The organism is Rufibacter latericius (genome assembly GCF_003721515.1).
Lineage (GTDB): Bacteria > Bacteroidota > Bacteroidia > Cytophagales > Hymenobacteraceae > Nibribacter > Nibribacter latericius.
The window spans coordinates 173,015-230,685 of sequence record NZ_RJJD01000008.1 but is presented as its reverse complement, the minus strand read 5'-3'; the positions used below and the strand labels follow the sequence as shown (position 1 = coordinate 230,685).

Below are 57,671 nucleotides of genomic sequence, written 5' to 3'. Positions count from 1 at the left end.
GAGAAAGTGGGGGATCGGGTAGAAAGCCTGCCAAGGCCTAGTAAGTGCCCTGAGATTAAGCATCACATGACTTGATTCTGCAGGGCGTAATATGCTAAATACTGCGTAAGTACAGCCAAAAATCCAAATGAGAATCCCAGTCCATCGCTTTGCTTGAGAAAGGACTTGGTGTTGCGGGGAATCTTTCCAAATGCCAAATGCTTTAGAAAACAGTAGAATACCAATAGCACCGGAGAAAAACAAGCCAAAAAGATGGGTTTGGGCATTAACTACCAATATCAGAAGAAATAGGTACCAAGTCCTAAAACGGGTGGGGTACAGGGCACAGATCAGAAAAGTGGTCAGTAACTCCAACGCATACAGGCGGCTGATGAGGCCGTATTCAAACAGGCCATAATAGCCAAAGCAAAATAATATCCGGAGGAGCCAATGAAAGGGTGCGTACCTCAGGAAAACAAAGACAAACCCTACCGCAACGCCAAACTGACACACTTGTAAAGCACGTAAGTCTTGGGTAAACCTAGTGACTACGAACAACAAACTGTACCAGAGATTTGGATGTCCCTCATACACCTTGTTTTGAAGAAGTTTTGCATAGGAATTGCTGTAGAGAGCCAACAACCAAGGCTCGGTTTCATCAAACCAAAGTTCGTGAAAAGGCATGAGTCGGGCCAGCAACAAAGCGTATAGCATTGTAAATACCAGGGCAAACAAGCTGTTTTGGGAAGGTAGGCGCATGTAGCTGGTTTACTGGTTTTCTTCAATGGAGCAAGGCGCCAATTAGTCCTTTAATATGGCAGGATATTCAGCCATCATGTTTCTATTTGAAAGGGGAAGTGGGTCTATCCGATAAAGGAAAAAGGCAAACTTCGTAATAGAATCCTTCCTGAAAATGGCAATGGGTTGAACCGGAGCACTAGCCCATTGGATAGGAAGTTCTGACCGGCAAATTAATATAACAGGTGTTTGTTTTTGTTTTGCCAAAGCCATAGCCCAGTCTAGTAAAACATAGGGTCGCAAGTCATTTACTTCGTAGGGGTCAAGCGTATAGTAACTTTTAAGATTGCCTGTTGGAAGGTTAAAAATTGGTCTACCTATGTAGGCGGTAATATTAGAATTCGCCACTCCTTCATCGGTGGCAAGGATATAGTGAGTAGGCACCGTGTTTAGGAACTGTGCTACCTGTTTCCCTACATAAAAAGGGTGTTCTACTTCTGTTTTAAGGGCGTACACCCCGGCAAAAAGTTGTAGAAACCCAAAGACCGGCAAACTGAAGGATACAAATTTGTCTTGGCGCAACGGGGTTTGCTTGTTCGGGGCCGGTTCTACGTTGCTTTGATTATAGTGGACTTTCAGCCAAAGAAATGCGTTGGTGTAAAAAAAGAAATGAGCATGATGTCTCATACTGCCCTCCATTTTTAAGGCAAAAAGACAGAATAAAGCAAAAAATAGGACAAAGAGACAAATCAACAAGCGCTTGGTACGGTAGAAAACTCCAAAGAGTACCACCAATAGTAAGGCAGTCAAGGGTATTTCAAGTCTTACGGGCAGGAAAGACGTGTTCCAGAAAGAAGTGCTGAACTCAGGTACAGGTGCAAAGGCTTGCCAAACCCGAGCGGCCGCTTGATAAACATAGTAGGGGTGAAAGAACGTGTAGGGCAATCCATTGCCTTCGTTTGGGCGCACCATGCTCCATAAGGAGAAAGAGCAGCCTAGCGTCCAAAGGAGGATTCCTGTTGTTTTCTGCCAGACAGAAGGAGATTTCCAATTTGGAGTTTCTTTCCATATCCCTAAAGCCTCAGAAAACAGCAGGAGACCCAGTACTCCAGCCGTAAAAAAGCCGAACAAGTTAGTTTGGGCGAGTAGGACCAGTAGGAGAATGTAGCTGTACCAGTGGAAGAAGCGCTTAGGATAGAAGGTGCAAACCAAAAACAAGAAAAGCATTTCAATAGCGTACAGCCTACTGATGATTCCATATTCATAAAGCCCATAGTACCCAAAACAGATCAGAAGTTTGATCAGACGGGAAAACGGGGCAAAACGCAGGAACACATACACGAATCCAACCGCAAAGATGCCTTGGGTAATCTGGAGAGCCTTTAAGGTAGTAGTGAATTGGGTGATAACGAATAATAGGCTGTACCATAGGTTTGGATGCCCTTCAAACCGTTTGTTGTAAAGCAGTTCAGCATAAGATTCGCTATAACGTGCCAAAAGCCATGGTTCCGTTTCGTCAAACCACATTTCATGGTAACTCATGAACCAAGCTAACAACAGGCCATAAACCAGGGTAAAAAGTAAGGCAAAAGTTGAGTTACCTAAGCGAATGCTACTTTTCATCAGCGGCATGTTCATGGTACTCCTGCTCGGTGTTCACCTCCCAAAGATTCGCTTTATCTGTTCTGCCGGCTGCAATGTTTTCCACTGCCAGCATGGCTGTGAGCATAGAGTGATCCTGGTTGTTGTATTTGTGCATACCGTTTCGGCCCACCAGGAACAGGTTTTCGATGTTATCCAGATACGCCTGCACTTTGGGGAACTCATTATAGGAGCCGAAGTAAGCAGGGTAGGCCTTCGGCATTTTGACCACAGTGCCATCAATAACCTGATCCGCGGAGATGATGCCTAGTTTATCCAGTTCTTCAAGGGCTAATTGCTGCAAGTCTGCTTCTGACATTTGCCAGAGAGCATCTTCTTCCTGGCAGAAGTATTCCACGCCCAGCCACACCTTGTCTGGGTCTGTGACCAGGAACGGGCTCCAGTTGTTGAATAATTGCAGACGGCCAGCCTGTACATCGGGCTCCTGGATGTAAATCCAGTTGTCCTGAATCAAGTGGTTGTCCTCGGTCTGGATAGCTAATTTATGCAAGAGTAATCCAACGGAGATGAAATTGCGGTAGGGAAGGTTTTCCGCAATTTCCCGAACATCGGAGGGTACCACATCCCCTAAAGCCCGAATCAGGCTACGGATGGGCATGGTAGAAATCACGTACTCCGGTTCCACCTGATAGGTAGTCCCCGTGGTACTATCCAGGATAGTAGCCGATACGATCTTGTTTTCTTTTATCTCTAGCCCTACTACCTTCTGCTGCATGTGCACCTCACCGCCTTGCTCCTTTATTTGCTTGGTAACAACTTCCCAAAGGTGCCCTGGGCCTAATTTTGGGTACAGGAACTGCTCAATAAGGGAAGTCTCGGTTTCCTTCTGGGTAAAGTCTGCCGATGGCGAAAAGAACTGTTGCCGCAAAAAATGTTTCGCCGCCTGGGTGATGGACAAGGCCTTGATGCGTTGTGCTCCCCACTCGGCACTTATCTGCTGGCAAGGCACGCCCCAAACTTTCTCAGTGTACGCTTTGAAAAACGTCAGGTACAGGTGTTTGCCGAACCGGTTGATGAAGAATTCCTCCAGGTTCTTTTCCTGCGGGATGGGTCTTACTACCTGTTTCAGGTAGCTCAGAACGGCTTTGGTGGACCATCCTATCCCCAATTGGGTAAGGGTTCCCACGGAGAAAGAAAGAGGGTAGTCAAAGAACTTGCGTCGAAAGAAAATCCGCGATTTGCGTTGGCGCAACAACATGACATTGTCTCCGGCGGATGGGTCCGTGGCAGAAACCGTGGGGATGATTCTGCTTTTCCCGCGGTAATTTAGGGCACCAAGGGTTTGGCCCGCTTCTAATTGCAAAGGCAGAATAGAAAGCCACCAATCCATTACCCGGTCAGATTTGGAGAAGAAGCGGTGTCCGCCAATGTCCATTCGGTTTCCCTTGTAATTGATGGTTGCCGAAATTCCGCCGATGCGATCTGTTGCTTCTACCACATAAGGGTGCACGTGAGTATGTTGCAGAAATTCATGGGCAGCCGTTAAACCGGCCGGACCAGCTCCAATAATGAGAGCTGTAACGGGAGAAGACATAAATGCAGGATAAGCCACCTCAAAGATAAGAGGCAAAAGGGGTTCTGCCAAAGTTACCGAAAATGGCTCACTCTCTTATATCAAAGGAAAAGAGACAGGAAGGAAAGGTAGGGCTGAGGTGACTCAGAAAGATTTAGGCCCGTTTTCATAAAATAGGCCCTAAAACGTGAAAAGTTTCTTCTTCGGTCAAGTAGCGCAATGCTGCAGCGCCTTACAATCGGGCCTGATCTCGGCACTGATAAGACGGCCTTGCCGATCCAGTTCCAAGTGGCAGCACTCCAGGAAAACTGCCTTCAGTTTCTCTCTTGCCCGTTGCACTCGGGACTTTGCTCCGGAAAGAGTAAGCCCCAACCTGTCGGCAATTTCCTGCTGCGGAACGCCTTCCAGATCACTCAGGCGCAGCGGTTCGGCATATTCAGTAGGAAGCAGGTGGAGCAGGGGTACCACGCAATCGGCTAGTTCTTGCGCTGGATTGGTCTGGAGCGAAGGAGAGGGCAAATCATAATCTTCAGAGAGGTAGGCTTCGCGCTGGCGAGCCCGGTAGAAATCATGTACCACGTGACGGGTAATCTCATATAGCCACGCCCGCACATTGCGTACCTTCGGTAAAGTTTCGCAGTGGTGATGCACCTTCAACAAGACTTGCTGTGAAAGATCCTCAGCATCGGCTTGGTTCAGGACCCGTTTACGGATGAAGCCTTGTAGCGCCTCCTGGTAGGTGAGAAACATAGGAACAACTGCAGCACATGGATCTTCCATAGCATTGGTACCGCAGGTAGTGGTGGGTGAGGCGCAAGATTTAGTTTCAGGACACATAGATTGCTTTTATGTGATGAATAAACCTCGTTTCAGGCCTGTTTTCGGCAAAACAGGCCTGAAATGAGAATCCTAGTTAGAAGTTAAACCCCTACAGTGGTGCTTCTTCGCTCCAGTAGGTAAGTGTCTCGCCAATGTCCATTCAATTGACCGAGGCGCTCGCGCAGCCCTACTACCCTGAACCCGCATTTCAGGTGCAAGGCCACACTAGCCTCGTTTTCCTTTAGTATGCCGGCCTGAAGCGTCCAGATACCGTTGGCTTCAGAAGAGGTCACCAGTTCCTGTAACAGGGTCTGCCCAATGCCTTTTCCACGGTACTCCTCATCTAGGTATACACTTACCTCGGCTACTCCGCCATACACGCACCTTCCGGAAACCGGGCTTAAAGCGGCCCACCCAGCTACATTGCCGCCTGAGTCTAGGGCAACCAGTCGGCTGTGGGAGAGATGCCCCGCGTTCCACTTGTCCCAATCAGGTGCCGTAGTCTCCAAAGTGGCATTCTGGGTGCTGATGCCTTGCTCATAGATAGCTTTTACCAGGGGATAATGCTTTTCCTGCAAAGGTTGTAGTGAAACTGAAGTAAGGGTTTCCATGGTTTGAGAGGGTTTGCTTTAACAAACTAAGCGCTGGCCGGGGGGCAACAGGTAGCGGCGCAGCAAGCCGTTTCCTGAATCTCACCGCTGTATTTGGTGGCTTCTCCAAATGTATAAAATGTTTCCCATTCCACGCCTTGCGGATCTTTGATCCAAGACTTCTCAGACTGAGCGTAGCAGCAAGTGGTAGTTCCCTCCTCCTGAATAATGCCTTTCGCCTTCTCCAAGCGACTATAAATCTCAAGCATTTCTTCGGGTGTTTCGGCTTGGATGCCCAAGTGCTCGATGCCTATCTGCGTTCCATGTTCCGAGAGTGCGAAGTTCACCCGTGGATCTTCCAGCATCCATTTGGCATAGTCTTGTTTCAGGACAGTTGGCTCGGCAGCAAAAAGGGCGGAATAGAAGTCCACAGATTCCTGCAGATTGCTTACGCTGATGTTTACATGCATTCTTTTCATGGCGATAGTTTTGAAAGTTATTAGATGTTTGCCCCGAAGACGGAGTGCCTTCTGAAAAGACGCAGGTTTTTCAGGAATTTTTTTCTGGTTTTAGTTTTAGACCTGTTTTCCGGAAAGTTACCTTAAACCTGCAGTTTTTGCCGGATTTACCGAAAGTCGGTTGGATGGGGCACTGTTTAATAAAACCTGTTGCTGAACGCACAAAGGCTGTTGTAGGTCATAGAGAAGTGTTTCAAGTGATAGGTTGATCTGCCTGCAACAGTTCCACCATGCCCTTGTGAAGTGGTACAACTTTCAGTAAGGTAGAAAGGGAACACTCGTTTTCTGCCATAACGACTTGGGTGAATTTCGGATACAAACTCAAAACCTTTGGCCATCTGCGAAATTTTAACAATGGGCAGACGTTTGTTTTGATTGTACTGCAGCATTGGTTCTAGGCACTATTCCCTGGCAAAGGCAGCATCCTAAGAAATGTGCCCCTTGAACCCCTTCGGCTGAAAGTATTCAAGGGGCACATAAAAAGTGATTAACCGAAGGGAATAGCTTACCTCCTTAAAACGATGGCCTTTTTGAGAGTAGAGTCTCTTATAAGGGTGGTGCTATGTTTTTAGGAAAGAACTAAACGTATTCAATCCCTTTACTTGCCTTTACATGGGAGACAAAATCCTTCACTTGTTGCTCGTTTTTCCGCTGGCAGATCATCAGGACATTGTTGTGCTCTGCAACAATATAGTCTTGTAACCCCTGAATGACGACAAGTTTATCTTGCGGGGTTTTAATAATGCAGTTTTGGGTGTCATATAACATGGTGTCCCCATCCACTACATTCCCCTCGGGGGTTTTGGAGGCAATGCTGTAAAGAGAATTCCAGGTGCCAACGTCTGACCATCCCAGATCCCCCAAAATTACCTGCACATTAGCGGCTTTTTCCATAATGCCATAGTCAATAGATACATTGCGGCAGCGGGAGTAAATGGAGTCTATGAACGCTTCTTCCTGAGAAGTGTAGAAGGATGTTGGGTCTTCCTCGAAAAGATCTGCCACATCTTTCAGGTGGGTTCTAAAGGCATCCAGAATAGAATTTACGTTCCAGATAAAAATTCCAGCGTTCCAGACAAAATCACCGCCCTCTAAGAAGGAAAGGGCAGTTTCTAAAGAAGGCTTCTCTGTAAAATTTGTTACCTTCTTTGATAATTCGGAAGCATTGGGCTGGTATTGGATGTAGCCATACCCTGTATCGGGGCGGGTGGGTTTAATGCCAATAGTTACTAAGATCTTTTCTCTGGTTGCTACTTCCAAGCCTTGGTCAATGCATTCCAGAAAGGCTTGCTCCCGTAAAATGACATGGTCTGCAGGGGCTACTATTATGTTGGCTAGCGGATTCTTCTGAGCTATCTTGTAACAGGCATAGGCAATACATGGAGCAGTGTTCCTGCCAACTGGTTCCTGTAAAATCTGGTCGTCACTTAAGTCAGGGAAATGGCTCTTTACTAAATCCTTATACTCTCTGTTTGTTACTATGTAGATGTTTTCTTTAGGGCAAACTGAGAAAAAACGTTTTACGGTAGTTTGAATCATGCTTTCCCCAATGCCTAGAACATCGTGGAACTGTTTTGGGTAGTTGTTTCTGCTGAAAGGCCAAAACCTGCTGCCAACTCCGCCAGCCATTACAACTACAAATGTGTTCTCAGATAAATAATTCATAATCTAAAACTTGAGTAAAATAATGAGATACTGACGCTTTATGAAGTGAAACAAAGTTACAGTTGTGATGGTAATATGCAATAAAAAATTTAATTTATTAAATTATATAATGCAAACGTTGGAAAGAGATAGATAATTACTAATTTGAAAGCTTTGGATTGATTTTATTATGCAATTTTCAAGAAATGTACCAAAAATATACTAGTCAATTTGTGTGAAATATAGAAGCGTTGTAACTTTTTTTGCTTTTGATTAGAATACGGGTATGTTTGTATAAAGAAATCGTAAGGGTAACCCGTTTTTAGTTTAAATAAAGTATAATTCTAATATATCTATTATGAGAATCGCAGTAGTAGGCACTGGTTACGTGGGCCTGGTGACGGGCACGTGCTTCGCCGAGGTTGGCATCGACGTGACCTGCATCGACGTCAATGTAAAAAAGATCGAGGATCTGAAGCAGGGCGTGCTGCCCATCTACGAGCCGGGGCTGGAGGAGATGGTGCTGCGCAACGTGGAGAAGGGGCGCCTGCAGTTCTCCACGGACCTGGGCTCGGCCATCCAGGGCTGCGACGCGGCCTTCATCGCGGTGGGCACGCCCCCGGGGGAGGACGGCTCGGCGGACCTGAAGTACGTGCTGGGCGTGGCCCGGGAGATCGGCCAGCGCATGGACGACTACCTGGTGGTGGTGACCAAGAGCACCGTGCCGGTGGGCACGGCCCAAAAGGTGAAGCAGGCGGTTACAGAGGAATTAGAGAAGAGAGGCTCTGGCCTGGCCTTCGACGTGGCCTCCAACCCCGAGTTCCTCAAGGAGGGCGCCGCGATCGACGACTTCCTCAAGCCCGACCGGATTGTCATCGGCGTGGAGAGCGAGCAGGCCGAGGAGGTGATGCGCAAGCTCTACAAGCCGTTCCTATTGAACGGGCACCCGATCATCTTCATGGACGTGCCCTCGGCGGAGATGACCAAGTACGCGGCCAACTCGATGCTGGCCACCAAGATCAGCTTCATGAACGACATCGCCAACCTGTGCGAGCTGATGGGGGCGGACGTGAACATGGTGCGCCGCGGCATCGGCTCGGATAGCCGCATCGGCAACAAGTTCATCTACCCGGGCATCGGCTACGGGGGCTCCTGCTTCCCCAAGGACGTGAAGGCGCTCATCAAGACGGCCGAGGAGAACGGCTACACCATGCAGATCCTCAAATCGGTCGAGTCGGTGAACGAGAACCAGAAGGAGGTGCTCTTCAACAAGGTGATGCGCCACTTCTCGGGGGACATCAGCGGCAAGACCTTCGCTCTGTGGGGACTCTCCTTCAAGCCCAAGACCGACGACATGCGCGAGGCGCCCTCGCTGGTGATCATTGACAGGCTCCTGGCCGAGGGTGCCAGCGTGGTGGCCTACGACCCGGTGGCCATCAAGGAGGCCCGGCACATGATCGGGGAGAACGACAGGGTCACCTACGCCAAGGACGAGTACGAGGCGCTCATCGACGCGGACGCGCTGCTGGTCGTGACCGAGTGGCCCGAGTTCCGCTCGCCCAACTTCCAGGTCATCGGCAAGCTGCTGAAAAGCAAGGTCATCATCGACGGCCGCAACATCTACGAGGCCAAGGAGCTGCAGGAGCTGGGCTTCTGCTACTACGGCATCGGGGTGAAGGAGGTGCTGCCCATCGTGGAGACCACCAACTAAACAAAGGATCGCTTCCCAACGGGAAGGCTTACCAATAACAGACGCTACTTTTGGCTTACAATGGCAAAAACGGATAGAAAACGCGTACTCATCACCGGCGCCGCGGGGTTTTTGGGCTCGCACTTGTGCGACCGCTTCATAGACGAGGGCTACCACGTCATCGGGATGGACAACCTCATCACGGGCGACCTCAAAAACGTCGAGCACCTATTTAAGTTAGAGCAGTTCGAGTTCTACAACCACGACGTGTCCAAGTACGTGCACGTGCCGGGGGGGCTGGACTACATCCTGCACTTCGCCTCGCCGGCCTCGCCGATCGACTACCTCAAGATCCCGATCCAGACGCTGAAGGTCGGCTCCCTGGGCACGCACAACCTCCTGGGCCTTGCGCGGGCGAAGGGCGCGCGGATGCTGATCGCCTCCACCTCGGAGGTGTACGGCGACCCGGAGGTGCACCCGCAGGTGGAGGAGTACTGGGGGAACGTGAACCCCGTCGGGCCCAGGGGCTGCTACGACGAGGCCAAGCGCTTCCAGGAGGCCATCACCATGGCCTACCACATGCACCACGGGCTGGAGACCCGCATCGTGCGGATCTTCAACACCTACGGCCCCCGCATGCGCCTCAACGACGGCCGCGTGCTGCCCGCCTTCATGGGCCAGGCGCTCAGGGGCGAGGAGCTCTCTATCTTCGGGGACGGCTCCCAGACGCGCTCCTTCTGCTACGTGGACGACCTGGTGGAGGGCATCTACCGGCTGCTCTTGAGCGACTACGCCCTGCCGGTGAACATCGGCAACCCGAGCGAGGTGACCATAAAGGAGTTCGCCGAGGAGATCTGCCGCCTGACCGGGGTGGAGTTCAAACTGGGCTACCAGCCCCTGCCGGAGAACGACCCGCAGAAAAGGAGACCCGACATCACCAAGGCCAAGGCCATCCTGGGCTGGGAACCCAAGGTGTCCCGGGCCGAGGGCCTCAGACGCACCCTGGAGTACTTCCGCGAGAACGTCCACGTGGCCGAAGTGGAGCACAGGGCGTTCTAAACCTGTTTTTCAAAAACAGACAAGAAAGGGTTTGCCACAAACAGGTGGTAAACCCTTTCTTTATTAATGCCCATAGTTTCGTGTTGAAGGAAGAGGGAGCCTGCCGCGGTTTCATAAAGTGCAGGATGTATGTCTCAATAAGGACTTGCTTAATGTGAGCTACTGTTCGTTTATGACCTGTTTATAGGACATTCTAATTATCCTACTGCAACAAAGTTTGATGCAGTGGAAAATTCTGGGTGGAATTAACTGAAGACGTTTTGCTTGGATTAATTATAAAATTATCAAAAAACACAAATGGTGATATAAAAAGTTAAAATCAAGGATAAATTCTTAATAATTTGTTTTTTGTTAATTAAATCACTGATAATTAGATATTTGAAACAGTTTTTAGGCTTTAGAGAGGAATGCATTTGTAAGGCGAAGTATAATCTATCCGATATAGTAAAACCATCTCAAGGATATGTCGTACCTTTGCGGCAATATGTGCGGTATATCAGGAATCTACGCTTTTACTCAGGAGGGCCGTTTGGCCATCGAACGTTTACCAGACTCAACTGACGCGCTTCAACTGCGCGGCCCAGACTCCGGCGGGCATTTTACCCACGGAAACGTAGGGTTAGGCCATCGGCGCCTATCCATCATCGATGTGAGTGATGTGGCTTGCCAGCCCATGCATACAGAAAACGAACGCTATACCATTGTCTTCAATGGCGAAATCTTTAACTTTCAGGAGCTTAAAAAGCAACTGTTAGAGAAAGGATACACCTTCTTCTCGCATTCTGATACGGAGGTGTTGCTGAAGTACTATATAGAAGAAGGTCCTTCTTTCCTGAAGAAACTGAACGGCTTTTTCGCTTTCGCCATCTACGATAAAGAGGAAGAAACCCTGTTCGTAGCCCGGGATCGCTATGGCGTAAAGCCGCTATTGATGTTCCAGGATGAGGAAAAACTGGTTTTTGCCTCCGAGATGAAGTCACTGTTGGCGTTTGGGATTCCGCGTAAACTAGATTATGCCTCTTTGTATGAGTACCTGCAGCTAAATTACATTCCTGCTCCTGCTTCCATCTTCAAAGGCGTCAAAAAGCTGATGCCGGGCCATTACTTTATGGTAGGTAAGAAAGGTAAAGTGGAAGTAAAGCGGTGGTACAAGATTCCATACGACGAGAAAAAGGTAAAGCACAACGCCCTTTCTTATGAGGCGCAGCAAAAAAAACTGGTTGACTTGATGGATGGTGCGGTGCAGCGCCGCATGATCTCCGATGTTCCTTTAGGCGCTTTCCTGAGCGGCGGGATTGATTCATCGGCGATTGTGGCCTTGGCTTCTCGCCATACGCAACACCTGAATACCTTTTCCATCGGGTATAAAGACGAGCCTTTCTTTGACGAGACCAAGTACTCCAAATTGGTCGCTGACAAATATAAGACCAACCATACAGTCTTCTCGCTTACCAACAATGATTTGTACGAGCATCTCTTCCGGGCACTCGATTACATAGATGAGCCTTTCGCTGATTCTTCAGCCCTTGCCGTGAATATCCTGAGTCACTACACCCGCCAGAAAGTGACCGTAGCCTTATCAGGCGATGGTGCAGATGAACTCTTTGCCGGCTATAACAAGCACATGGCTGAGTACAAAGTCCGCCAAGGTGGATTTGCTGCCGAAGCAGTGGCTGCTTTGCTGCCGGTTTGGGAAATGATGCCAAAATCAAGGAATTCTTCCTTCGGAAATCGAATCCGGCAGTTCCAGCGTTTTGGCGAGGGAATGAACCTTTCGGCTAAAGACCGCTATTGGCGCTGGGCCTCCTTCGCCACCGAAGAAGACGCTAAATCTTTGCTCAGCGGAAGGTCTAAAAAGATCCTCTCTAAAGATGTCTATAAGAAGCGGCGCCAAAAGATTTTAAGCCACCTTTCGCATAAAGGGGATATAAACGAGGTGCTCTTAACCGATATGCAACTCGTACTGCCCAATGACATGCTCACCAAGGTGGATCTCATGTCCATGGCTAACAGCTTAGAGGTGCGAACGCCCTTCCTGGATTACAAAGTCGTGAACTTCGCTTTCTCCTTGCCGCAGTCCTCCAAGATTGACGGCAACATGAAGAAGAAGATCGTGCAGGATGCCTTCCGCGAGATGCTTCCCGCAGAACTGTACAAACGCCCGAAACATGGTTTTGAGGTTCCTTTGCTAAAATGGTTCCAAAACGAACTTCGGCCTATGATCATGGATGATTTGTTGTCAGATGCCTTTATTGAAGCCCAAGGAATTTTCAACCTTAAAGAGATCCAGCGGCTGAAAGCCCAGCTTTTCTCTAAAAACCCAGGCGACATTCACGCCCGCATTTGGGCCTTGGTCGTATTCCAGCATTGGTGGAAGAAGTGGATGGCTTAATAAGAATCAAAGTCCTTTATTATCTAGAGTAGCACTTGAACAATCTTAACATTTAAAATTCTCCCATGAAAATTGCAGTAGTAGGAACAGGCTACGTGGGCCTGGTAACAGGTACTTGCTTCGCAGAAGTAGGTATTGATGTAACTTGTATTGATGTCAACGTTAAAAAGATTGAGGATCTTAAGCAGGGCATCTTGCCTATTTACGAGCCAGGTCTCGAAGAAATGGTGATGCGGAACGTCGCAAAAGACCGGTTGCATTTTTCCACAGACTTGGCTACTGCTATTCAAGGGTGTGACGCGGCTTTTATCGCTGTAGGTACCCCTCCGGGCGAAGATGGCTCCGCAGATTTGAAATATGTGTTAGGCGTGGCCCGGGAGATTGGCCAGCACATGAACGACTACTTGGTTGTGGTGACCAAGAGCACCGTACCAGTAGGAACAGCTAATAAAGTAAAGCAAGCGGTGGCCGAAGAGTTAGAGAAGAGAGGGTCTAAACTTTCTTTCGACGTAGCATCCAACCCAGAATTCCTGAAAGAAGGAGCAGCTATTGATGATTTCCTAAAGCCCGACAGAATTGTGATCGGGGTGGAGAGCGAGCAGGCCGAGGAGGTCATGCGCAAGCTTTACAAGCCTTTTTTGTTGAACGGTCACCCTATTATTTTCATGGATGTGCCTTCGGCGGAGATGACCAAGTACGCGGCAAACTCTATGCTAGCCACCAAGATCAGCTTCATGAACGACATCGCCAACTTGTGTGAGATAATGGGGGCCGATGTAAACATGGTACGTCGTGGAATTGGCTCTGATTCCCGCATCGGGAACAAATTTATCTACCCAGGCATTGGTTATGGAGGCTCTTGCTTCCCTAAGGATGTGAAAGCCCTGATCAAAACTGCTGCTGAGAATGGATACCAGATGCAAATCCTACAGGCTGTAGAATCTGTGAACGAGAACCAAAAAGAAGTACTTTTCAACAAGGTGATGAAACACTTTGGTGGGGATCTTGCCGGGAAAACCTTCGCGCTATGGGGACTTTCCTTCAAGCCTAAAACCGATGATATGCGCGAGGCACCTTCTTTGGTGATCATTGAGAAGCTTTTAGCCGAAGGTGCCAGTGTAAAGGCCTATGACCCGGTGGCGATCAAAGAGGCGAAGCACATGATTGGAGAAAACGAAAAGGTGGAATACGCCCAGGATGAGTACGAGGCCTTAATTGATGCTGATGCATTATTGATTGTTACAGAATGGCCAGATTTCCGCTCACCTAATTTCCAAGTAATAGGTAAGCTGCTTAAAAATAAAGTAATTATAGACGGTCGTAATATCTATGAGGCCAAAGAGCTGCAGGAGCAAGGTTTCGCTTACTATGGCATTGGTGTCAAAGAGGTGCAACCAGTAATTGAAATGACTAACTAAGCATGAGTAAAGATAGAAAACGCGTATTAATTACTGGGGCTGCCGGGTTTTTGGGATCACACCTTTGTGATCGCTTCATCAAGGAAGGATACCATGTCATTGCCATGGATAACCTTATTACTGGTGACCTGAAGAATATAGAACATCTGTTCAAATTAGAACAGTTTGAGTACTATAATCATGATGTCTCTAAATATGTGCATGTGCCTGGGCATTTAGACTATATTTTGCACTTCGCTTCTCCGGCATCACCTATTGATTACCTAAAAATTCCAATCCAAACCCTAAAAGTTGGATCATTGGGAACCCATAATTTACTGGGGTTGGCTAGAGCGAAAGGTGCAAGGCTGATTATTGCTTCAACTTCCGAGGTTTATGGAGATCCTGAGATTCACCCACAGGTGGAGGAGTACTGGGGCAATGTGAATCCAGTAGGGCCACGTGGCTGCTACGACGAGGCCAAGCGCTTCCAGGAGGCCATCACCATGGCCTACCACACCCACCACGGGCTGGAGACCAGGATTGTGCGGATCTTCAACACCTACGGCCCGCGCATGCGCCTCAACGACGGCCGCGTGCTGCCCGCCTTCATGGGCCAGGCGCTGAGAGGGGAGGAGCTGAGCATCTTCGGGGACGGCTCCCAGACGCGCTCCTTCTGCTACGTGGACGACCTCATCGAGGGCATCTACCGGTTGCTGCTGAGCGACTACGCCCTGCCGGTGAACATCGGCAACCCCAGCGAGGTGACGATAAAGGAGTTCGCCGAGGAGATCTGCAAGCTGACCGGCGTGGAGCTGAAATTAGGGTACCAACCTTTACCTGAAAATGATCCTCAGAAAAGAAGGCCCGACATCTCCAAGGCCAAGGCCCTGCTGGGCTGGGAACCCCAGGTCTCCCGCGCCGAGGGGCTCAGGAGGACCCTGGAGTACTTCCAAGAGCACGTGAAAGATGCGCCAATTCAGGCAAGGAATTTTTGAAAACACCGTGAATATCAAGATGCTGCTAATAGAACCAGGCTGTCTATTGATATGAAAGTAAGTAAATTAGTAAAAAGTAGTATAAAAATGATTCCATTTAATAAGCCTTTAGTAGTAGGGGCAGAAATGAAATATTTAGAGGAAGTATTTGTAAAGGCAAAGTTCTGCGGTGATGGTGAATTCACCAAAAGAAGCCATGAATGGTTAGAACAAAAGACAGGAGCCAAAAGGGCTCTTCTGACTACTTCATGTACCCATGCCATTGAGATGGCTGCCATCTTAGCTGAGGTGCAATCTGGTGATGAAGTAATAATGCCCTCTTTTACTTTTGTTTCGACAGCTAATCCCTTTGTGTTAAGAGGGGCAAAAATTGTTTTTGTTGATGTTCGGCCAGATACAATGAATATTGATGAAACCAAAATCGAAGCCGCAATCACTGCTAAGACTAAAGTAATTGTTCCTGTCCATTATGCTGGCGTTTCTTGTGAAATGGATGTAATTATGGATATTGCCCGTAGACACAATTTATTAGTCATAGAGGATGCAGCTCAGGGAATAGGTGCCACCTATAAAGGTAAGCCACTTGGAGCTATTGGTCATCTAGGTTGTTTAAGCTTCCATGAGACCAAAAATATTCAGTGTGGAGAAGGAGGAGCATTACTTATAAATGATGACAAGTTTATCGAAAGAGCAGAAATAATTAGAGAGAAAGGTACAAACAGATCAAGATTTCTAAGGGGGCAGGTAGATAAATATACTTGGGTGGATGTAGGATCCAGTTACCTGCCAAGTGAATTAAATGCTGCGGTTTTATTGGCTCAATTTGAGAACGTTGAAAAGGTAACAGCCAGGCGACTAGAACTATGGAGTAATTATAAAGAAATGCTTTCTTCCCTAGCAGATGAAGGCAAAATTGAATTACCAACTCTTCCCAAGGGCACTGGACATAATGGACACATATTTTACCTAAAAGTTTCAAATGGTGAAGAACGTGATCATCTTATTGCTTTTCTAAAAGAAAAAGGAATACAGGCTGTTTTTCATTACGTGCCTCTCCACTCTGCTACTGCTGGAGGATCTTTTGGCTTGTTTAGTGAAGTGGATTTATTCACTACAAAAGAAAGCGAAAGGCTGCTGAGGTTACCTATGTTCTTTGAATTAGAAAAGGAGGACCAGGAAAAAATAGCTGAATCTATAAAAAGATTCTTTTCAAGAAATGAAAATTAAGACAATTTTATACTGTGGACATTTATCTAGATATGGTGTCGCAAATTTGTTGCCTTTATTAGAAAGCTCATTATTTGATGTGCAAGAAATAGTCTTTGGTGATAACAAGCGTTGGAGAATTTTCAAAGGAGCTTTAGAAGGATGTGATTACACAAAGAATAAACAATTTGATAAGGTTTTCAAAAATAAAACCAAGATAGTTACTGAACTAATAAGCAAAATCAGCCAAGGAAGTGTCAGATTTACTCATGACGTGAACTCTGAAGAGGAGATAAAAGTGGTGATGTCTTATGATTTGATTATTTCAGTTGCTTATCCTCAAATCTTCAGCCGTAACCTTATCTCAGCTCCAAAAAAGGGTGCTATTAATTTTCATCCTTCCTATTTACCTAGATGTAGAGGTGCTCACCCTGTATATTGGACTATTGCATCAAAAGAAGCGTATGGTGGTATTTCATGCCATTACATGACAGAGAAGCTTGATAATGGACCAATCCTTGCCAGAAGAAAGATTGATTTTGATCAAAATAATATTACTTACAGGGAACTCTATAATTTGATAGAAAAGCAAAGTCCTTGCCTAGTAAAAGATGTAGAGCGCTTTTTTATAGAAGGAGCGGTGCCCGTAGAGCAAGAAGCTGAATACACATATTTCAGGAATGATAGACAAATTCACAGGAAAGTTTATTTTCAAAGAGAAAGCATCTTTCAGATAAGTGCTAAAATAAGAGCAGGAAATGCATTCGCATACAATAATAAAGGCTTAAAAATAATCTTCTCACAAGAAGTTTCTATTTCGAAAGCGCTTAAGAGTGTAACAAATAAATATGAGGGCAATTTGCCAAATGGTTGTGTTGTAGAATTTGATGAGCATACTGTTACATTTGTGCAAGACGAGGAGTTTATAAAAACAGGCTACAGAGTTGATTACTCTGAATTCTCGGTTTATAAAATGGTTGTTAAAATTAAAAAACTGATTAATATCAAAAGTTTTCGTTTTAACGCTTTGTCAATAGGGGAAATACTGTCTTAGTATCATTATTGAATGGATTTACAAAAGCAGGCAGTATCTGGTGTCCGATGGACAAGTCTTGTTAACATTATTAATGTCTCTGTTCAATTTATACAGCTTGCTATTCTTGCCAGATTTTTATCACCATCCGATTACGGGTTAATGGCCATAGTTTCTGTTGTTATTGGCTTTGCTTCAAATTTCAAGGACATGGGTGTAAGTAATGCCATCATTTACAGAAAAGACATTAGTGCAATTCAGATGTCAACTCTTTATTGGTTAACTCTGTTAAGTAGTGCTTTGCTCTTTCTCATAACTGCTCTAGTTAGTCCTTTGATAGCTAGTTTTTATAATGATGAAAGGCTCATACCTCTGCTTATACTAATAGCTAGTACTTTTATTATAAGCAGTTTTGGTGCGCAATATAGTGTTCTACTAACTAAACAACTTAAATTTGGTGTTCTTGCAAAAAGAGAAATTGCTAGTCAATTAATTTCTCTTGCGACAGCTGTGAGTTTTGCAATTGCGGGTTATGGAGTATATTCATTGATTTTTTCTGTTATTATAAGTTCAATCTTTAATACTGTGTTTTTATTAATTATAGGGAATAAAATATACAGACCAAGTTTTCATTTTGAGTGGAAAGAAGTGAAAGAATTTATAAACTTTGGCTTATTTCAAATGGGTCAACAGATTATGAATTACTTTAATACTCAGATAGACATAATGATCATAGGTAAGCTAGTAAGTACTCATGAGCTTGGGTTGTATTCTGTTGCCAAAAATTTGGCAATGAGGCCATTCCAAGTTATAAATCCAATTATAACGAAAGTAACAATGCCTGTCATGGCTAAAGTAAATGATGATGAAGCACTTCTTAAAAATATATACCTCAAAACTATGAGGTTTACTTCATCTTTAAATTTCCCTATATATTTAGCAATAATTATCTTGGTTCAGCCAATAGTTTTAATCATTTATGGGAATAAATGGGATGGTGTTGCCCCAATGATACAGATATTATCTGTATATACAATGATAAGATCTACTGCTAATCCAGTTGGTTCTCTTCAAATGGCTAAAGGCAGGGCTGATATGGCATTCTATTGGAATTTAGGCCTATTGGCTTTAGTGCCTTTAGGTGTGTTTATAGGGAGTAAATGGGGGATGTATGGGATAATGTGGGCGCAAGTTGCATTGCAGATAGGTTTGATTTTTCCCAACTTTTACTTTCAGGTTAATAGACTTATATCTGTTAAAGCATGGGAGTATTTTGAAACTATAGTTTTACCTTTAATCATTGCTCTAATTGCTGGTTTTTTTAGTTATTGGTTTGTTGATATTGTAAATACAGCCTTCCTGAAAATAGCAATTACTGGAACTATAGGGTTTGGAATTTATTTAGTAATAAGCTATATCTTTAATAGAGAGTTTATTGAGGATTTAAAAAAAATCAAAAAATAAAATGAAAGTTTTGCATTGTTTTGGAAGATATTTGCCAATTACAGAAAACTGGGTGTTTAGGCTCTTGTCATTTTTGCCAGACGTTCAGATAATTATTACTGCTAACTCCTTTTTGAAAGGTAATTTTTATAATAAAGAATTTAAATATATTGAGTTTCCGGCTACTTTTTTTAAACAGCCTGCAGAAAAGAGTATTTTCACAATAAGAATTCTTAATGCTCTTACCAAAGTTATAAGAAAATTTTTTGCTGACTATATAGTGATGCACTCTGAGGATGTTGATTTTGTGCATTCACATTTTGCTCCTACTGCTTGGGCCTATCATGATATTGCTAAAAGATTAAATGTTCCTCATGTTATTTCTTTCTATGGTTATGATTATGAAATGCTTCCATTCACAGAGCCAATTTGGGAATCAAGGTATCAACAGATGTTTAAAGAAGCTGCCCTGTTTATTTGTGAGGGCAGCCATGGTGCAAGGGTCTTAATTGACAAAGGTTGCCCGGTACATAAAGTAAAGATTATTAAACTTGGAGTCGAAATAGATAGAATTCCTTTTACTTCTAGGAAAAAAGAAACCAATACATTGAAGCTTTTGCAGATTGCTTCTCTCAAGGAGAAAAAAGGTCATGTTTTTACAGTAAAAGCATTTTTAAATGCTTTATATACGTGTCCCAATGCAGAGCTTACTTTAGTAGGAGGAAATATTAATGATCCCATGAGGAGCCAACTTGAGGAGATGGTGAGAGCAGCTAACGCGACAGACAAAGTTTTCTTTGTAGAATCTATAGATTTCAAAAATCTTTATTCTTTCATGGAAAATTATCATGTTTTTATACATCCTAGTTGCTATGCACAAGACAAGGATTGTGAAGGAGGAGCGCCTGTAGTATTACTTGATGCCCAAGCAACAGGTATGCCTATAATATCAACAAGACATTGTGATATTCCGGATGAAGTTATACATGGTGAGACAGGGCTATTGGCGCAAGAAAAAAACATTGATGAATTAGCACAATTTATCCAAACTTTTTACGAAATGGATCAAGCCAAGTATAACCTGTTTGCAACACAGGCAAGAAAACATGTAGAAAAGAACTTTGATGTTTCCTTAACTAGTAGAGACCTGTCAAAAATATACGTTGACCTTAAAGAGAAAACGTGTCATTATCAAAGCAAAAGATAAACTTATTCTGAAAAGACGTTATAAGGAAACAACAGAATTAATATCATCATTATCTTTTTATAAAAAAAATATTTGACTGTGAAAGATGAGAATATAGGTATCATTGTTCAAGCAAGAACAGGTTCTACCCGGTTGCATAATAAAATTGTCAAACCATTTTATAATGGCCTAACCATACTAGACATCATTCTGGAAAGAGTTAAATCTAATCGATATGGTGCTCTGGTAGTGCTTGCCACTTCCACTAATCCTTCTGATACTGCTTTAGAGAAAGTGGCTAAGCATCATAATATTCCTTTTTTTAAGGGGGATGAGCAGAATGTATTAAAAAGGTTTGTGGATGCAGCTGATTATTTTGGTTTCTCTACGATTATGCGAGTTTGCTCAGACAATCCTTTCTTACATTTAAATAGCATAGATGAACTAATTGGGGAATATACTCGTAATCCCGCAGATTATATTAGTTTCATGAATGGGGAGATGGTGCCCGTTATTCGAACTCACTTGGGTTTATTTACTGAAATTATTTCTGTAGCTGCACTTAAGAAAACTCAGCAGTTGACTTCAGAGGCTCTATTTTGTGAGCATGTGACCAATTACATTTATACTCATCCTGAGAATTTTAAAGTTAAACTTTTGCCTTTGCCTTCATTCCTCAAAAACCGGAATGATATAAGATTGACCATTGATACATTGGAGGATTTTGAGATTTTATCAGAGTTGTATTCGGCCTTTATTGCTGATGCTTCCAATTTTGATATAAAATCCCTTGTAGACTTTATAGACAACAATTTAGCATTGTTGGAAGGAATGAAAAATAGTATTGTTAAAAATAGTAAGTAAAATGAAAAAGACTTATGTAATTGGCGAAATAGGCCAAAACCATAACGGTTCCGTTGATATTGCCAAGTTAATTATTGACAAAGCAGCTCAAGAAGTAACAGATAATTTGTTTGGGGCTAAGCTTGATCGAATGAATGCTGTAAAGCTAACCAAACGTGATTTAAAGGAGGAACTCTCTGCTTCAGCTATGAGTAAACCTTATAACTCAGTTCACTCGTTTGGAAAGACTTATGGGGAACATAGAGAGAAGCTGGAGCTCAATGATGAGCAACATTATGAACTTTACCTGTATGCCAAAGAGCAGGGACTTGACTTTGTTGAAACGTTATGTGCTGTGGGCTGCTTATCTATGTTTAGATATTTTACCCCTGACCGCTTAAAAGTAGCAAGTAGAGATTTAACCAACTTGCCTCTGCTTTCTGCTATGGCAGAAACTAAAGTTCCTATGATTTTATCAACTGGCATGGGAGGAGAGGAAGAGTTGAATAATGCACTGGATGTTATTTCCAGGTATCATTCTGATATTTCAATTCTCCATTGTTTGTCTCAGTATCCATCTGAATACAAAAACATAAACCTTCATACCATTACCTATTTGAAGGAACGTTTCCCTCAATATAAAATTGGATACTCAGACCATTCGATTGGTATTTCTATCCCAACTGCAGCAGTAGCATTGGGTGCAGAAATCATTGAAAAACACATCACCCTTGATAGAACCATGAAGGGTACTGACCAAGCAGGCTCTTTGGCCCCTGATGGAATGTACAGAATGATGCGTGACCTCAGAAATCTTGAAATGGCCTTGGGAATAAAGGAAATGTTTTTATGTGATGCTGTTTCTGAGGCAAAAGTAAAGTTAGAAAGATCAATCGCTTCCAAAAGGCTTATCAAAAAGGGTGACCAGATCAAAGAAGAAGATTTGCATCTATTGAGTCCTGGAGATGGTTTTAAGTGGGTGGAAAAGGAACAGATTATTGGAAAGATTGCATCTGCTGATATTCCGCAAGATGAGGTTATCTATAAAGGGATGCTTGCGTAATCATGTTGCCTAAACTTGTATTAACGGACATAGATGGTGTATGGACAGATGGCGGCATGTACTATGACCAAACAGGAAATGAATGGAAAAGATTTAACACCTCGGATAGTGCCGGGGTGTTATTTTGTAAAGTGCTAGGCATTCCAGTAGGCATAATTACTGCTGAGAATACACAAATTGTTTACAGAAGGGCTGAGAAGCTTAAGGTAGATTACCTTTTCCAAGGTGTCAAAGATAAGTTAGCGGTAGTAACTAAACTTTGCCAAGATCTTAAAGTCGATATAAAAGATGTCGCTTATATTGGCGACGATTTGGGAGATTTAAGCGTTTTAAAAGCAGTTGGATTGCCTTGTTCACCAGCTAATGCACCTCTATATATTAAAAATCATGCTAAATGGATTACTGAGAAAAGAGGCGGTGAAGGAGCATTCAGGGAGTTTGTTGAAAGATTTATCATTGAGAATGGAATGATGGAAACTGTTTTAAATAAGGTTCACGAAAGGGTGATGGACAACAAACAATAATGGTATCAGAGAAAGATATGGGAAATAAAGGTAGTAAACTTACTATCTTATTAATATGGGGATATCAAAGAAAAGGGTGGATACTTCCTTTTGAAAAACTTAAAGAAGAATTCAATTTTGTATACCTACATTATGTTTCTCCTGAGCAGGAAACTGACTGTTTTACACAACAAAAGCGGATATATTGGCAGAAATTTACTGATGCATATCAACTTTTAGAAGAAGTTAAACCTTCAAAGATTGTGTTCATGAGTATATTTAATGGTTTAGATATTGCCTTAAATATTGCTGCTAAGAATAAAGGTATAAAAACCTTTATTCTCCAACATGGAATGTTTACCACATATGCTGATTATAGGGCTAGAGAAGTAAAATATAAAAACATTTCAGAGGTAAAGCAAGATTTGGAAAGTGGGGTTCCCGCTCCTTTAACATTTAGTTCTTTTGCTTTTTTAAAGAAGACTTTAAAATGGTCGGATTACCTCGGTTTATCAAAGTATCCCTTTTACTATTATTTGTTAAAAAAAGAAAGCCAGCTTTATGCAGCCAAGCATATAAGGTTTAAGGGGCGTATGCCAGATAAATATATTTGCTATACACCTAAATCTGCTATTATACATTTTGAAATTGACAAAGCAGCCCCTCAAGATGTATTTTATATAGGAAATCCTGAATTTGATACCTTTTTGCAAACATGGGATTCTCTACAGCCAATTAATGAGGAATATTATCTTCATGTTGATCAAGCTTTTGCTGGTAGTAGATTTGGAGAACGTATGGTAACCAAAGAGGAGATGATTTCCTTTTGGTTTAAACTTAATGCGTTCTGTATGAATAAAAATGCGAGATTAAAAATAAAGCTTCATCCAGAAAACTTTAAGAGTGATTGGTTGCCTACTCATCCTAATATAGACTGGATAAAAGAATCAAATGAAATTGAACGTCTTATTAAAAGTAGCAAAGGTTGTTTTGGATTCTTTTCAACCTTAATTATACCTGCTGTTTATTTCAAAAAGACAATTCTTTTCAAGTTGTCAGATTCTGAAATTCAAAATGATATGTTAAAAATGGGGATGATTCGTTTGTTAGATTTTTCGAAGTTCAATTCTGAAGATATAGAATTTGATAGTTTTGTGAAGAAGCAAGATGACTTGAATGTCTTTGAAAAAAATTACTTTTATAAAATTGATGGTAAATCCTTGGAAAGATTAAGCTGTATACTACGCAAGTGATCTGCAGGAGCGCTTTTTTTATTAAACTAAAATTATGAAACCTTTCTTCTCAATTGTTATTCCTACTTATAATAGAGCATCTATAATAAGTAAAACTATCAAAAGTGTATTGTCACAATCTTTTACTAATTTTGAAGTTTTAATTATTGATGATGGAAGTACGGATAATACAGAGGAAGTTGTTGCTGGGTTTTCTGATCAAAGAATAGTTTATTTTAAAAAAAATAATGCAGAAAGAGGTGCTGCGAGAAATTTTGGAGTAAATCGTGCATTAGGGGAATATATTTTTTTTCTTGATTCAGATGATATTTTATTTAATAATCATTTGGAAAACGCATTTTTGAATATTTCAAACTATAATAATCCAGGTTTCTTTTATTCTAGATATGCATTAATTGATGAGGCGGGAAAGATAATTGGACATGGACCTTTCATAGAAGAAAATGTGCAAAATTTACTGCTTAAAGAAAACCCTTTTGCTTGTATGGTCTTTTTGAGAAGTGATGTTGCTAAACTTAATCCTTTCAAGGAAGATAGAGCTTTGCAGTTGCTTGAAGATTGGCTTCTTTGGTTACAACTATGCGTGCGGTTAGAGATTAATTTCACAAATGAAATTACATGTGCAATTGTTGTTCACAATGGACGAAGTATGGTTACTTCCAGTGCTGAACATATTTTAAAGGCCAAGGAAATTATGTTGGACTATCTTTATAAAGACAGTGTGTTTAGTTCAAAGTTCGGCTTCGGAATTAAACGTATTGATGCTAATCTAACTTCATTGGCAGGACTTCAAGCAAGTATTGTTGGTAAAAGAACACTTGCTATCAAGTTGTTGTTTAGGGCAATTAAATTGTGGCCGGTGAATGCTGTATGTCGCAGACATTTAGCAATAGTAAAGCATAGTGTGTTCCTTAAAGCAAAGCAAGTGTGAAAAAGATTAAGATTTTCTTGGGAGGTTATATTAATAGTACTAATGCTCAAAATTTGAGTTGCCTTACTTTAGCTGAATACATTGATAAAAATAGGTTTGAAGTTTATGCATTAGAAATTTATAATGGAAACTTAAAGCGAAATAAAATTATTGGGGTTAAGACATTCTTTTGTTTTAGTCCTTTTAGATTATCCGGGCTTCTTGGCTACTTTTGGGGAATAAGTAAGTGCGATGTTGCCTTTTTGCCTAGAGGTAATATGTTTCAATATAATAAAATGCTTTTAAGGCTGCTAAATAAAAAGAGCTTTAAAACAATTGAGAATGTATTAGATGATGAAGTATTGCCCAGTGTTATAGCTGTTTATGGATCATTGGATGCTATGAAAGAAGGTTATTCAATGTGCGACAGGCTCTACTCAATCACTCATTTTATGAAAGAAGTGAATTTTAATCGCTTTGGAATTATTAGTGAAAATAAAATTTTACGCCTAGCAACAGATACTTTAAAGTTTAGTAATCCTAAGAAACAAGTATCTAGTCTTAAACAAGTTGTTTTCATAGGGAATGATATGATCCGAAAAGGGATTTTTGATTTATTTTCGCTTGCTCAAAAATTCCCTATTCTTACTTTCAATATAGTAGGTTCTGGATTAGGAAGAGTCAACGTTGAAAGTGAGATTGCTGCTCGTGAATTGAAAAATGTGAAATATTTCAAAGTTTTGGATCATAAGGAATTGATTGATCTTTTATCAAAATGCGAGCTACATATATTGCCTTCGAAGTCTGAAGGCTTTCCTAAAGTTATTCTTGAAACAGCTGCTGCTGGAGTACCTTCTTTATTGTATTCTGATTATGGTGCCTTAGAGTGGATTAAAAACTGGGAAACAGGTATTGTTGTTGATTCTTTGAATGAAATGGTAGACGCAATTCAAACTCTTATAAATGTACCTGGTGTCATAACTAGGTTGTCTGAGGGTGCTATTAGTTTAAGTAGTGAATTTGATATCCATAAAGTAGTGAAAGATTACGAAGAGGTTATTGTAGATCTGCATAATAGTTAATTCAGTGGGAAATTTGCCATTAGTGTCGATAATTATTCCTAATTATAACAGAGCTAAACTTATAGGACAAACATTAACTTCTATCATTAGTCAATCATATTCTAATTGGGAAGCTATTGTTGTTGATGATGGTTCAAACGATGGCTCTGCTCTAGTTGTAGAGGAATGGTCTTTGTCTGATTCTAGAATAAAGCTTTATAAAAGAACTAATTATCCGAAAGGAGCACCATCATGTAGAAATTTAGGATTAAAGCATGCTTTGGGCAAATATATTATTTTTCTCGATTCTGATGATTTGTTAGCTCCATGGTGCCTCGAATCCAGAGTTAATTACATGCATCAGAATCCTGATATTGATTTTGCTGTTTTTCAAGTATTGCTCTTTAAACAAGTGCCTGGTGATCTTAATCTTCTTTGGAACAAATTTAATGAAGTCCAAGACCTTTTTAGATTCTTACGCACTGATGTACCATGGCAAACAACATCTCCTATCTGGGAGGCTAAAAGTCTTTTGAAGGTAGGAGAGTGGGATACTGCAGCTTTAAGCTGGCAAGATTGGGAATTTCATATCAGAGCTTTGCTATTAAATCTAAACTATACAAAAGTGGCAAACTTGCCCGATGCGTTTATTAGAAGAGATGGAGAGGCGCGTATTAGTTCTGGTAATTTTACTCCTGAAAGAACTATTGCATTGAAAATGCTATTTGAAAAAATTGACGATTATATTATTACTTTTACTAATGATAACTTCCTTAGAAAAGTATTGTCAAGCAATTTTTTGGTTTATGCTGAGAATATAATAGTTTATAAAATTTCAATTGACTACATAGATTTCATCAAACCTTTAAATCAAAGGAAGATAGTTTCTTCTTTCGATTTCAATATAATTATTTTTTATTTAAAGGTTTTGCATTTTTTTAATTCCAAGGGTCTTAGAAAATTTTCAGGTGCTTGGTATAAATTTTCTAGGCTTTATCTCCCCAAATACGCTATAAAAGATGCTAGCACTTTTTCTAATACAAGTATTTCTGAATCAGAAATGAACAAATTGCAAAAGTGTTTGTCAAAATACAATGGTTAATTTGTTCATTATCTGACAAATCATAATAGTTTGAAAGTTATTCAATTACTCTATAGTGGATTAGGCGGTCATGGGAGTGTATTTTTCTCTTTAATGAATGGCCTTAAGCGTTTCTCGTTTTCTCATTTTGCTATTTTTTATGGTGTAGAGGAATTAAAGGTAGAGTATAAAGCTAAATGCTTGGAAGGAGGAATTCCCTATAAATATATATCCAAAAAAGAAGGACTGGATATCACATCATGGAAATCTGTATTTAATACACTTGTTAGAGAAGAACCCTCTGTTGTGATATTGCATAGTCTAAACCTCATAGTAGTTGCACTGATAGCACGCTTTTTTTGCTCATACAAACTTATTGCGGTTGAACACACTTCAAATAGCATAAAAAACAAGTCTGAGTGGTTATGGTCTTTATTTGCAATGTTGTTTGCAGATAACGTGGTAGTACTGACTGCCACTTATGAGGAGGAACTTAAATCTAGATTAGGGATAGTTTTCAAATACAAGAAGACTAAAGTAATTAATAACGGGATAGATACTGATCTTTATTCACCTTTAGTGAAAGCTAAACAAATGGATGAGCCTTTTGTGCTTACCATGCAAGCTAGATTTACTTCCAGCTCAAAAGATTTTGAGACTATTATTCAAGCAGTTGCTGAGCTAGTAAAAGATAAAAATGTAGAAAATAATTTCAAGGTAGTTTTAGCAGGCTCTGGTGAAACATTAGCTGCTATGAAAAGTTTGGTTAATGAATTAGAGATTCAAGACTATATTACTTTTCCAGGAATGTTAGGGGAAGAGGAGCTAGTGAAATTGTTGCAAAATACAGATATATACTTACATTCATCGCTTGCTGAAGCTATGAGCACAGCTGTTATGCAGGCATTATCTGTGGGTTTACCTGTTATAGCTACAGATATACCTGGCATCAACAATATGGTGATGGATAACCAAAATGGCTTACTGTTCTCTCCTAGAAATGTAACCAAGCTTAAAGAATTGCTTATTTTTCTATTGAGCAATCCTTCTGAAAGAATACGTTTAGGCAATAATGCACGGGCTTATGCTCAAAAATATCTATCTCAAACTCTTATGGCAGATAGCTATAAACATTTATTTTAGATTTAAATATGAAAGTTCTTCACGTCCAAAAAGTTGGAGGTATTGCTGGTTCTGAAAATTACTTGTTAGAAGCTTTACCAGCTTTAGTTACTAAAGGGTTACAAATTGAATTTTTGTGTCTTTATAACTCTGGTAATGAAGATAAAAATGTCGGTTTTATAAATAAACTGAAAGCAGCTAATATAAAAGTTCATACCCAACTTGTTGGAAAATATCCTTCATTTTCTGTACTAAAAAAGATCAAAGCATTAATTCAAGAGAATAGTTATGATATTATTCACACTCATCTTGTACATGCTGATTTCTTCTTGGCATTAGTGAAAATGGTATATAAGCTAAAGTTTAAACATATTTCAACCAAACATGGGTATGAAGAGAAGTTTAATAATGATTATGGGTTCGAGGCTTCCAAAATCAGTAAGTTTAACTTGTATTATCAGCTCTGCATGTTTGCAGAGAAATATATTGATCGCTCATATGCTATTTCAAATGGATTAAAGGAGTTTTTTATTAATACTAAAATAGCGGAAGCTGATAAGATTGATTTAATTCATTATGGTTTTGATTTTTCAAATGCTTCTTTAGATCCTAATAAGGAGAAATATAGGTTTGGTGACCCTCAATTAGTTATTGTTGGTAGATTGGTTAAGTTTAAGGGACACCGATTTTTATTGAAAGCTTTACCTGATGTTCTCAAAGTTTTTCCTTCTTTGAAGTTGATTATTGTAGGTGGTGGGAGCCTTGATTCAGAACTTAAAGAATATACGGTTTCGCATAATCTTAGCAATCATGTTATATTTACTGGTTATAAACCTAATATACATGATTATATGTTAAATTCTGATGTTGTATTAGTTCCATCTATATCAGAAGGATTTGGTGTGGTATTTTTAGAAGCTTTCAATAATAGAAAGCCTGTGATAGCTTTTGATGTACCCGCGGCCAATGAAATCATTGAAAATAATATTTCAGGTATTTTGGTGCCTCCTTATGATACTTCCAAACTGAGCGATGCAATAGTTTCTCTATTATCATCTAAAAGCAAGATGGATACTATTAGTGCTAATGCATATCAAAGGTTAGGTTCTTATTTTAATTTAGATAGAATGATAGATGAGACTTTATTATTTTATAAAAAAGTTCTTACAATTTAATTCGGTTCTACTGTTAAAATTTATTAAAAAATTGTAATTTATAGCTTAGCTTTGCCTTTAATTTTAAATAAAGTTTTCATTAAATAATGAACAAAATTCAAATTTCTGTTTCTGTTAACACTAAAGTTGTAGTAAAAATCTTAGGAATAATTATAGCAAGTATAATTATTTTGGGGGTTCTAGCACTTTGTATTAGAACTTTTACCAATTATAAAAGTGCTTTAGGTTTTGTTCCTTTATTTGATATGGATAAAGAAAATTCTATTCCAACATACTTTTCATCGCTCAATTTGTTGATTTCATCATTTCTTCTATTTTCAATTTTTCTGCATAAAGATGCTTTAAAAGATAAGTATAGGAGACATTGGCTTTTCCTTTCCCTAATATTCTTTTTCCTATCAATAGATGAAACGGCTAGTATACATGAATACTATTCTGTTTTAATTAAAAATTTGATGAATTTTTCTGGACCAGGTAATTACTCATTTGCTGTTTTGGGGGGTATATGTGTCCTGATTTTCCTTTATTTTTTCAGTACATTTATTTTGTCGCTACCAGCTAAAACAAGAAGTAAATTTGTTTTAGCTGGTAGTTTATTTGTCTCAGGAGCTTTGGGTAGTGAGGCGATTGGAGGATATATTATAGTTGGTGACCTTTCTAACAGTTTAAATTCTTTATTTTATGGGGTGTTCGTTATAATTGAAGAGTCTTTAGAAATGGTGGGAGTTCTATTCTTTATTAGGGCAATCCTTTTGTATATTAAAGAAAGCCTTATTCAAGAGACTAGTACTGTTTTCGAGGGAGATTCAATTGAAGTTTCTTCAACTAAAGAAAGACTTTTAGGTATTCTTTGATAATACTTTATCTTTCTTTGATTATTGCAATTTTTTGAAAGGTTTAAAAATAGCTTTCGATAATACATTCCTTAATCCGTTAATTATTTTCCTTTTAAATTTAAAATGTACTTTTGCTACATATTTGAAATACGATTTTGATAATTTTTGTCTGAGTAATCAGTAACATTTCTATCATTAGAAGATATAAGGCCTGCTTTTCGCAGCAGTATGCGTTTCAAACGCATACTGCTGCGAAAAGCAGGCCTTATATTACAAACTTGCTGTACTGTAAGTGGGGCCTTTGATTTTGTGAATACTTTTAGAGTTGCTTCGTCTTTGGATCCTAGCTTTTGCTTCTAGCTTTTACTTTACCTTGCTTAGTAACTACAGGAATTTTTCTGTTCTCAAACTGACAAATATAGATTAAAGCTAGATAGAAAGGAATGCAAGGGATTTTATATCTAGCTAACGTTCCAAAGTTATAAGTTGAAAATCCAACTGCGAATGCAAATGATAAGGAGAATATAGCTAGAAATAATGTTAATGAATTATTGTTTATAAAAATAAGTAGTTTCCTTATCCCAACTTTTAAAATGGTTCTTATGGTTATTAGCATTAAGAATAGGCTTTCTAATGCACTCAAAAGCATAACCGGATTCTTCGCTTCCCATAGATATGGTCTAAATAAAGTAACATTAATTGCTAATGGAAGTTTTTTTAACAAACCAGTGAGTGATAAATCAAAGTCATCCCCCAAACTATAAGATGAACCCGACTCTCCAGATGAATATTTGATCCATTCAGCTGTTGTTTGTGCGGTTGACTCTAGATTTTCTAATGCATATCTCTTGTCATTTTCTGCTACTTTACCCATAAGCAATAAGGCTACAGGTAAAATGACTATGATCAATAGTGGTCTTATAGAAGATTTAAGTGCGCTCCTTTTCCCTTTATCTAAGCCAGAAGTAAATATCCAAATGGCTGCACCCGGGATAAAGCATAATAATATATAAATCTTTATGGAGATAATTAGCCAGCTGCATATTATAGCTATAAGTGCTGAACTTATTATTCTTGTTTTTTTTATAAATATATTATAGATGCAAAGCATTAGGTATCCTAAAGCGCCTATAGTTAATGAGTCTTTTAGAATACCTGACCCCCAAAAGAACAAGGATGGGAAGAACAAACATGCAATTGCCATATTTTTGTAAAGCAATGGATACATTTTAACAAAGGTGGTATACAATGCCCAAATACCTATAAAACTGAGTGCGCCATACACTACTGCAATTGCAAAGTATGAGTGATTGTTAAATATACCTATCAATCCTGTTAGTCTTACTATTAAGAAACTACCTTCGTCTTTTACCCTAAAGAAGTAGTTGTTTGAAAAATATTTTGTTAAATTGTAGTCTGTTTCTTGTAAATCTATAGTTAAAAGTTTAATAGCTATATAAGGCTCATTCCAGAAAGTACTTGATATTACCCGGCTATAGTGTAAGTATCTTAATGTGTCACCATACCTATAATAGTAAAAATAAATTAAACCTACTGCTATGCTTCCTATAATTTTTAATGTTAATGCAGGTATGAAATATTTTTTAGTAAATCTGTTTGTAACTTTTGGCCTAATCTGATAAGCAAATATGTAAATGATAATCAGATAAATTGGGGTGAAAAATAAGTCTTTTAATTCCATTTTAATTGATGTGTACCTTTATTTCACCTTCCTATTCTTTCTCAAATAAGCCTTAGCTTCTTTCTCCGCATCAGATTTCGAATCTGCTAGCTTCATCACAACCTCGTAGTATTGCTTCGCCTGTCGCACGTTTTTTTCTTTGTCACTGATCCTAGCTAAGTTCACAAAGGAAGAGATATAATAGCCAGATTCCTGTTCGTTAATCTGTTCTGCAAATCTAATACATTGCTGGTAGTATCCTTTGGCTTTGGCGTAATCTCTGTTCCGGTATTGGCTGATATAGGCCAAATAAAAACTGGCGTAGCGACCGCTGATGGCTTCGTAGCCGAAGATTTTGCGATTTATCTTGTCCAGGATTTGGGTGGAAAGCTGCTCTGCCACGGTAAAGTTCCCTTCGGTGAAAGCCATGCGGGCATAGAAGCGCTGGAAATAAGGGTTGTCTGGGTAAGTGCTAGCCAAGTATTGCGCCAGGGACATAGCCGAGGCTCCGTTTTTAGCATCGTTTGCGTAAATCTTCATCAACCAGTACTTGGCCTCAGTGCCGGTGTAGAATCCATTGAAAGCGACTTGCTGGAGTTGCTTCAACCCTAAATTCTTATTGCCTTTGGGGAAGAAGTAAAGCACCGGGCGTAGGAGCGGATAATTCTCGTGGATCCAGATAGAGTAGTAGTTGAAGAGCGCTTCACCAAAAAGAAACTCGTCACTCAGGCCATTGGCTTTTTTGCTTTTTTGGAGGTAATCCAAGGCACGGTTGCTGGTGATGGCTGCTTTTCGCCAGTTTTTCCGCTCAGCGTGCAGCCGGGCACTAAAGCCATTGGCGGCCGAAAGGAAGAAGGCAGCTTCAAGGTTATTTTTGTCTTTGTCATAAAGATCCTCGGCCAGGGTAATGGTGGTGTCCATGTAGGCGAGGAAGTAATTGTCAAATCGTGTGTCGGTAATGTTGGAGGGCACCATCTTCCACCATTGGCTCAGACCGATGAGAAAATACGGCATTGGGTGTTTGGGATACCGGCGGCGCAAGGATTTGAACTGCTTCTCAGCGGTTTCAAACTTGAAATTGTACATGTTATCTACCGCGCCTCCCAACTCATTCATGATGCTCTCGTTGAGTAAGAGCCAGCCTTTGATGTTCAGGGCCTGAGGCAAAACATCCACGGAGTCCAGAATAATGCTCGCCTGCAGAGAATCCAGCAATTTCTGGTCTATTTGTTTGGTGGTGTCAATCACCTGGGCCCTGGCTTGGATAAAGCTGAAGAGAAGAAGAAATAAGAAAAGGGTCTTTTTCATCAAATTATTAAACTTCCTAAAACGCGACAAGCTCATCAGGGGCGTGCGGCTTAAGAGGGGATATAGCCCTCCCACAACATGCACCGGCTTCTGCAGGGTTCAATTTACGTAGTAATACTAAGGCTGTTCTGGGTTTGTTTTTACAAAAATAAGTCAAAAATACCCTATGCCCTTGCATGATCTTCTTTATTATGCGTGAAAAGATCAAAGGCAAGGTTCTTAAGGTAGCTTTCACGGTCCACGTATCAGCGCCAAAGAGTTCCAGAAGGCGGGCCCAAGTGCTTTCTTCTGCTTTTGTTACGTAAACCCGAATTTTAATTTGCTCCAGCGTCGCTTGAAAGAAATCTGCTACTTTTGAAAAAACGCACAACTATGGAATTATTGCGCCAACTCTGCCAAATACACGCGCCCTCCGGGAATGAAGTAAAAATGAAGGAGTTCCTGCTGAAGTATGTACAGGACAACCAAGCCCAGTGGAAGGTGCAACCCCAGATCATCCACGGAAAAGGATTTCAGGATTGCCTTCTGCTGGTGTTCGGGAAACCGCGCACCGTCATTTTTGCCCACATGGACTCCATTGGGTTTATGGTGCGGTACGGCAGTCAACTTATCAAGATCGGGGGACCAGAGTTGATGACGGGCTATGAATTGGTAGGGGAAGACAGTAAAGGCAAGATTTCCTGTACGTTGGTGGTAGATGAAGAGGAAAGAGAGTTGCACTATGACTTTGAGCGGGAAATAGAGCGGGGTACAGAGCTGGTTTTTAAGCCTGATTTTCGGGAAACAGAGGAAAACGTGCAGTGCTGCTACTTGGACAATCGGCTTGGGGTATGGAACGCTTTGCAGGTGGCCGAGGATCTTGAAGACGGAATCATCGCATTCGGGTGCTGGGAGGAGACCGGCGGCGGGTCGGTGGGCTACCTGGCCAAATACATCCATGAGACCTACGGCGTCACCCAGGCTCTGGTCTCTGACATTACCTGGGTTACGGAAGGGGTTCATGCCGGCCAAGGTGTGGCGATCTCACTGCGTGACTCCCTTATCCCCAGAAGAAGCTTTGTGCAGAAGATTATCCGGTTGGCAAAGGAGGCCAACATCCCGTTCCAGGTAGAGGTGGAGAGCGCCGGCGGCTCCGACGGCAAGGAACTCCACTACGGGAATATCCCCTGGGATTGGTGCTTCATCGGGGCACCCGAAGACAATGTGCATTCCCCGGATGAGATCGTGCATAAGGATGACATTTACGCCATGGTAAGTCTGTATAAGGTGCTGATGCAGAAACTTTAAAAGAGGCTGCATAGAGTATAAGGTATATTTGTTTTTTAGGCGAGAAAGATTAGCTTGCAGAGAGCTTCTGTGCTCAGAATCCAAACTAACCAACAAAGCCTTACTTTATGCAGACAATTCTCTACGCAATACCTGCCTTCGGGCTGGTTGCCTTGTTGTACACTGCCATTAAATCGGCGTGGGTTACCAAACAAGATGCCGGCGATGAAAAGATGAGCACCATTGCCCGCTACATTGCCGAAGGCGCCATGGCGTTCCTGAAGGCAGAGTATAAAGTGCTCACGTATTTTGCCGTCATCGCTTCCCTTTTCCTTCTCTATCTGGGGTACGCCGGAGAGAAATCTTCTCCCATTATTGTTCTGGCTTTTTTGATCGGGGCTTTGTTCTCGGCTTTGGCCGGATTCATTGGCATGCGCATTGCCACCAAAGCCAACGTGCGTACGGCTCAAGCAGCCAAAACCAGTTTATCTAAAGCCTTGGATGTGTCCTTTGGCGGTGGATCGGTGATGGGCATGGGCGTAGCTGGTTTAGCTGTGCTGGGCCTGGGTTCGCTCTTTATCGCCTTCTACTATTGGTTTGTGCAACGCGCCGGAGCCTCGGCCAGTAGTGACGAAATGGAAAGGGCGCTGGAAGTTTTGACCGGTTTCTCCTTAGGAGCCGAGAGTATTGCCTTGTTTGCCCGGGTAGGCGGCGGTATCTACACCAAAGCTGCCGACGTAGGCGCTGACCTGGTAGGGAAAGTAGAGGCTGGTATTCCGGAGGATGACCCACGTAACCCCGCCACCATCGCCGATAACGTGGGGGATAACGTTGGGGATGTGGCCGGAATGGGCGCTGACTTGTTCGGTTCTTACGTGGCCACTATCCTGGCTACCATGGTGCTGGGTCGGGAAATCACCGTTACAGATAACTTCGGGGGCTTGTCGCCCATCATTCTGCCTATGCTTATTGCAGGCCTTGGCATCATCTTCTCCATGATCGGGACGCTGTTTGTGCGCGTGAAAGAAGGTGGAAACGTACAAGCCGCTCTAAACATGGGCAACTGGTCTTCGGTAGCGTTAACGGCCATTGCCTCCTACTTCGTGATTGATTGGCTGATGCCTGAAACCTTGAACCTTCGGGGCTATGAGTTCACCTCTATGGGTATTTTCTACGCCGTCATCATCGGTTTGATCGTGGGAACACTTATCTCCATCATCACCGAGTACTACACCGCCATGGGCAAACGGCCGGTAGACACCATTGTGCAGCAATCCTCCACCGGGGCCGCCACCAACATCATTGCAGGTCTGAGCGTGGGCATGATGAGCACGGCCCTGCCGATCATTGTACTGGCAGCCGGGATCGTATTTTCTTATTCTGTAGCCGGATTGTACGGTGTGGCCATTGCCGCCGCCGGAATGATGGCTACAACCGCCATGCAGCTCGCCATTGACGCCTTCGGACCGATTGCTGATAACGCCGGCGGTATCGCTGAAATGAGCGAATTACCAAAAGAAGTCCGCCAGCGCACCGATATCCTGGATGCTGTGGGCAATACCACCGCTGCCACCGGAAAAGGATTTGCCATTGCCTCGGCGGCGTTGACCTCGTTGGCTTTATTTGCTGCCTTCGTGGGGATATCCGGCATCAGTACCATTGACTTGTACAAAGCACCGGTACTGGCTGGTTTGTTTATTGGCGGCATGATCCCATTCATTTTCTCGGCTTTGGCTATCAGTGCCGTAGGTCGGGCGGCCATGGCCATGGTGCAGGAAGTGCGCCGTCAGTTCCGCGAGATCCCGGGAATTATGGAAGGCACCGGCAAACCGGAGTATGACAAATGCGTGGCCATCTCCACCAAAGCGGCCATTAGGGAAATGATGTTGCCGGGAGCCATTGCCTTGATTGTGCCTATTGTCATCGGTTTCGGGTTGAAAGGTGCCTTTGAGGAAGTGTCCAGTGCGGAGATTCTGGGCGGTGTGCTGGCCGGCGTGACTGTATCGGGTGTTTTGATGGCCCTTTTCCAATCCAATGCTGGAGGTGCTTGGGACAACGCCAAGAAGTCCTTTGAGAAAGGTGTCATGATCAACGGCGTGATGGAATACAAGGGCTCAGATGCGCATAAAGCCTCGGTGACCGGCGATACGGTGGGTGATCCATTTAAAGACACCTCGGGCCCGTCCATGAACATTCTTATCAAGCTGATGTCCATTGTGTCCCTGGTGATTGCCCCGCACATTGCCGTGCACGAAACGCCTCCTGCGGCACCAGAGACCAGGCCTAACCTGGAAGGCCGCCTGCACACAGATGAAAAACCAAATCTGGCTTCCACCGCGCAGTTTCAGCAGTAGGTTCTGGCTTAAGACTGTTGTTGTGACCTGATATCAAGAGAGCTTCTCCGTCGCCCTTTTCAACAGAAAAGGGCGACTTGCTTTTAATTTAGGGCAGTTTTGCGCAAATTTGGAGCTTCTTATTTTCAAGCCAGATGCACCACCCAACGGTAAAAATCCTAGACAAGCAGTTCAGTATCTACCTTCCAGAGCGGAAAATCCTTCATAGCGTGGAGATTGTGGCTGCCCGACTAAGCCATGATTACCGTGGGAAAAAGCCGCTGTTTTTGTCGGTGCTCAACGGGGCGTTCATGTTTGCCTCTGACCTGATGAAGGAGCTGACCATTGAGTGCGAGATCTCGTTTGTGAAGCTTTCTTCCTATGAAGACATGCAAAGCACCGGCACGGTCAAGGAGATCATCGGGCTGAAGGAAGAGATCAAGGGCCGGCACGTGGTGATAGTGGAAGACATTGTGGACACGGGCCACACCATCGCCAACCTCTTAAAGCAATTGCAGGGAAAGGAACCGGCCTCGGTGGAAGTGGCCACGCTGCTCCTGAAACCCGAAAGCCTGCAGCACGAACTGAATATCAAATATCCGGCCATGTCCATCGCCAATGACTTTGTGGTGGGGTACGGGCTGGACTACAACGGCCTGGGCCGAAACCTGCGGGATATCTACAAGGTCATGTAGGGCGAGCGCCGTTTAAGGCTTATTTTCTGAAAATCAGCTTAGAAACAGGGGAGACCTGCGGCAGCGGTCAGCCGAATAGCTGTCATTTCCAAGATTTTATTCTTACTTTTGTTTTCTCACAATTTCCATACCCATGCTGAACATCGTACTCTTCGGTCCTCCAGGGGCAGGCAAAGGCACGCAGAGCCAGAAATTAATTGAAAAATACGGGCTTATCCACCTTTCTACGGGTGATTTGCTGCGCTCAGAGATTTCTCGGGGAACCGAACTTGGCTTGAAGGCGAAAGGCCTGATGGACGCTGGTTTGCTGGTGCCTGATGAAGTGGTGATTGGCATGATTGAGTCCAAGATCGCTGATAACCGCAGCGCCGCCGGGTTCATCTTTGACGGTTTTCCGCGCACCGTTCCGCAGGCCGAGGCCCTGGACGTGCTGCTCAGCAAATACGATCAAGGTATCAGCTGCATGATTGCCTTGCAGGTATCTGAAGAGGAACTGGTGAAACGCCTGTTGCTCCGCGGACAGACCTCGGGTCGCCCTGATGACGCTGACGAGACGCTCATCCAGAAGCGTGTGCAGGAATACAACACCAAAACGGCACAGGTGGCCAACTACTATGCCCAGCAGAACAAATTCTACGCCGTAGACGGCATTGGGGAGATTGACGAAATCTTCGCGAAGAACTGCGAGATCATCGGGGCTTGCCAGTTGGCCCTTAACAACAAGTAAAAGATACCCGTCCCGTCAGGCAAAGGAACGATTCATAGCCCTCCTTCTGTTCTGATTAGACGTACATTTTGATACATTACGTTGGAAGCATTCCCCGCAAAGGAATGCTTCCTTGTTAACATAGCGTTTACTTTACCAATACAACAGTGTCATCATCCAACTTTATTGACTACGTCAAGATTTGCTGCCGCTCGGGGCACGGCGGAGGCGGTTCGGCCCACTTGCACCGCGACAAGAAAACGGCCCACGGCGGGCCAGACGGCGGTGACGGAGGCCGGGGAGGGCACATCATCCTGAAAGGCAACTCCCAACTCTGGACGCTCCTGCACTTGCAGTACCAGAAACACGTAATCGCCGAGAACGGCGGATACGGCGGTCCCAGTCACTCCAGCGGCGCTTACGGGAAAGACATCATTCTGGAAGTTCCCATCGGGACCATTGCGCGGGACTCGGAGACCGGCGATATCAAAGCCGAGATCACCGAGGACGGCCAGATGGAGATCATCACGCCCGGCGGCCGCGGCGGACTGGGTAACGCCCACTTCAAATCGCCCACAAACCAGACGCCGCTGTACGCGCAGCCCGGCGAGCCCGGTTTGGAAGAGTGGACCATCCTGGAACTGAAACTTCTCGCCGATGTGGGTCTGGTAGGTTTCCCCAACGCCGGTAAATCCACGCTGCTGTCTGTAGTATCGGCGGCTAAGCCGAAGATTGCCAATTACCCGTTCACCACGTTGGTGCCTAACCTGGGCGTAGTGGCCTATCGCGATTACAAATCCTTCGTGATGGCCGATATCCCGGGGATCATTGAAGGCGCCTCGGAAGGGAAGGGGCTGGGCATCCGGTTCCTGAAGCACATCGAGCGCAACTCCATCCTGCTGTTCATGATCTCGGTGGAAAGCCCTGACATAGCCGAGGAATACGAGATCCTGGTGAATGAGCTGAGGACCTATAACCCCGAGCTGCTGCACAAACAGCGCCTCTTGGCCATCACCAAGGCAGATATGATTGACGATGAACTGGAAGCCGAGATGCGGGAAACACTTCCCAAAGACCTGCCCACCGTGTTCATCTCCAGCATGACCAACAAGAACATCATGCAACTGAAAGACATGATCTGGAAAGAGCTGAACAACGCGTAAACCTAATCGCCTAACCTATTTAGGGGCCGTTTTTGTAAAAGAAGGGCCAAAACAGGAAGCGCCTTTCTGCTGCCAAGTAGCTTTGAAAGCCTGGTTATGGCTGCCATTGCTGCGGCATGGAAAGATGCGTTTTACACCCGAAAATGCCAGAATGACATAAAAACAGGTTTGGCAAAATAGTTGCCTCTAGTCAGGCACCCAGAAAAGAAGAATAAACATCTGAAAGGATAAAGAACACATATGAGTACAGCAGCTGAACAAAATCCTCAGGAACAAGAGAATATCCAGCCTGAAAACACCGAGGCAACCGAGTCTACCGCAACCGAGCAGGCAGAACAGCCCAACGGCGAGGCTCCCGCTACCGAAGGCGGCGCTTCAGAAACCGATGAGCTGCGCGACAAATACCTGCGCCTGCACGCCGAGTTTGACAACTTCAGACGCCGCACCTCCAAGGAGCGGTTAGAGCTGTTCAAGACGGCCAACCAGGAACTGATGGTAGCCTTGATCCCGGTTTTGGATGACCTGGAGCGTGCCCAGACGGCCATGAAAGATGCGCAGGACGTAAACGCCGTGCGCGAAGGCGTGGAGCTGGTGTTCAGCAAGTTCCAGAACCTGTTGCAGCAGAAAGGCCTGAAAGCCATGGACGCCGTAGGCCAGCCGTTTGACGCCGATGTGCACGAAGCCATCACGCAGATTCCGGCCCCATCGGAAGAAATGAAGGGGAAAGTGATTGACCAAGTAGAGAAAGGATATTACCTCAATGACAAAGTGGTTCGCTTTGCCAAGGTGGTAATTGGAGCATAAGAAGCCATGGCAACCAAAAGAGATTATTACGAAATACTGGGCGTAGCCAAAGGGGCATCACAGGAGGAGATCAAGAAAGCGTACCGCAAGATCGCGATCAAATTTCACCCCGATAAAAACCCCGATGACCCTACTGCCGAGGATAAATTCAAAGAAGCAGCGGAAGCCTACGAGGTTCTGAGCGATGAGCAGAAACGCCAGCGTTACGACCAGTTCGGGCACCAGGGCGTGAACGGCGGAGGCGGCTTCGGCGGCGGTGGCATGAACATGGAAGACATCTTCTCCCAGTTCGGCGACATCTTCGGCGGTGGTGGAGGCGGCGGTTTCGAAAGCTTCTTCGGAGGCGGCGGACAGCGCGGCGGCAAACGCGTGCGCAAAGGCAGCAACCTGCGCATCAAACTTAAACTTGATCTAGAGGAAGTAGCCAAAGGCGTTGAGAAGAAAATCAAGGTAAAGCGCTACGATGCCTGTAATGTCTGCGACGGAAACGGTTCCAAGAACGGTACATCCCTGAATACCTGCGGAACTTGCCAAGGCCAGGGCCAGGTGAAACGCGTGGTGAACACCATGCTGGGTCAGATGGTATCTGCTAGTACTTGCCCTACCTGTAATGGCGAAGGCAAAACTGTGAGCCAAAAATGCGATGCCTGCCACGGTGAAGGCCGTCAGCTCCGCGAAGAGGTGATCTCCATCAACGTGCCTGCTGGCGTAGCCGATGGCATGCAACTGTCCATGGGCGGCAAAGGAAACGTGCCGGAGCGCGGCGGTATCCCCGGCGACCTGTTAATTCAGATCGAAGAAGAACCGCACCCAACCCTCCGCCGTGACGGAAATAACGTCATGTTTGAGCAGTACGTGAGTTTCGTGGATGCTACTTTGGGCGCCAGCGTGGAGGTTCCAACCATTGAGGGCAAGGTGAAGATCAAAATCGATCCAGGAACCCAGTCCGGCAAGATCCTGCGCCTGCGCGGCAAAGGTATCCCGGACATCAACGGCTACGGCAGAGGTGACCAACTCATCCATATCAACGTCTGGACACCTAAGAACGTGAACCCAGAGGAACGCCAAATCCTAGAGCGCCTGCGCGAGTCCCAGAACTTTGTACCTAATCCCGGCAAGAACGAAAAAGGCTTCTTCGAGAAAATGAAGGAGTACTTTCAATAAGATGAGTTCTGCGTCTTGAGTCCAGAGTTCTGAGTCAGGAAATATAAACATCGCCCGCTTTCTTCATTGAAGGCGGGCGATGTTGTTTTAGGACTGGTTTTTTAAAAACAGGATCTAAACCCGATAAGTGCTCACTTGCAAACTGAAATGCTTTGACTTAGCTTTAGCCTGACGAACTAACCGCTATTCCCTTGCAACCCATTCTCCAGATACAGGGCGTGAGCAAGCGCTATGAAGCGCATCAGGCCTTGAGCAAGGTTTCGTTTGAAGTACCCAAAGGCAGTATTTTTGGGCTGTTGGGACCAAACGGAGCCGGCAAAACCTCGCTTATCCGCATCATCACGCAAATTACCGCCCCAGACGAAGGACACGTTTTGTTTGAAGGTCAGCCGCTGCAACCCAAACACGTGCAGCAGATTGGGTATTTACCTGAGGAACGAGGCCTTTACAAGAAGATGAAAGTGGGGGAGCAGTTGGTGTATCTGGCCCGGCTCAGAGGTTTGGAGAAGTCGGACGCTACCCAGCGCATCAAGGTTTGGGCCGAGCGGCTGGACCTGAAACCCTGGCTTAACAAGAACGTGGAGGACCTTTCCAAAGGCATGCAGCAGAAAGTGCAGTTCATTGCCACGGTGCTGCATGAGCCCAAACTGCTTATCCTGGACGAGCCTTTCTCAGGCTTTGATCCGGTGAACGCCAACATTATCAGAGATGAAATCCTGAAACTGCGGGACCAGGGTTGTACCATTATTTTCTCTACGCACCGCATGGAATCCGTGGAGCAGATGTGTGACTACATTGTTATGATCAACCGCTCACAGAAAGTGATGGAAGGAAGCGTGAAGGAGGTGAAGTCACGGTACCGCAGCCACACCTACCACGTGGAAGGCATCGGGAAACTGATGATCATGTCGCCGGACTTCAAAGTGCTCACTCAAGCCCAAAACGGAAACGATTTCAAAGCCGAGGTGCAGTTAGAGCCGCAGGTGGGCCCTAATCAATTGCTGCGTTACCTGACCGAAAGGGTGGAGGTGCACGGCTTCCAGGAGAAGGTGCCCAGCATCAATGACATTTTCATTCAAACTGTAACCCAAGAAGCGCATGGATAAGATTTGGTTAGTGTTTCAGCGCGAATACTTGGTGCGCGTCCGTAAAAAAAGCTTCATTGTAATGACCATTTTGGGGCCGCTGTTGATGGCCTTGGTCATGATCGTGCCTATTTGGCTCGCGACCATGTCTGATGATACCAAGGTGGTGCAGGTGCTGGACGAAAGCGGCTACCTGAAAGGGAAACTTACTTCTACTGAGGAGCTGAAGTTTGTAACAGTACCAGGACCAGTTGAACAGGCAAAACAAGTGTACCTGACGTCAGAGGACGCTGCTTTGCTGTACATTCCTAAAATAAACCTTGAAAACCCGCAGGGCATTCAGCTGTTTTCCCAGAAGAGCACCAGTTTGGCCATGAAGAGCTCGCTTGAAAAGCAGGTGCGGCAAGAGTTAGAGGAAGTAAAGTTTGTTAACTCCGGCATTGATCAACAGGTGCTGGACAAAATCAAAGCCCCGGTGAGCATCCGGACGGTGAATCTGAGTGTCGAAGGAGAAAAGAGTAGTGATGTGGGCGTAACCACGGGTGTTGGCTTTATCGGGGCGTTTTTGGTATACCTGTTCATTTTTATCTACGGGGCCCAAATCATGCGCGGCGTCATTGAAGAGAAAACGAGCCGAATTTTGGAAGTGATGGTTTCCTCCGTGAAGCCGTTCCAACTCATGGCTGGTAAAATCTTGGGTATCGCAGCGGTGGGGTTAACTCAGTTTATCCTTTGGATTATCCTGACCTCAGCGGTCTCTACTGGCGTGGCCTCCACTTTTGACATGAAGCGCTTTTCCGATGAACAGATTGGGCAGACCGTACAGGGCATGGAAAAGGAGCGAGATGTGCAGCAGGCGCAGGAAATCAATGAGCTGTTCAGTGCCACCCAGAACCTGAACTACCCCTTGCTCCTCGGGAGCTTTCTCTTTTACTTCTTAGGAGGATACCTGCTCTACGGCGCTTTGTTCGGGGCCGTGGGGGCCGCTGTAGACTCTGAGACCGATAGCCAGCAGTTCATGCTACCCATCACGGTCCCGCTGATTTTATCCTTCATCGTGGCCCAAACCATCATCATCAAGAACCCCAACGGACCAGTTGCCTTCTGGATGTCTATGATTCCGTTCACCTCGCCTGTGGTCATGATGCTGCGCATGCCGTTTGGGGTGCCTACCTGGGAGTTGCTGCTGTCTATGTTCTTCTTGATCGCAGGATTCATCGGGACCATTTGGGTCGCTGCCCGTATCTACCGGGTAGGAATCCTGATGTATGGAAAGAAGGTAAACTACCGTGAGCTGTCTAAATGGCTGTTCTACAAAGGCTAGTAAAAAGTCGCTAGATATGGGTAGCTAGATATTAGACAAACTATTAAAATAAAGCAATCTCCAATATCTAGAGTGTAACATACATTTCCAGCCCGTTTTCCGGAAAACTGCCCTGAAACATGAAAAAGATACCGCTGCTGCTGTTGTCAATTCTGTTCCTTACCTCTTTCACCATGGATAAACCTGCGTATCGTTTGTTTCAGGGCAGTGGCAAGTCGCTGAAGTACGAGAAAATGCTGAAAGAACTGGCTTCCGCCGATGTCGTGTTTTTTGGCGAGCAGCACAATGATCCCATCGCGCACTGGCTTCAGTTAGAACTCACCAAAGACTTATTCCGGCTGCACGGAAAGCAATTGCTGCTTGGTGCCGAGATGTGGGAAACCGATACCCAAGCGGCACTGGATTCATTCCTGTTGGGGCAACTGGAAGAGCAGAAGTTCATAGAGGCAAGCCGCGCCTGGCCCAACTACAACACCGACTACAAACCAACCCTAAACTTCGCGAAGGCAAACGGTATAAAGGTCATTGCCACCAATGCACCCCGCCGCACGGCCAGAATTGTAGCCCGGGAAAGTTTAAAGGGGTTAAATGCTTTGCCTGGTGAAGAAAAGCAGTGGCTCGCTGTGCTACCTATTACCGTTGACCTGGAACTGCCTGCCTACAAACGCATGCTCAGCATGTTCGGGGATTCACACGGCACCTCGGCGGCTTCCGCCCAGATTGTAGAGGCGCAGGCCTTGAAGGACGCGACCATGGCGCACTTCATCAGCAAAAACCTGCAACGAGGGCAGCGCATGTTTCACCTCAACGGTGCTTATCATTCAGACCATCACGAAGGCATTATCTGGTACCTTCACCGGCTTCGTCCAGAGTTGAAAGTCCTGACCATTTCTACCGTGCTTCAGGCGCAGCTGGAAGATCTGGAAAAAGACCATCTGAAGCGCGCGGATTTCGTCCTGGCAGTTCCTGAAAGCATGACTAAAACGTATTAAGGTGCTGACTTTTAAATGAGCTGATGTTCTAATTTTTTGTTTTAAGGCTGTTTTATTAAGAATGGCCTTAAAACGGAATATCAGTGAAACAGCAGAAATGAGTTGATTTGCTTATCCTGTTTTTAACCCGATTTTCAAAAAACGGGCATAAAAAAAGACCTGCCAATTAGCAGGTCTTTTGAGAAGAGTAAGCAGGGAATGTTATGCTGAGAAAGAGCTTCCGCAACCGCAGGTACTTTTGGCTTGTGGGTTGTTGAAGACGAATCCGCGGGCGTTGAGACCGTCCTGGAAATCTACTTCCATTCCCATCACATACATTCCGTGTTTTTTATCCATGATCAGCTGAACACCGTCCAGTTCATAGATCTCGTCGGCGTCTTTGGCCTTGTCGAAACCCAGCAGGTAAGACATGCCTGAGCAGCCGCCGCCTTGTACACCAATCCGTAGACCGTATTCTTCCGGCACGTTTTTATCTTTCATGATCACTTTCACCTCGTGCAGGGCACGCTCGGTAAGTGAAATAGGGGCTTTTTTTACAGTTGTGCTTTCCATAGTAGTGGCTTATGCGCCGTAAAGTTACTAAAAACTAGACTGTTTCTACACTGAGGCGCTATACAATAAGAAACCAAAAAACCAGGAAAATGATTCAGCGGCAACCTGTTCAAATTTTTCCCGATATTTACCTTGCGAACAAACGCTTCTAAAAGCCTTACCTCCTGTTTTACGCAAGTAGAAAGGCCGCGGCTATTCATCCTTTATCTATGACCACAGACACTTCTTCTATAGTTCTTTTAGTTTTACTGAGTTCTATTCCAGCCCTAATCATCGGGGGAGCCATGTATTTGCTTACCCAGAAGTACCTGGAGCGTGACTACCGGAAAAAGGTGCTGGACATCAGGCTGAAGAACAGCGAGACTATTTTGCCCATCAGGCTGCAGGCCTATGAGCGGATTATTCTTTTTCTGGAACGCATCACGCCCAGCAATCTATTGATAAGGGTAAGTCCATCTGGGTTAACGGCTTCAGATTTTCAGACGCAGTTGCTGCAGGAAATCCGGGCGGAGTACACCCACAACCTTTCGCAGCAATTATACATGAGCGAGGCGGCCTGGCAGCAGGTGAAAAAAGCCAAAGAAGACGTGGTTTCCATGATCAACCAGAATTACCAGAGCCTGCAGGACAAAAGCCGTGGCACCGAATTAGCCAAACGCGTTTTGGAGAATGTGCTGCATAGTGAGGTGGACCCTACCGTACAGTCTATCCAGTTTTTGAAACGAGAGTTGCACGAAATCTTCTAACCCGGCTTCAGCATTTTCAGGCTGTACATCAGGGGAAGTTTGTCTTCCATCCCTTTGATCCGCCAGAAGCCGTCTGGGCTCTGTACGGTTTTAGAGAAGCAGTTGTAGTAAGAGTAAGGCAGTTCCTGGAACCTGGTAAGCTGAAGTTTCTGGTTCAACAGCGAGGTAATGACTTCGCTCAGGGCATGGTTCCAGGAGTACTCAGTGTAGTGAATAGGCGCATCCGGATCTGCGTAGGTACCCGACGATTCCTCCACAATGGGGCCGCCAGTGTTGAAGTAAGGGTACTGAACCTGGGTGAAATCATTGTCAAACATCCAGACGGCAGGGTGGAATTCAGCCATGAAAAAGGTGCCGCCTGGTTTGAGGAAGTGCGCCACCACCTGGGCCCATTTCCCCAGATCGGGGAGCCAGCCGATGACGCCGTATGAAGTGAAGACAATGTCAAACTGGCCTTCCAGGTGCTGGGGCAGATCGTAGACGTTGCAGCACACAAACTCCGCATCTAACCCCAGTTCCTCGTTCAGTTGCCGTGCCAGCTCAATGGCCTCATCAGATAAATCCATTCCTGTTGCTTTAGCCCCCAACCGCGCCCAGGAAAGCGTATCTTGCCCGAAATGGCATTGCAGATGAAGCAGCTTTTTGCCCCGCACATCGCCCAATGCCTCCAGTTCCAACGGATTCAGACTGCTTTTCCCCTTTCTGAACGCTTCAATATCATAGAACGTGGAGTCTTTGTGTACCCCGGTACGCAGGTTCCAGGCTTGTCGGTTGAGTTCAAAGTAATCTACAGAGGTGTCCATGGCGTTTTAGGCTTGTTTCTATGAAAGTAGGCAAAAAAAGGGAAAGAAGGTAGAGGCAAGCTTCTGTAGGCTATAGAGTTAGGGTTCTGAAAACCCGCTTCTGAGAGGCTGATTTCCGAGTGTTTTCTAGAAAGGGAAAGATAACTGCCCGCCTTGATGCTTGCCGTAGTTTAGGTTAGAGACGGTGATGCCCAGCAGCCTGACGGGTTTGGTGGGAAAAAAGGGCGTGCGAAGCAACTCGGTGGCGATGTCCAGCAACACTTCCTCGGCCCGCACTGATGAAAAGAAGGTTTTGCTGCGGGTGTTGTTGGTGAAATCGTGGTACTTGAGCTTGAGGGTGACGGTCTTGCCCGAGGCTTCCAGCCGGTGCAGGTCATAGGCGACTTCCTCGGCCAGGCGTTGCAACTCGGGCAGCATTTCCTCCTCAGTTTCCAGGTCCTGCATGAACGTGCGTTCAGAACCAATGCTTTTCCGGATGCGGTTCGGTTCTACGGGGCGTTCGTCCTGAGCGCGCGCGATCTGGTAAAAGTAGGAGCCCGATTTCCCGAAGTGCCGCCGCAAATCCATCTCAGAACGGTTTTTCAGGTCGGCGCCGCTATGGATGCCCAATTGCTTCATCTTGGTGGCGGTAACGTCTCCGATGCCGTAGAATTTCTCAATGGGCAAGGCTTCCACAAAGGCCTCGGCTTCGTCGGGCAAAACCACGGTGAGGCCATCAGGTTTGTTTTTCCCGGAGGCCACCTTTGCCAGAAACTTATTGAACGACACCCCCGCCGACGCCGTCAGCCGCGTTTCCTGATAGATCTCGTATTTGATGCGCTGCGCGATGAACATCGCCGATTTCAGGCCCTGTTTGTTTTCGGTGACATCCAGATAGGCCTCGTCTAGGGAAAGGGGTTCCACGAGATCGGTGTAGCGCAGGAAAATCTCCCTGATCTGCCTTGAAACCTGCTGATACACCTCAAAACGCGTGGGCACCATGATGAGGTGCGGGCATTTACGAAGGGCCACCTGCGAAGGCATCGCCGAGAAAACCCCGTATTGCCGTGCCTCATAGCTAGCCGCCGCCACCACACCCCGCGCTTTGGAACCACCCACCGCCACCGGTTTTCCGCGCAGCGCCGGATTGTCGCGCTGTTCCACCGAAGCAAAGAACGCGTCCATATCTATGTGGATGATCTTGCGCAAACGTTTATCTGGCTAGGTGAGGGAGTAAGGTGAAACGGAGGTTTTAACCTGCAGGAAAGAAGCGAAATGATCCTGGGTAAAATTATTTCGCCCTGATTTACAAGCGGAAAACGACTGCAGATTTTTGTTTGTAAAATGATTGGTGAACTTGCAGCGTTAGTCTACGTACTGCGAAGTTAGTCTATGAAACCAAGATGGGCTAGTTTTGCCCGTAGGTTCTTTCTATTTACCTTTAAAACCAAACACCCTTAACCTCTTCCACTATGAAAATCAAATCTTTACTGTCTCTACTCGTTTGCGGCGCGGCTAGCCAATTCATGATTGGTTGTTCTTCCAGCCAGTATTTTGACTTCAGCACTCCCGCTACCACTTATCATAAAGCCGCACCTGCTCCGGTTGTGGCGCCAACTGCGGCTCCTGCCGCCGTTGAATCAGAGGCAGTAGTTGCCCAGGCTCAGCCTGAAGCCGTTGTTGCACCTATTGAAGCGGCCAAAGCCAAAGAAGCACCTGTCATGGAGGCCAATGCGGCCAAGCCGGTAGCCTCCAGAGAAGTGGCCCGCACGGCTCCTATGACCTCCGCGGCTGTAGCTTCTGCTTTGGAAGCCAATCCGCACGTGAAAGAACTGGCCAATGAGCTGGCCTCCGCCAAAAGCAAGAAAGACGTGAAAACGGCTACCAAAAAGATCATGCGCGAAGCCAAATCGGTGAAAAAGGCCAATGCCATCAATCAGTACATCAAAATCGGTCTGATTCTGTTGGTGGTAGGTGCTTTGCTGAGCTTGATCCCGGGTCTGGGCTTGGTAGGTGCCATCGCGGCCATCGTAGGTCTGGTCTTCATCCTGCTTGGTTTGCTGGAAATGTAGATCGCCAACAGGCAATACCTTTATAAACAAAACCGGCACTGTCTTCCAAGGCAGTGCCGGTTTTGTTTTAGGCCTGTTTTGATGAAAACAGCCTTTAAACAAGTGCTTAATCATCGTTTCGATGCAGGTAATACAAAAGGTAACCCGCCAGAGTAATTGCTACCCTGATAACCCACCCTAAAGGTCTTCCCCAGTTATCCACCCACAAAAGCAGGAAGTGGTTCGCTCCAAAAGAGGCCACCAGCAGGGAGACCAAACCAACCAGGAAGATGAGTAATCCTAAGAATTTCATAGGCGGCAAAAGTTAGAGGAGCGATTGAACAAGGAATATAGGCAAGATGCAGGTCTTCCTTTATTTCCATATATACCTAAGCCAGAAATTTGAAGTATGATCAGCTATAAAAAGAGAGGTACCGTTTAGAGGCCATTTTGGTGAAAACAGCCTCTAAACGGTACCTTTAAAAACAAACAAGCTCGTTTGCCTGAAACCTTAGTTATCGTATCCCTGCGGAACTCCGCCGGTACCCGCCTGTGCCGGAATGCCTAGTTTACGCTCGCGTTGTTGTTGGTACTGCTGGAACTGCGTCACAGAAAGAACGCTTTTCAACGACTCCAGACGAGTGGCACTGATCAGATCCATAGTGGCTTTAAGCTGGCGCGGATCGTTTTTGTGGTCTTTCTTGGCCTGCTCCAATTGCTGGATGCTGGTCAGGTTAATGGTTTTCACCCGGTTAGCCTGAGCCGCATTGAGTTTCAGGTGCTTCGTCATGGTGGTGGTCATGGACTGTGCACGGGCCTCAGGCGTAACGGCCGGGTTTTGAGCCTGGCTAGCAAGGGTAGTAAAAGCAAAAGCCAGCAAAAAGATAATCCTCTTCATATTCATTTAAGTGTTAATGCATCAGGAAATGGGGACTCCCACATCGGTTCTCAGACGCCGAAAGCAGATAGTTTTGATCCGGTTACTCAGGGGCAAAGATACAAATACCGGGCCAGCTTCTGTTGGGTCCCGGGCCAGAAAAGCAGGACTATAAGTGCGGGGTTTCCGCTAATTTCGCCTTATCTTTGGTATCCGTTGCCTGCCTTTACAACGCAGCAAGGAAGGAACAGAGTCTTTTTCAGAACGATTATTTAGCATGCCAGAAAACCATTTCAAGACGATTGCGGGGGAGCTGCAAGTAAACCAGAAACAAGTAGAGGCCACTGTGGCGTTGCTGGACGAGGGAGCCACTGTGCCCTTCATCGCCCGGTACCGCAAGGAAGTAACCGGCAGCCTGGACGAGGTAGCCATCGCTGCCATCCGCGACCGCGTAGAGCAACTCCGCGAGCTGGACAAGCGCCGCGAGAGCATCCTGAAATCCTTAAAAGACCAGGAGAAACTTACCCCCGAACTGGAAGCCCAGGTTTTGGCCGCCGAAACCATGGCCGTGCTGGAGGACATTTACCTGCCGTTCAAACCAAAACGCCGCACCCGTGCCACCATCGCCCGCGAGAAAGGCCTGGAGCCACTGGCACAAAGGCTATTTGAGCAAGCTAATATGGATGTTGCCTCTGAAGCCGCCGCGTTCGTGAGCGAAGAGAAAGAAGTAAAATCCACCGAGGAAGCCTTAGCCGGTGCCCGCGATATCATTGCCGAGTGGGTGAACGAGAACCCCGAGGCCCGCGCCAACATCCGGAACCTGTTTGAGAAGAAAGGCGTGTTCAAAGCGCGCGTGATTCCGGGCAAAGAAGAGGAAGGCCAGAAATACAAAGATTACTTTGAGTGGGACGAGCCCATTGAGAAAGCGCCATCGCACCGGATCCTGGCCATGCGCCGCGGCGAAAAGGAGATGGTCTTGATGCTGGATGCCCAACCAGAGGAAGAAGCAGCCTTGGCTATCCTGGAAGACCAGTTCGTGACCGGCCACAACGCCGCCGCCGAGCAGGTGAAACTGGCCATCCGGGAAAGCTACAAACGGATGCTGCGCCTGAACATGGAAACCGAGGTGCGTCTTTCCTCCAAGAAGCGCGCCGATGAAGAAGCCATCAGAGTATTCGCTGATAACCTAAGACCGATGCTTTTGTCTGCGCCGCTAGGCCAGAAACGCGTGCTCGCCATTGACCCGGGTTTCAGAACCGGTTGTAAAGTGGTGGCGCTGGATGAGCAAGGCAAACTGCTGCATTACGAAGCAATTTTTCCGCACAACGGGGCACACCAGGCCACTACCGCCGGACAGCAGGTAATGGTGATGTGCCACAAATACCAGATTGAAGCCATCGCTATAGGCAACGGAACCGCCAGCCGCGAGACCGAGACCTTCGTGCGTGGCCTCGGCTTGCCCAATACTATTGCCATTGTGATGGTAAACGAAAGCGGTGCCTCCATCTATTCGGCCTCAGACGTAGCCCGCGAGGAGTTCCCGGACCAGGATATTACCGTCCGCGGAGCCGTTTCCATCGGTCGCCGTTTGATGGACCCTTTGGCCGAGTTGGTAAAACTGGATCCTAAATCCATTGGCGTAGGGCAGTACCAGCATGACGTAGATCAGAATGCCCTTAAGCACAGCCTGGACGATGTAGTGATGAGCTGCGTGAATGCCGTGGGCGTGGAAGTAAACACCGCCAGCAAGCAATTATTAACTTACGTTTCTGGCTTAGGGCCGCAGTTGGCCCAGAACATCGTGGACTATCGCAACCAGAACGGACCGTTTAAAACCCGCAACGAACTGCGCAAAGTAGCCCGCCTTGGCGACAAAGCTTTTGAACAAGCGGCCGGTTTCCTGCGCATCAGAGGCGGCAAGCACCCGCTGGATGCCAGTGCCGTGCACCCTGAGCGTTATGCACTGGTTGAGCAAATGGCGAAAGACGTTAACGCTACCGTAGAAGACCTGCTCAAAAACGCCGAGCTCCGCAAGAAGATTGACCTGAAGAAATATGTGTCTGACACCGTTGGTCTGCCTACCCTTCAAGACATTTTGAGCGAATTAGCCAAGCCCGGCCGTGACCCCCGCGAAAGCTACGAGGTGTTCAGCTTCACTGAAGGTGTGAACGAGATCAAAGACCTGCGCCAGGGCATGAAACTGCCGGGCATCATCACCAACATCACCGCCTTTGGGGCGTTCGTGGACATTGGGGTGCACCAGGACGGGTTAGTACACGTGAGCCATTTGTCTGACCGTTTCGTGAGCAACCCACATGAAGTGGTGAAAGTAGGGCAGAAGGTGGAAGTCACCATCCTGGAAGTAGAAGTAGGCCGCAAACGTATTGCGCTCTCCATGAAAGGTGACCCACAGGCCGCTACCTCCAGGCCAAGCCGTGGCAATGACCGCAAATCCGGGAACACCGGAGCTGGTAGCAGCAGACGTGATGCCCCAGTAGAGGAAGAGGATATGGCTACCAAACTGAACAAGTTGAAAAACATGTTCAGGTAGGCAGATTTATAATAGTAAACAGAAAGGGCTAGTGATTTCACTGGCCCTTTCTGTTTTAGGTGTGATTTGGAAAAACAGGCCCTATACTGAACAACGGTTGAAGTTTCAGATTCTCCCCTGGAGGAAAGATAAAGAGGGGTGTTTACAAAGGAGAGCACGCGTTCCAGGCTAATTACAGAAGGTCACTATTTTGGAGCCAAGACATAATCAGCAATGCGTGACCTAGCAGGTGTAAACACCTCTCTAACTCCCCTCCAGGGGAGAATCTCGGCTTACTTTGCCGTTATTCAATTCGGTAGCATTTAGCAAGCCTGCTGTACGAAATCTCTCTACTTTGCCGCCGCAGCTACCTTCTTAGACTTAATCAGCTCCATAGTAAACTCCAGGTCTATATCGCGTTTCTGGATAAGGTCCTCGGCAGTGTACTCTATAGGGAAATCAGGTAGTATTCCGCGGTCTTTGTGCGGGTAGCCAGAAACGGCCATGAAGTAGTTCCACTGTGGAATGGCGATTTCAAGGTCGGTGTTGGGGAGTTTGACGGGTAAGTGGAAGCCGCTGGTGTTTCCATAGTAGCCGCCGCCGGTTTCACGCCCTATAAAGGTGGCGCGTTTGTGATGGTGGGCTATGGCGCAGAACTCTGAGGTGACGGAGAAGCTATAGCCATCGGTGAGAACATAGACATCGCCTTTGAAGGGGCGCTTTTGCGGTTTCTGCTCCCGCAGGGTTTTCTTGAACCGGAAGGTGTAGTTACCGCCTTTGGTCTTAGAAATGAGCCTGCGGTAAATGGGGTACATCTCGGGGAGCCAGATGATGTTCTTCTCAAACGTGAACTTGTCTTTCTTGGGCACCAACATGCTGTCATAATACCTGAACTTCTTATCGGTGAGGTAGGAGTAAAGCAGGGCGCCCCATTTGTCTACTCCGCCTTCGTTGCCGCGCAGGTCAATGATGAGGTGCTGGGTGTTTTTGGCGTTCATCTGCCAGAAGATGTCTTTCATCACTTTCTCTACATCCATCTCGTTTTTGTAGATGTTGAAGTTCTCAATCCGAAGCAAGGCGGTGTTGTGGTCTTTGTAGGAGACCCTTATTACGCTTTCCTTCTTTTTCTCCCGTTCCTTTTCCAGTTCCTGGATGGTTTCTAAGGTAATAGCTGGTACCTGGACTGCCTTAACTTCTTGGCTTCCCGGAGCCTTGAAAGCAATTTCATAGGTAGGGGAGGCACCAATGTACGTGCCGTAGTAAAACGGCAGGAAGTTGTCCAGAGATAGCCATTTCACGGCCTCGCTATTGCCATCGGCGAAGAACACGGTGGGCAGGAGTTTGTCTACCAGCGCTGGGATGGGCATTCCGTTGATAGAGACTATCTCTGAAGCCAGCGGGATAGTGGTCGTACCCGCCAGGTTTTGCACCAGGTGCGCCTTTTTGCCGGTGAAATGCAGCTGCAGCGGGAAGAGTTGGTCCAGGTTGTAGTAGTACTGGCCGTGTTTCCGCTGGCGGGGCATCCACTTGATGTGCCCGTCTTTCAGGGCAGTAACCAACGGAGTGGCGGCCACAAAAAACTCCTGCTGCGTCATGGGGCGGGTGAGCGTCTGGCCCACACTATCAAACAGCGCCTCGAAGCGTTCTTTGGAGGTGTAGCGGTACATGCCGGGGTGCGCCTCGTTGAGCACCTGGTGCATGAAGTGGAGATCTTCCTGCAACTGGGCAGGACTGAACTGCTGCTTCGGGTCAGGAGCAGTTGGGGTTGTCTGGCTTAAGCCCGGATACGAGCCCAGCATAAACAGGGAGATTAGACAGCGTCTCAAGAGTTTTGATTTCATAGGTGTAGAAATGATTGAACACTGCAAACCTAAAGGTGGGAGAGACGCCAGTCGTCCGGCCCGCTAAGTTCAGACCTATTTTATCCGTTGTTTATAGCTCATCCGCTGAATTCAGACGGTTCTCGGCGTGGGTTCTGACATATTCAGACGGGGTTTTTCCGGTCTGTTTTTTGAAAACGGCATTAAAAGTGGCTTTGGAGTTGAACCCGGCTTCTTCGGCCACAGCCAGGTTGGTAAGGTGCCGGAACTTGGGATTCACCAGCATAAGTTGCGCCTCGGCTACCCGGTACTGGTTAATGAAATCGTAGAAATTCTTTCCTAGCCGGTTGTTGATGATTTGGGAAAGATGGTGCTTGGAGATGCCCAGTTTTTCTGAAAGTTCCTGAATGGTAAGCGTGGGTTCCAGGTACGGCTTCTGGGTGTCCATGTAGGTGAGCAGTTGGTCCAGGTACGTTTGGCTGTCTTCCTCCCTGAGCGTGGACTTCTGGTATTTTACGGCCGGGGCGGTGTTTGGGGGCAGTTCTTCCAGAACCGGCTCTAAAACAGGAATTGGTTCCTCTTCTCTTTGGGCGGGAAAACTTGGTTCTGGTGCGGTTGGGGCTTCGGTAAAGATGCGCGGCTGGGCCAGGGTTTTGTAGCCGATCCAGTAAATCAAGCCGATCACACCGAAGTAATGCAGGTGGTAGCGGTAAATCTGAATCAGCACCGGCACTTCCAATTTCTTAGCATAGAAAGCGACAATGGCAACGACTATAATTACCAGCATGAACAAACTGAACTGGAGCAGCCACTGCAACCTGATTTTCTCAACCTCAGAAAAGGAGTTGGCGATCTCCCTTCGGTAGCGGCGGTAGTTCCAGAGCGAGAGCAACAGGTAGAAACTCACCATCACCAGTGCCAGTTGCCCTATGAACCCGAAATCATCTTTGGAGGCTAGCTCAAAATCATTGAGGTAGGCAATCTTCTCTTCGCGGCTTTTCAGGTAATAAGGCAGCAGATAAAAGAAGACCAGCAGGGCTGGGAGAAAATGCAGCGCATCAAGGGGCCTGAACCTAGGGTTCTCGTGGGTCAGCTTGGCGGAGAATAGGTAGATGAGGGGCGCAAAGAGGATGGGCAAAAGCCAACTTACCTTGCTCAGGTGCGGAAACGCCAGGAAGAACTCGCGGGTGTCAAACGCCACCAGCACCGACTGCAGGGAAATCAGCAAAATCAGAACCGCCAGCAGTCGGTTGGCTAACTGGTTCGTGCGGCGGGTAGCCAGCAAAAAAGCCAGTACCAGTCCCTGAACCGCTCCTCCCACCAAAATGATTTGTACCGCCTGAGTAGACATTGCCCGTGAACGCTTTACCTACCCAAATGTAGGCAAAACTTCAGGAACGTACTTTTACCTTGGAAAATTACTATGCCGCCAAAACAGCTTTTCTTGGTAGTTTGACTTAAAAATGGGCCTTTACTTCTATTTTAAAGGCTTTTCTGGGAAAATAAGTCTAAGACGGTTGGTTTTCAGGGCGTTATTATTGATAGACAAAGATTGACACTTTATTACCCTAATGCAATTCATTTGTTGGTTCTCTCCAAAACCTCAACCCCAGAAAGAAAGTTTATACAGTAGTGCCTCTTGCTATCTTGTTTGCGCAGGAAAGCCTATGCCCCTGTGGCTAAACAGGAGCAAGACAGACAACCCAAACCTATGGAAACCGAATCATACTTGCAACTGGATACCGACCGGCTACACCTGCTGCTGGTGTTGCATTGGCAAGGTTTTGTGCCCAGTGAGGTATACCGCGAGGGGCTCCAGGAAGCGCTGCAAGTCACCAGGAAAGGAGGGCTGCAGAGCTGGGTGATGGACATGAAACACATGAAAGTCATCCGGCAAGCCGATCAGGAATGGACCATCGCTACCTGGTTTCCTACTTTCCAGTTATTGGGAATCAGGCGGCTAGCTTTTGTGGTGTCTGATGACATCTTCAACCAGATGGCCGTTAGTAGCATGGTAGCTACGCTGCGGCCCAAGATGCGCACCGAAGTAGAATACTTCCAGGAACTGAACTCGGCGCTTAGATGGGCGCAGGAATCATCCGGCACTCTTAGCGATTTTGGCCGGTTTTCCGTAAAATAGCCCAAAAACGACATTCCCCTCTGCATGAACATCAAGAAAAAAGTAAACGTGATCCTTCCGCTGGAAGGTGGCCGCTTTGTGGCCTTAGGCGTATTTGTGAAAGCCGCCGAGCAGGCGCAGTGGTCAGAAAAAGAAATCCAGACGGTGATAGACGAGGTGGTAGAGGCCGAAGAAGCCGAGGCGCTGTCTATCCTGCAATCGTACACCGTTTCGTAACCGTTTCTTTGCCATGCCCCTTAGCCCCAAACTGGAAGCCAAACTCAGCAAAACCTACGAGCCCGACAGCCGTGTGGACGATGTGTTCGCCGGTAACGACCTCACCTTCATCACCGACAAGCAAGGACACCCCATCACCCTGTTCATCGGCAAGCGCAAACCAGACGGCAGCATCACCGGCGAACGCTACGTGCGCCGCCTGAAATTTGCCCCCGATGGCATCACGCTTGCCTCCAGCCACTGGGAAAACAAAGGCAAAGTCACCCGCTTCTGATTTCGGGCCGATTTTCTAGAACCAAGCCTGAAACATCCACCGGCCTCAACTTTGAACCTGGCTTTGGTATTCCCAACTCTTTCCAGAATTCCCGCCGTACTTGCGGGTAAATGCCACGGCTATGAAAATACTGGTGATAGAAGACGAACCCGAGATGCTGGAGACCCTGGTGCGCTCACTTCAGCAGGAGCAATACCTGGTGGAAATCGCCTCAGATTATGAAACTGCGTTGGAGAAAGTGGGCGTGTACGCCTATGACTGCATTCTGCTTGACATCAACCTGCCGGGCGGCAGCGGTTTGTCTATTTTAGATGAACTCAAGAAACAACAGAAAACCGATGGCGTGATCATTGTCTCGGCCCGGAACTCGGTGGATGATAAAATCCAGGGCCTGGAACTGGGCGCCGATGATTATTTGCCTAAGCCGTTCCACATGGCCGAACTGCACGCCCGGGTTAAATCGGTGCTGCGCCGCCGCAAGTTTGAGGGGCAGCATCTGCACCAACTTCAGAACGTGCAGATAGACCCAGACAAGCACCAGGTGTGGGTAGCGGGGCAAGAGTTGGTGCTCAACCGCAAAGAGTTTGACATTCTGCTATACCTGGTCACGAACAAAGACCGGTTAGTGAGCAAAACCGCGCTGGCCGAGCACGTCTGGGGAGATTACATTGACCAAGCCGATAACTACGAGTTTATCTACTCGCAGATCAAAAACCTCCGGAAGAAACTGAAAGACCACGCCGCCCAAATAGAGATTCAGGCCATTTACGGCATTGGGTATAAACTGGTCACGGCATGAAGCTGCTCAACCACGCCACTGCTTACCTAGCGGGGCTGCTGCTGGTGGTCATCTCCGCCTGGGCGGCGCTTTTCTACTTCAACATGCTGGACGAAATCTACGACAGCATGGACGATGGCCTGGAAAACCAGAAAATACTGGTGGTGCAGAAAGCCAGCCGCGACAGTACCGTGCTGAAGCAAAACGACTTTGAGGCCGGATATTTCAGGATAAAGGAAATCCCGTTCACGTTGGCCATCCACCGGAAAGACCGCTACCAGGATACGCTCATGTACATGCAGAACGAGAAAGACTTTGAGCCCGTGCGCATGCTCACCTCGGTTTTCAGGAAAGGAAACAAATTCTACGAGCTGCGCGTGATTACCTCCATGGTGGAGGAAGACGACCTCATTGAAGACCTGCTGTACTCGCTGCTCTGGCTGTATCTGGGGTTGGTGTGTAGTATTCTGGTGGTTAACAACCTGCTTTTGAAACGAATCTGGCGGCCTTTTTACCACATCCTGCAGCGCTTGCAGCGGTTTAAGCTGGAAGATGCCCAACCCGTGCCCGTGCAAAAGACCAATATTGAAGAATTCCAACTCCTGAACCAGACCGTGGAGAAACTGCTGCAACAGAACGTGGCCGCATACCAGAACCAGAAAGCGTTCAT

53 protein-coding genes (2 of these 53 running past the window's edge) are annotated in these 57,671 nt (G+C 45.7%); 37 read left to right on the top strand and 16 right to left on the bottom strand.

Annotation, left to right across the window (positions count from 1 at the left end):
* The 7 genes from EFB08_RS13030 to EFB08_RS13000 all read right to left on the bottom strand — a co-directional run.
* Positions 1-738, bottom strand: partial view of a hypothetical protein gene (locus tag EFB08_RS13030; protein ID WP_123127400.1) — the 5' end (the start) only. Its footprint begins 807 nt before the window's first position; 738 of the gene's 1,545 nt are visible here — the first part of the coding sequence; it begins with the start codon at positions 736-738; its stop codon lies beyond the left edge, outside the window.
* 42 nt (positions 739-780) lie between these two features.
* A complete protein-coding gene (locus tag EFB08_RS13025) occupies positions 781-2,355 on the bottom strand; it encodes a hypothetical protein (RefSeq protein ID WP_165864889.1) in 1,575 nt (524 codons plus the stop codon).
* A complete protein-coding gene (locus tag EFB08_RS13020; RefSeq protein ID WP_123127942.1) occupies positions 2,330-3,913 on the bottom strand; it encodes an NAD(P)/FAD-dependent oxidoreductase in 1,584 nt (527 codons plus the stop codon). Before EFB08_RS13020 ends, EFB08_RS13025 begins: the two co-directional genes overlap by 26 nt.
* A 186-nt stretch (positions 3,914-4,099) precedes the next feature.
* Positions 4,100-4,729 carry an RNA polymerase sigma factor SigZ gene (gene sigZ / locus EFB08_RS13015; protein ID WP_123127398.1) on the bottom strand — a complete coding sequence of 210 codons (630 nt, stop codon included), beginning with the start codon at positions 4,727-4,729 and terminating at the stop codon, positions 4,100-4,102.
* A gap of 83 nt (positions 4,730-4,812) precedes the next feature.
* The gene (locus EFB08_RS13010; RefSeq protein WP_123127397.1) at positions 4,813-5,322 is read right to left on the bottom strand and encodes a GNAT family N-acetyltransferase; all 510 of its coding nucleotides are present in this window, start codon (positions 5,320-5,322) and stop codon (positions 4,813-4,815) included.
* Between the two features lie 26 nt (positions 5,323-5,348).
* Positions 5,349-5,780 carry an ArsI/CadI family heavy metal resistance metalloenzyme gene (locus tag EFB08_RS13005; RefSeq protein WP_123127396.1) on the bottom strand — a complete coding sequence of 144 codons (432 nt, stop codon included), beginning with the start codon at positions 5,778-5,780 and terminating at the stop codon, positions 5,349-5,351.
* 618 nt (positions 5,781-6,398) lie between these two features.
* Positions 6,399-7,484 carry a mannose-1-phosphate guanylyltransferase gene (locus tag EFB08_RS13000; RefSeq protein WP_227006329.1) on the bottom strand — a complete coding sequence of 362 codons (1,086 nt, stop codon included), beginning with the start codon at positions 7,482-7,484 and terminating at the stop codon, positions 6,399-6,401.
* Between the two features lie 337 nt (positions 7,485-7,821).
* Here EFB08_RS13000 and EFB08_RS12995 point away from each other — a divergent pair, with 337 nt between their 5' ends.
* The 19 genes from EFB08_RS12995 to EFB08_RS12905 all read left to right on the top strand — a co-directional run bounded on the left by EFB08_RS12995 (position 7,822) and on the right by EFB08_RS12905 (position 29,732).
* Positions 7,822-9,174: a UDP-glucose dehydrogenase family protein gene (locus EFB08_RS12995; protein ID WP_123127394.1), complete on the top strand. Its 1,353-nt coding sequence runs from the start codon at positions 7,822-7,824 to the stop codon at positions 9,172-9,174.
* A 60-nt stretch (positions 9,175-9,234) separates the two neighbouring features.
* Positions 9,235-10,212 carry a UDP-glucuronic acid decarboxylase family protein gene (locus EFB08_RS12990; RefSeq protein ID WP_123127393.1) on the top strand — a complete coding sequence of 326 codons (978 nt, stop codon included), beginning with the start codon at positions 9,235-9,237 and terminating at the stop codon, positions 10,210-10,212.
* A 484-nt stretch (positions 10,213-10,696) separates the two neighbouring features.
* Positions 10,697-12,604 (top strand): asparagine synthase (glutamine-hydrolyzing), encoded by a 1,908-nt coding sequence (gene asnB, locus EFB08_RS12985; RefSeq protein WP_123127392.1) that lies wholly within the window; start codon positions 10,697-10,699, stop codon positions 12,602-12,604.
* 65 nt (positions 12,605-12,669) lie between these two features.
* Positions 12,670-14,022: a UDP-glucose dehydrogenase family protein gene (locus EFB08_RS12980; RefSeq protein WP_123127391.1), complete on the top strand. Its 1,353-nt coding sequence runs from the start codon at positions 12,670-12,672 to the stop codon at positions 14,020-14,022.
* Between the two features lie 2 nt (positions 14,023-14,024).
* Positions 14,025-14,999 carry a UDP-glucuronic acid decarboxylase family protein gene (locus tag EFB08_RS12975; protein ID WP_123127390.1) on the top strand — a complete coding sequence of 325 codons (975 nt, stop codon included), beginning with the start codon at positions 14,025-14,027 and terminating at the stop codon, positions 14,997-14,999.
* Positions 15,000-15,050: 51 nt separating this feature from the next.
* Complete coding sequence (gene rffA, locus EFB08_RS12970; RefSeq protein WP_227006328.1) at positions 15,051-16,226, top strand: dTDP-4-amino-4,6-dideoxygalactose transaminase; 1,176 nt, start codon at positions 15,051-15,053, stop codon at positions 16,224-16,226.
* Positions 16,216-17,259, top strand: coding sequence for a methionyl-tRNA formyltransferase (locus EFB08_RS12965; protein WP_123127389.1), 1,044 nt, complete (start codon positions 16,216-16,218; stop codon positions 17,257-17,259). The genes rffA and EFB08_RS12965 overlap by 11 nt, the downstream gene beginning before the upstream one ends.
* 12 nt (positions 17,260-17,271) lie before the next feature.
* Positions 17,272-18,702: an MOP flippase family protein gene (locus EFB08_RS12960; protein ID WP_123127388.1), complete on the top strand. Its 1,431-nt coding sequence runs from the start codon at positions 17,272-17,274 to the stop codon at positions 18,700-18,702.
* Between the two features lies 1 nt (position 18,703).
* Positions 18,704-19,888, top strand: coding sequence for a glycosyltransferase family 4 protein (locus EFB08_RS12955; RefSeq protein ID WP_123127387.1), 1,185 nt, complete (start codon positions 18,704-18,706; stop codon positions 19,886-19,888).
* Between the two features lie 78 nt (positions 19,889-19,966).
* A complete protein-coding gene (locus EFB08_RS12950; RefSeq protein ID WP_165864888.1) occupies positions 19,967-20,731 on the top strand; it encodes a cytidylyltransferase domain-containing protein in 765 nt (254 codons plus the stop codon).
* Position 20,732: 1 nt separating this feature from the next.
* Positions 20,733-21,773, top strand: coding sequence for an N-acetylneuraminate synthase family protein (locus tag EFB08_RS12945; protein WP_123127385.1), 1,041 nt, complete (start codon positions 20,733-20,735; stop codon positions 21,771-21,773).
* A gap of 2 nt (positions 21,774-21,775) precedes the next feature.
* The gene (locus EFB08_RS12940; RefSeq protein ID WP_123127384.1) at positions 21,776-22,297 is read left to right on the top strand and encodes a KdsC family phosphatase; all 522 of its coding nucleotides are present in this window, start codon (positions 21,776-21,778) and stop codon (positions 22,295-22,297) included.
* A complete protein-coding gene (locus EFB08_RS12935) occupies positions 22,297-23,529 on the top strand; it encodes a polysialyltransferase family glycosyltransferase (protein WP_123127383.1) in 1,233 nt (410 codons plus the stop codon). The genes EFB08_RS12940 and EFB08_RS12935 overlap by 1 nt, the downstream gene beginning before the upstream one ends.
* A gap of 34 nt (positions 23,530-23,563) precedes the next feature.
* Positions 23,564-24,460 (top strand): glycosyltransferase, encoded by an 897-nt coding sequence (locus EFB08_RS12930; RefSeq protein ID WP_123127382.1) that lies wholly within the window; start codon positions 23,564-23,566, stop codon positions 24,458-24,460.
* On the top strand, positions 24,457-25,521 hold the full coding sequence (locus EFB08_RS12925; RefSeq protein ID WP_123127381.1) for a glycosyltransferase family 4 protein: 1,065 nt from the start codon (positions 24,457-24,459) through the stop codon (positions 25,519-25,521). The genes EFB08_RS12930 and EFB08_RS12925 overlap by 4 nt, the downstream gene beginning before the upstream one ends.
* A gap of 22 nt (positions 25,522-25,543) precedes the next feature.
* Entirely contained in the window at positions 25,544-26,602 is a 1,059-nt protein-coding gene (locus EFB08_RS12920) for a glycosyltransferase family 2 protein (RefSeq protein ID WP_165864887.1), read from the top strand.
* Positions 26,603-26,632: 30 nt separating this feature from the next.
* Positions 26,633-27,724, top strand: coding sequence for a glycosyltransferase family 4 protein (locus EFB08_RS12915; RefSeq protein WP_125077736.1), 1,092 nt, complete (start codon positions 26,633-26,635; stop codon positions 27,722-27,724).
* Positions 27,725-27,732: 8 nt separating this feature from the next.
* Entirely contained in the window at positions 27,733-28,878 is a 1,146-nt protein-coding gene (locus EFB08_RS12910; RefSeq protein WP_123127378.1) for a glycosyltransferase family 4 protein, read from the top strand.
* A gap of 86 nt (positions 28,879-28,964) precedes the next feature.
* Positions 28,965-29,732, top strand: coding sequence for a hypothetical protein (locus tag EFB08_RS12905; RefSeq protein ID WP_123127377.1), 768 nt, complete (start codon positions 28,965-28,967; stop codon positions 29,730-29,732).
* A gap of 325 nt (positions 29,733-30,057) precedes the next feature.
* Here EFB08_RS12905 and EFB08_RS12900 read toward each other — a convergent pair whose 3' ends face one another.
* Both EFB08_RS12900 and EFB08_RS12895 read right to left on the bottom strand, forming a co-directional pair.
* Complete coding sequence (locus tag EFB08_RS12900) at positions 30,058-31,416, bottom strand: hypothetical protein (protein ID WP_123127376.1); 1,359 nt, start codon at positions 31,414-31,416, stop codon at positions 30,058-30,060.
* Positions 31,417-31,434: 18 nt separating this feature from the next.
* Positions 31,435-32,703, bottom strand: a complete 1,269-nt coding sequence (locus EFB08_RS12895) for a tetratricopeptide repeat protein (RefSeq protein WP_123127375.1) — start codon at positions 32,701-32,703, stop codon at positions 31,435-31,437.
* A gap of 372 nt (positions 32,704-33,075) precedes the next feature.
* Between EFB08_RS12895 and EFB08_RS12885 the strand changes: the two genes are divergently transcribed.
* The 10 genes from EFB08_RS12885 (at position 33,076) to EFB08_RS12840 (ending at position 44,235) form a co-directional block, all read left to right on the top strand.
* Positions 33,076-33,990 carry a zinc-binding metallopeptidase family protein gene (locus tag EFB08_RS12885; RefSeq protein WP_123127373.1) on the top strand — a complete coding sequence of 305 codons (915 nt, stop codon included), beginning with the start codon at positions 33,076-33,078 and terminating at the stop codon, positions 33,988-33,990.
* A gap of 107 nt (positions 33,991-34,097) precedes the next feature.
* Positions 34,098-36,323, top strand: coding sequence for a sodium-translocating pyrophosphatase (locus EFB08_RS12880; RefSeq protein ID WP_123127372.1), 2,226 nt, complete (start codon positions 34,098-34,100; stop codon positions 36,321-36,323).
* 134 nt (positions 36,324-36,457) lie between these two features.
* Complete coding sequence (gene hpt, locus EFB08_RS12875) at positions 36,458-36,997, top strand: hypoxanthine phosphoribosyltransferase (RefSeq protein WP_123127371.1); 540 nt, start codon at positions 36,458-36,460, stop codon at positions 36,995-36,997.
* 133 nt (positions 36,998-37,130) lie between these two features.
* The gene (locus EFB08_RS12870) at positions 37,131-37,724 is read left to right on the top strand and encodes an adenylate kinase (protein ID WP_123127370.1); all 594 of its coding nucleotides are present in this window, start codon (positions 37,131-37,133) and stop codon (positions 37,722-37,724) included.
* Between the two features lie 146 nt (positions 37,725-37,870).
* The gene (gene obgE, locus EFB08_RS12865; RefSeq protein ID WP_123127369.1) at positions 37,871-38,866 is read left to right on the top strand and encodes a GTPase ObgE; all 996 of its coding nucleotides are present in this window, start codon (positions 37,871-37,873) and stop codon (positions 38,864-38,866) included.
* A 240-nt stretch (positions 38,867-39,106) separates the two neighbouring features.
* Positions 39,107-39,670, top strand: a complete 564-nt coding sequence (locus tag EFB08_RS12860; RefSeq protein ID WP_123127368.1) for a nucleotide exchange factor GrpE — start codon at positions 39,107-39,109, stop codon at positions 39,668-39,670.
* A gap of 6 nt (positions 39,671-39,676) precedes the next feature.
* Complete coding sequence (gene dnaJ / locus EFB08_RS12855; protein WP_123127367.1) at positions 39,677-40,834, top strand: molecular chaperone DnaJ; 1,158 nt, start codon at positions 39,677-39,679, stop codon at positions 40,832-40,834.
* A gap of 191 nt (positions 40,835-41,025) precedes the next feature.
* The gene (locus EFB08_RS12850; protein ID WP_123127366.1) at positions 41,026-41,940 is read left to right on the top strand and encodes an ABC transporter ATP-binding protein; all 915 of its coding nucleotides are present in this window, start codon (positions 41,026-41,028) and stop codon (positions 41,938-41,940) included.
* The gene (locus EFB08_RS12845; RefSeq protein ID WP_123127365.1) at positions 41,933-43,243 is read left to right on the top strand and encodes an ABC transporter permease; all 1,311 of its coding nucleotides are present in this window, start codon (positions 41,933-41,935) and stop codon (positions 43,241-43,243) included. Before EFB08_RS12850 ends, EFB08_RS12845 begins: the two co-directional genes overlap by 8 nt.
* A 119-nt stretch (positions 43,244-43,362) precedes the next feature.
* Positions 43,363-44,235, top strand: a complete 873-nt coding sequence (locus EFB08_RS12840) for a ChaN family lipoprotein (RefSeq protein WP_123127364.1) — start codon at positions 43,363-43,365, stop codon at positions 44,233-44,235.
* Between the two features lie 201 nt (positions 44,236-44,436).
* Here the strand turns inward: EFB08_RS12840 and EFB08_RS12835 are convergent, their stop codons facing one another.
* Positions 44,437-44,787, bottom strand: coding sequence for a HesB/IscA family protein (locus EFB08_RS12835; protein WP_123127363.1), 351 nt, complete (start codon positions 44,785-44,787; stop codon positions 44,437-44,439).
* 209 nt (positions 44,788-44,996) lie between these two features.
* On the opposite strand from EFB08_RS12835, the gene EFB08_RS12830 reads away from it, so the two are divergent.
* Positions 44,997-45,533: a DUF7935 family protein gene (locus EFB08_RS12830; protein ID WP_123127362.1), complete on the top strand. Its 537-nt coding sequence runs from the start codon at positions 44,997-44,999 to the stop codon at positions 45,531-45,533.
* Here the strand turns inward: EFB08_RS12830 and EFB08_RS12825 are convergent.
* Together EFB08_RS12825 and dinB are read right to left on the bottom strand one after the other, a co-directional pair.
* The gene (locus EFB08_RS12825; protein WP_123127361.1) at positions 45,530-46,336 is read right to left on the bottom strand and encodes a class I SAM-dependent methyltransferase; all 807 of its coding nucleotides are present in this window, start codon (positions 46,334-46,336) and stop codon (positions 45,530-45,532) included. The two genes, EFB08_RS12830 and EFB08_RS12825, sit on opposite strands and share 4 nt — an antisense overlap.
* A gap of 126 nt (positions 46,337-46,462) precedes the next feature.
* Positions 46,463-47,524, bottom strand: a complete 1,062-nt coding sequence (gene dinB / locus EFB08_RS12820) for a DNA polymerase IV (protein ID WP_123127360.1) — start codon at positions 47,522-47,524, stop codon at positions 46,463-46,465.
* A gap of 263 nt (positions 47,525-47,787) precedes the next feature.
* Here dinB and EFB08_RS12815 point away from each other — a divergent pair, with 263 nt between their 5' ends.
* On the top strand, positions 47,788-48,387 hold the full coding sequence (locus EFB08_RS12815) for a hypothetical protein (RefSeq protein WP_123127359.1): 600 nt from the start codon (positions 47,788-47,790) through the stop codon (positions 48,385-48,387).
* Positions 48,388-48,493: 106 nt separating this feature from the next.
* Here the strand turns inward: EFB08_RS12815 and EFB08_RS12810 are convergent, their stop codons facing one another.
* On the bottom strand, positions 48,494-48,679 hold the full coding sequence (locus tag EFB08_RS12810) for a hypothetical protein (RefSeq protein WP_123127358.1): 186 nt from the start codon (positions 48,677-48,679) through the stop codon (positions 48,494-48,496).
* Between the two features lie 198 nt (positions 48,680-48,877).
* Positions 48,878-49,264 (bottom strand): hypothetical protein, encoded by a 387-nt coding sequence (locus tag EFB08_RS12805; protein ID WP_123127357.1) that lies wholly within the window; start codon positions 49,262-49,264, stop codon positions 48,878-48,880.
* 256 nt (positions 49,265-49,520) lie between these two features.
* Here EFB08_RS12805 and EFB08_RS12800 point away from each other — a divergent pair, with 256 nt between their 5' ends.
* Entirely contained in the window at positions 49,521-51,794 is a 2,274-nt protein-coding gene (locus EFB08_RS12800; RefSeq protein ID WP_123127356.1) for a Tex family protein, read from the top strand.
* Positions 51,795-52,123: 329 nt separating this feature from the next.
* Here EFB08_RS12800 and EFB08_RS12795 read toward each other — a convergent pair whose 3' ends face one another.
* Together EFB08_RS12795 and EFB08_RS12790 are read right to left on the bottom strand one after the other, a co-directional pair.
* On the bottom strand, positions 52,124-53,599 hold the full coding sequence (locus tag EFB08_RS12795; protein ID WP_165864886.1) for a S41 family peptidase: 1,476 nt from the start codon (positions 53,597-53,599) through the stop codon (positions 52,124-52,126).
* 106 nt (positions 53,600-53,705) lie between these two features.
* Positions 53,706-54,944: a helix-turn-helix domain-containing protein gene (locus EFB08_RS12790; protein WP_123127354.1), complete on the bottom strand. Its 1,239-nt coding sequence runs from the start codon at positions 54,942-54,944 to the stop codon at positions 53,706-53,708.
* 360 nt (positions 54,945-55,304) lie between these two features.
* On the opposite strand from EFB08_RS12790, the gene EFB08_RS12785 reads away from it, so the two are divergent.
* The 5 genes from EFB08_RS12785 to EFB08_RS12765 all read left to right on the top strand — a co-directional run.
* Entirely contained in the window at positions 55,305-55,733 is a 429-nt protein-coding gene (locus EFB08_RS12785) for an STAS/SEC14 domain-containing protein (protein ID WP_125077735.1), read from the top strand.
* Positions 55,734-55,757: 24 nt separating this feature from the next.
* A complete protein-coding gene (locus EFB08_RS12780) occupies positions 55,758-55,949 on the top strand; it encodes a hypothetical protein (RefSeq protein WP_123127352.1) in 192 nt (63 codons plus the stop codon).
* A 13-nt stretch (positions 55,950-55,962) separates the two neighbouring features.
* Positions 55,963-56,223 (top strand): hypothetical protein, encoded by a 261-nt coding sequence (locus EFB08_RS12775; protein ID WP_123127351.1) that lies wholly within the window; start codon positions 55,963-55,965, stop codon positions 56,221-56,223.
* 121 nt (positions 56,224-56,344) lie between these two features.
* A complete protein-coding gene (locus tag EFB08_RS12770) occupies positions 56,345-57,022 on the top strand; it encodes a response regulator transcription factor (RefSeq protein ID WP_123127350.1) in 678 nt (225 codons plus the stop codon).
* A protein-coding gene (locus tag EFB08_RS12765) for a sensor histidine kinase (protein ID WP_123127349.1) crosses the window boundary here: on the top strand, positions 57,019-57,671 show its 5' portion. It continues 610 nt past the right edge of the window; the window shows 653 of its 1,263 coding nt (coding positions 1-653); its start codon is at positions 57,019-57,021; its stop codon lies off the right edge, out of view. Before EFB08_RS12770 ends, EFB08_RS12765 begins: the two co-directional genes overlap by 4 nt.

Bases quoted from the DNA above. Each gene is read 5' to 3' on its own strand.
- EFB08_RS13025 (WP_165864889.1), bottom strand. From the start codon at position 2,355: ATGAACATGCCGCTGATGAAAAGTAGCATTCGCTTAGGTAACTCAACT.
- EFB08_RS13020 (WP_123127942.1), bottom strand. From the start codon at position 3,913: ATGTCTTCTCCCGTTACAGCTCTCATTATTGGAGCTGGTCCGGCCGGT.
- sigZ (WP_123127398.1), bottom strand. From the start codon at position 4,729: ATGTGTCCTGAAACTAAATCTTGCGCCTCACCCACCACTACCTGCGGT.
- EFB08_RS13010 (WP_123127397.1), bottom strand. From the start codon at position 5,322: ATGGAAACCCTTACTTCAGTTTCACTACAACCTTTGCAGGAAAAGCAT.
- EFB08_RS13005 (WP_123127396.1), bottom strand. From the start codon at position 5,780: ATGAAAAGAATGCATGTAAACATCAGCGTAAGCAATCTGCAGGAATCT.
- EFB08_RS13000 (WP_227006329.1), bottom strand. From the start codon at position 7,484: ATGAATTATTTATCTGAGAACACATTTGTAGTTGTAATGGCTGGCGGA.
- EFB08_RS12995 (WP_123127394.1), top strand. From the start codon at position 7,822: ATGAGAATCGCAGTAGTAGGCACTGGTTACGTGGGCCTGGTGACGGGC.
- EFB08_RS12990 (WP_123127393.1), top strand. From the start codon at position 9,235: ATGGCAAAAACGGATAGAAAACGCGTACTCATCACCGGCGCCGCGGGG.
- asnB (WP_123127392.1), top strand. From the start codon at position 10,697: ATGTGCGGTATATCAGGAATCTACGCTTTTACTCAGGAGGGCCGTTTG.
- EFB08_RS12980 (WP_123127391.1), top strand. From the start codon at position 12,670: ATGAAAATTGCAGTAGTAGGAACAGGCTACGTGGGCCTGGTAACAGGT.
- EFB08_RS12975 (WP_123127390.1), top strand. From the start codon at position 14,025: ATGAGTAAAGATAGAAAACGCGTATTAATTACTGGGGCTGCCGGGTTT.
- rffA (WP_227006328.1), top strand. From the start codon at position 15,051: ATGAAAGTAAGTAAATTAGTAAAAAGTAGTATAAAAATGATTCCATTT.
- EFB08_RS12965 (WP_123127389.1), top strand. From the start codon at position 16,216: ATGAAAATTAAGACAATTTTATACTGTGGACATTTATCTAGATATGGT.
- EFB08_RS12960 (WP_123127388.1), top strand. From the start codon at position 17,272: ATGGATTTACAAAAGCAGGCAGTATCTGGTGTCCGATGGACAAGTCTT.
- EFB08_RS12955 (WP_123127387.1), top strand. From the start codon at position 18,704: ATGAAAGTTTTGCATTGTTTTGGAAGATATTTGCCAATTACAGAAAAC.
- EFB08_RS12945 (WP_123127385.1), top strand. From the start codon at position 20,733: ATGAAAAAGACTTATGTAATTGGCGAAATAGGCCAAAACCATAACGGT.
- EFB08_RS12940 (WP_123127384.1), top strand. From the start codon at position 21,776: ATGTTGCCTAAACTTGTATTAACGGACATAGATGGTGTATGGACAGAT.
- EFB08_RS12935 (WP_123127383.1), top strand. From the start codon at position 22,297: ATGGTATCAGAGAAAGATATGGGAAATAAAGGTAGTAAACTTACTATC.
- EFB08_RS12930 (WP_123127382.1), top strand. From the start codon at position 23,564: ATGAAACCTTTCTTCTCAATTGTTATTCCTACTTATAATAGAGCATCT.
- EFB08_RS12910 (WP_123127378.1), top strand. From the start codon at position 27,733: ATGAAAGTTCTTCACGTCCAAAAAGTTGGAGGTATTGCTGGTTCTGAA.
- EFB08_RS12905 (WP_123127377.1), top strand. From the start codon at position 28,965: ATGAACAAAATTCAAATTTCTGTTTCTGTTAACACTAAAGTTGTAGTA.
- EFB08_RS12900 (WP_123127376.1), bottom strand. From the start codon at position 31,416: ATGGAATTAAAAGACTTATTTTTCACCCCAATTTATCTGATTATCATT.
- EFB08_RS12895 (WP_123127375.1), bottom strand. From the start codon at position 32,703: ATGAAAAAGACCCTTTTCTTATTTCTTCTTCTCTTCAGCTTTATCCAA.
- EFB08_RS12885 (WP_123127373.1), top strand. From the start codon at position 33,076: ATGGAATTATTGCGCCAACTCTGCCAAATACACGCGCCCTCCGGGAAT.
- EFB08_RS12880 (WP_123127372.1), top strand. From the start codon at position 34,098: ATGCAGACAATTCTCTACGCAATACCTGCCTTCGGGCTGGTTGCCTTG.
- hpt (WP_123127371.1), top strand. From the start codon at position 36,458: ATGCACCACCCAACGGTAAAAATCCTAGACAAGCAGTTCAGTATCTAC.
- EFB08_RS12870 (WP_123127370.1), top strand. From the start codon at position 37,131: ATGCTGAACATCGTACTCTTCGGTCCTCCAGGGGCAGGCAAAGGCACG.
- EFB08_RS12860 (WP_123127368.1), top strand. From the start codon at position 39,107: ATGAGTACAGCAGCTGAACAAAATCCTCAGGAACAAGAGAATATCCAG.
- dnaJ (WP_123127367.1), top strand. From the start codon at position 39,677: ATGGCAACCAAAAGAGATTATTACGAAATACTGGGCGTAGCCAAAGGG.
- EFB08_RS12845 (WP_123127365.1), top strand. From the start codon at position 41,933: ATGGATAAGATTTGGTTAGTGTTTCAGCGCGAATACTTGGTGCGCGTC.
- EFB08_RS12840 (WP_123127364.1), top strand. From the start codon at position 43,363: ATGAAAAAGATACCGCTGCTGCTGTTGTCAATTCTGTTCCTTACCTCT.
- EFB08_RS12835 (WP_123127363.1), bottom strand. From the start codon at position 44,787: ATGGAAAGCACAACTGTAAAAAAAGCCCCTATTTCACTTACCGAGCGT.
- EFB08_RS12830 (WP_123127362.1), top strand. From the start codon at position 44,997: ATGACCACAGACACTTCTTCTATAGTTCTTTTAGTTTTACTGAGTTCT.
- EFB08_RS12825 (WP_123127361.1), bottom strand. From the start codon at position 46,336: ATGGACACCTCTGTAGATTACTTTGAACTCAACCGACAAGCCTGGAAC.
- EFB08_RS12815 (WP_123127359.1), top strand. From the start codon at position 47,788: ATGAAAATCAAATCTTTACTGTCTCTACTCGTTTGCGGCGCGGCTAGC.
- EFB08_RS12810 (WP_123127358.1), bottom strand. From the start codon at position 48,679: ATGAAATTCTTAGGATTACTCATCTTCCTGGTTGGTTTGGTCTCCCTG.
- EFB08_RS12805 (WP_123127357.1), bottom strand. From the start codon at position 49,264: ATGAAGAGGATTATCTTTTTGCTGGCTTTTGCTTTTACTACCCTTGCT.
- EFB08_RS12800 (WP_123127356.1), top strand. From the start codon at position 49,521: ATGCCAGAAAACCATTTCAAGACGATTGCGGGGGAGCTGCAAGTAAAC.
- EFB08_RS12790 (WP_123127354.1), bottom strand. From the start codon at position 54,944: ATGTCTACTCAGGCGGTACAAATCATTTTGGTGGGAGGAGCGGTTCAG.
- EFB08_RS12785 (WP_125077735.1), top strand. From the start codon at position 55,305: ATGGAAACCGAATCATACTTGCAACTGGATACCGACCGGCTACACCTG.
- EFB08_RS12780 (WP_123127352.1), top strand. From the start codon at position 55,758: ATGAACATCAAGAAAAAAGTAAACGTGATCCTTCCGCTGGAAGGTGGC.
- EFB08_RS12775 (WP_123127351.1), top strand. From the start codon at position 55,963: ATGCCCCTTAGCCCCAAACTGGAAGCCAAACTCAGCAAAACCTACGAG.
- EFB08_RS12770 (WP_123127350.1), top strand. From the start codon at position 56,345: ATGAAAATACTGGTGATAGAAGACGAACCCGAGATGCTGGAGACCCTG.